General features: G+C 39.4%; 54 protein-coding genes and 3 tRNA genes (1 of these 57 running past the window's edge). 22 read left to right on the top strand and 35 right to left on the bottom strand.

Annotated features, from left to right (window positions below; all coding sequences use genetic code 11):
• Positions 1–424 carry the end of a tRNA (adenosine(37)-N6)-dimethylallyltransferase MiaA gene (miaA, locus tag AC07UV_RS21575; protein ID WP_282251522.1) on the top strand. It extends 476 nt beyond the left edge of the window, so 424 of the gene's 900 nt are visible here — the last part of the coding sequence; the start codon falls outside the window, past its left edge; its stop codon occupies positions 422–424.
• 50 nt (positions 425–474) lie between these two features.
• Here miaA and AC07UV_RS21570 read toward each other — a convergent pair whose 3' ends face one another.
• The 5 genes from AC07UV_RS21570 to AC07UV_RS21550 all read right to left on the bottom strand — a co-directional run bounded on the left by AC07UV_RS21570 (position 475) and on the right by AC07UV_RS21550 (position 5757).
• Positions 475–2028, bottom strand: coding sequence for an Rne/Rng family ribonuclease (locus AC07UV_RS21570; RefSeq protein ID WP_077436961.1), 1554 nt, complete (start codon positions 2026–2028; stop codon positions 475–477).
• Positions 2029–2332: 304 nt separating this feature from the next.
• On the bottom strand, positions 2333–3169 hold the full coding sequence (locus AC07UV_RS21565) for a tetratricopeptide repeat protein (protein WP_104384819.1): 837 nt from the start codon (positions 3167–3169) through the stop codon (positions 2333–2335).
• Between the two features lie 17 nt (positions 3170–3186).
• Positions 3187–3471 carry an HU family DNA-binding protein gene (locus AC07UV_RS21560; protein WP_028071165.1) on the bottom strand — a complete coding sequence of 95 codons (285 nt, stop codon included), beginning with the start codon at positions 3469–3471 and terminating at the stop codon, positions 3187–3189.
• A gap of 247 nt (positions 3472–3718) precedes the next feature.
• Positions 3719–4765 carry an aminotransferase class I/II-fold pyridoxal phosphate-dependent enzyme gene (locus AC07UV_RS21555; protein ID WP_495185244.1) on the bottom strand — a complete coding sequence of 349 codons (1047 nt, stop codon included), beginning with the start codon at positions 4763–4765 and terminating at the stop codon, positions 3719–3721.
• Positions 4766–4788: 23 nt separating this feature from the next.
• Positions 4789–5757: a D-2-hydroxyacid dehydrogenase family protein gene (locus AC07UV_RS21550; protein ID WP_495185243.1), complete on the bottom strand. Its 969-nt coding sequence runs from the start codon at positions 5755–5757 to the stop codon at positions 4789–4791.
• Positions 5758–5928: 171 nt separating this feature from the next.
• On the opposite strand from AC07UV_RS21550, the gene AC07UV_RS21545 reads away from it, so the two are divergent.
• The 4 genes from AC07UV_RS21545 (at position 5929) to AC07UV_RS21530 (ending at position 10842) form a co-directional block, all read left to right on the top strand.
• A complete protein-coding gene (locus AC07UV_RS21545) occupies positions 5929–8076 on the top strand; it encodes a TonB-dependent receptor (protein ID WP_495185242.1) in 2148 nt (715 codons plus the stop codon).
• Positions 8077–8213: 137 nt separating this feature from the next.
• The gene (locus AC07UV_RS21540; RefSeq protein ID WP_282251516.1) at positions 8214–8828 is read left to right on the top strand and encodes a hypothetical protein; all 615 of its coding nucleotides are present in this window, start codon (positions 8214–8216) and stop codon (positions 8826–8828) included.
• A 7-nt stretch (positions 8829–8835) separates the two neighbouring features.
• The gene (locus AC07UV_RS21535; protein ID WP_495185241.1) at positions 8836–9903 is read left to right on the top strand and encodes a sensor histidine kinase; all 1068 of its coding nucleotides are present in this window, start codon (positions 8836–8838) and stop codon (positions 9901–9903) included.
• A 189-nt stretch (positions 9904–10092) separates the two neighbouring features.
• Positions 10093–10842 carry a LytR/AlgR family response regulator transcription factor gene (locus AC07UV_RS21530; RefSeq protein ID WP_495185240.1) on the top strand — a complete coding sequence of 250 codons (750 nt, stop codon included), beginning with the start codon at positions 10093–10095 and terminating at the stop codon, positions 10840–10842.
• A gap of 118 nt (positions 10843–10960) precedes the next feature.
• On the opposite strand, the gene AC07UV_RS21525 is transcribed toward AC07UV_RS21530, so the two are convergent.
• The 5 genes from AC07UV_RS21525 to AC07UV_RS21505 all read right to left on the bottom strand — a co-directional run bounded on the left by AC07UV_RS21525 (position 10961) and on the right by AC07UV_RS21505 (position 15165).
• Positions 10961–11425: a hypothetical protein gene (locus AC07UV_RS21525; protein WP_282251510.1), complete on the bottom strand. Its 465-nt coding sequence runs from the start codon at positions 11423–11425 to the stop codon at positions 10961–10963.
• A gap of 10 nt (positions 11426–11435) precedes the next feature.
• A complete protein-coding gene (locus AC07UV_RS21520) occupies positions 11436–11912 on the bottom strand; it encodes a hypothetical protein (protein ID WP_495185239.1) in 477 nt (158 codons plus the stop codon).
• A gap of 131 nt (positions 11913–12043) precedes the next feature.
• A complete protein-coding gene (locus AC07UV_RS21515) occupies positions 12044–13174 on the bottom strand; it encodes an SH3 domain-containing protein (protein ID WP_282251508.1) in 1131 nt (376 codons plus the stop codon).
• Positions 13175–13326: 152 nt separating this feature from the next.
• On the bottom strand, positions 13327–14109 hold the full coding sequence (locus AC07UV_RS21510) for a CPBP family intramembrane glutamic endopeptidase (RefSeq protein WP_495185238.1): 783 nt from the start codon (positions 14107–14109) through the stop codon (positions 13327–13329).
• 111 nt (positions 14110–14220) lie between these two features.
• On the bottom strand, positions 14221–15165 hold the full coding sequence (locus AC07UV_RS21505; protein WP_495185237.1) for a LytTR family transcriptional regulator DNA-binding domain-containing protein: 945 nt from the start codon (positions 15163–15165) through the stop codon (positions 14221–14223).
• Between the two features lie 385 nt (positions 15166–15550).
• Between AC07UV_RS21505 and AC07UV_RS21500 the strand changes: the two genes are divergently transcribed.
• The 4 genes from AC07UV_RS21500 to AC07UV_RS21485 all read left to right on the top strand — a co-directional run bounded on the left by AC07UV_RS21500 (position 15551) and on the right by AC07UV_RS21485 (position 20449).
• The gene (locus tag AC07UV_RS21500; protein WP_495185236.1) at positions 15551–16360 is read left to right on the top strand and encodes a hypothetical protein; all 810 of its coding nucleotides are present in this window, start codon (positions 15551–15553) and stop codon (positions 16358–16360) included.
• Entirely contained in the window at positions 16360–17124 is a 765-nt protein-coding gene (locus tag AC07UV_RS21495; protein ID WP_495185235.1) for a methyltransferase domain-containing protein, read from the top strand. Before AC07UV_RS21500 ends, AC07UV_RS21495 begins: the two co-directional genes overlap by 1 nt.
• A 10-nt stretch (positions 17125–17134) precedes the next feature.
• Entirely contained in the window at positions 17135–19285 is a 2151-nt protein-coding gene (locus tag AC07UV_RS21490) for a sensor histidine kinase (RefSeq protein WP_495185234.1), read from the top strand.
• Positions 19286–19363: 78 nt separating this feature from the next.
• Entirely contained in the window at positions 19364–20449 is a 1086-nt protein-coding gene (locus tag AC07UV_RS21485; protein WP_495185233.1) for an ATP-binding protein, read from the top strand.
• Positions 20450–20475: 26 nt separating this feature from the next.
• Here AC07UV_RS21485 and AC07UV_RS21480 read toward each other — a convergent pair whose 3' ends face one another.
• Positions 20476–20940 (bottom strand): response regulator, encoded by a 465-nt coding sequence (locus AC07UV_RS21480; protein WP_495185232.1) that lies wholly within the window; start codon positions 20938–20940, stop codon positions 20476–20478.
• Between the two features lie 104 nt (positions 20941–21044).
• The gene (locus tag AC07UV_RS21475; protein WP_495185231.1) at positions 21045–21608 is read right to left on the bottom strand and encodes a hypothetical protein; all 564 of its coding nucleotides are present in this window, start codon (positions 21606–21608) and stop codon (positions 21045–21047) included.
• A gap of 218 nt (positions 21609–21826) precedes the next feature.
• Here AC07UV_RS21475 and AC07UV_RS21470 point away from each other — a divergent pair, with 218 nt between their 5' ends.
• On the top strand, positions 21827–23071 hold the full coding sequence (locus tag AC07UV_RS21470) for a hypothetical protein (protein WP_495185230.1): 1245 nt from the start codon (positions 21827–21829) through the stop codon (positions 23069–23071).
• 125 nt (positions 23072–23196) lie between these two features.
• On the opposite strand, the gene AC07UV_RS21465 is transcribed toward AC07UV_RS21470, so the two are convergent.
• From AC07UV_RS21465 to AC07UV_RS21455, 3 genes are all read right to left on the bottom strand, one after another.
• Positions 23197–23269, bottom strand: a tRNA-Lys gene (locus AC07UV_RS21465).
• A 422-nt stretch (positions 23270–23691) separates the two neighbouring features.
• The gene (locus AC07UV_RS21460; RefSeq protein WP_495185229.1) at positions 23692–24552 is read right to left on the bottom strand and encodes a peptidase associated/transthyretin-like domain-containing protein; all 861 of its coding nucleotides are present in this window, start codon (positions 24550–24552) and stop codon (positions 23692–23694) included.
• Positions 24553–24827: 275 nt separating this feature from the next.
• Entirely contained in the window at positions 24828–28031 is a 3204-nt protein-coding gene (locus AC07UV_RS21455) for a S41 family peptidase (RefSeq protein WP_495185228.1), read from the bottom strand.
• Positions 28032–28529: 498 nt separating this feature from the next.
• Here AC07UV_RS21455 and AC07UV_RS21450 point away from each other — a divergent pair, with 498 nt between their 5' ends.
• Complete coding sequence (locus AC07UV_RS21450) at positions 28530–29720, top strand: MFS transporter (RefSeq protein WP_495185227.1); 1191 nt, start codon at positions 28530–28532, stop codon at positions 29718–29720.
• A gap of 86 nt (positions 29721–29806) precedes the next feature.
• Here the strand turns inward: AC07UV_RS21450 and AC07UV_RS21445 are convergent, their stop codons facing one another.
• From AC07UV_RS21445 to AC07UV_RS21435, 3 genes are all read right to left on the bottom strand, one after another.
• Positions 29807–30541, bottom strand: a complete 735-nt coding sequence (locus tag AC07UV_RS21445; RefSeq protein WP_495185226.1) for a phosphatase PAP2 family protein — start codon at positions 30539–30541, stop codon at positions 29807–29809.
• A 406-nt stretch (positions 30542–30947) separates the two neighbouring features.
• A tRNA-Arg gene (locus tag AC07UV_RS21440) sits at positions 30948–31019 on the bottom strand.
• Between the two features lie 242 nt (positions 31020–31261).
• Positions 31262–31342, bottom strand: a tRNA-Tyr gene (locus tag AC07UV_RS21435).
• Between the two features lie 287 nt (positions 31343–31629).
• On the opposite strand from AC07UV_RS21435, the gene AC07UV_RS21430 reads away from it, so the two are divergent.
• The 6 genes from AC07UV_RS21430 to AC07UV_RS21405 all read left to right on the top strand — a co-directional run bounded on the left by AC07UV_RS21430 (position 31630) and on the right by AC07UV_RS21405 (position 37775).
• Positions 31630–32262: a peroxiredoxin gene (locus AC07UV_RS21430; RefSeq protein WP_120261326.1), complete on the top strand. Its 633-nt coding sequence runs from the start codon at positions 31630–31632 to the stop codon at positions 32260–32262.
• Positions 32263–32347: 85 nt separating this feature from the next.
• Positions 32348–32662: a thioredoxin family protein gene (locus AC07UV_RS21425; RefSeq protein WP_172392504.1), complete on the top strand. Its 315-nt coding sequence runs from the start codon at positions 32348–32350 to the stop codon at positions 32660–32662.
• Positions 32643–32897, top strand: coding sequence for a DUF6952 family protein (locus AC07UV_RS21420; RefSeq protein ID WP_077436919.1), 255 nt, complete (start codon positions 32643–32645; stop codon positions 32895–32897). The genes AC07UV_RS21425 and AC07UV_RS21420 overlap by 20 nt, the downstream gene beginning before the upstream one ends.
• A 371-nt stretch (positions 32898–33268) precedes the next feature.
• Positions 33269–35743, top strand: a complete 2475-nt coding sequence (locus tag AC07UV_RS21415; protein ID WP_495185225.1) for a PIG-L family deacetylase — start codon at positions 33269–33271, stop codon at positions 35741–35743.
• Positions 35744–35752: 9 nt separating this feature from the next.
• Positions 35753–35962: a hypothetical protein gene (locus AC07UV_RS21410; protein WP_259184981.1), complete on the top strand. Its 210-nt coding sequence runs from the start codon at positions 35753–35755 to the stop codon at positions 35960–35962.
• A gap of 97 nt (positions 35963–36059) precedes the next feature.
• A complete protein-coding gene (locus AC07UV_RS21405) occupies positions 36060–37775 on the top strand; it encodes a sodium:solute symporter family protein (protein WP_495185224.1) in 1716 nt (571 codons plus the stop codon).
• 201 nt (positions 37776–37976) lie between these two features.
• Here AC07UV_RS21405 and AC07UV_RS21400 read toward each other — a convergent pair whose 3' ends face one another.
• From AC07UV_RS21400 to AC07UV_RS21365, 8 genes are all read right to left on the bottom strand, one after another.
• Positions 37977–38843 carry an N-acetylmuramoyl-L-alanine amidase gene (locus AC07UV_RS21400; protein ID WP_282251471.1) on the bottom strand — a complete coding sequence of 289 codons (867 nt, stop codon included), beginning with the start codon at positions 38841–38843 and terminating at the stop codon, positions 37977–37979.
• On the bottom strand, positions 38843–39904 hold the full coding sequence (locus AC07UV_RS21395) for a DUF3078 domain-containing protein (RefSeq protein WP_282251468.1): 1062 nt from the start codon (positions 39902–39904) through the stop codon (positions 38843–38845). The genes AC07UV_RS21400 and AC07UV_RS21395 overlap by 1 nt, the downstream gene beginning before the upstream one ends.
• 22 nt (positions 39905–39926) lie before the next feature.
• Positions 39927–40688 carry a hypothetical protein gene (locus AC07UV_RS21390; protein WP_282251466.1) on the bottom strand — a complete coding sequence of 254 codons (762 nt, stop codon included), beginning with the start codon at positions 40686–40688 and terminating at the stop codon, positions 39927–39929.
• A gap of 61 nt (positions 40689–40749) precedes the next feature.
• Positions 40750–41583 carry a glucosaminidase domain-containing protein gene (locus AC07UV_RS21385; RefSeq protein ID WP_282251464.1) on the bottom strand — a complete coding sequence of 278 codons (834 nt, stop codon included), beginning with the start codon at positions 41581–41583 and terminating at the stop codon, positions 40750–40752.
• 15 nt (positions 41584–41598) lie between these two features.
• Complete coding sequence (locus AC07UV_RS21380) at positions 41599–42120, bottom strand: glucosaminidase domain-containing protein (protein ID WP_495185223.1); 522 nt, start codon at positions 42118–42120, stop codon at positions 41599–41601.
• A 22-nt stretch (positions 42121–42142) separates the two neighbouring features.
• Positions 42143–42778, bottom strand: a complete 636-nt coding sequence (locus AC07UV_RS21375) for an O-methyltransferase (RefSeq protein ID WP_495185252.1) — start codon at positions 42776–42778, stop codon at positions 42143–42145.
• A 241-nt stretch (positions 42779–43019) separates the two neighbouring features.
• Positions 43020–43649, bottom strand: a complete 630-nt coding sequence (gene folE / locus AC07UV_RS21370; protein ID WP_104384782.1) for a GTP cyclohydrolase I FolE — start codon at positions 43647–43649, stop codon at positions 43020–43022.
• A gap of 28 nt (positions 43650–43677) precedes the next feature.
• Entirely contained in the window at positions 43678–44091 is a 414-nt protein-coding gene (locus tag AC07UV_RS21365) for a 6-pyruvoyl trahydropterin synthase family protein (RefSeq protein WP_282251461.1), read from the bottom strand.
• Positions 44092–44264: 173 nt separating this feature from the next.
• Here AC07UV_RS21365 and mqnB point away from each other — a divergent pair, with 173 nt between their 5' ends.
• From mqnB to AC07UV_RS21350, 3 genes are all read left to right on the top strand, one after another.
• Complete coding sequence (mqnB, locus tag AC07UV_RS21360; RefSeq protein WP_495185222.1) at positions 44265–44906, top strand: futalosine hydrolase; 642 nt, start codon at positions 44265–44267, stop codon at positions 44904–44906.
• A 123-nt stretch (positions 44907–45029) separates the two neighbouring features.
• A complete protein-coding gene (locus AC07UV_RS21355; protein WP_120261315.1) occupies positions 45030–46016 on the top strand; it encodes a pyruvate dehydrogenase complex E1 component subunit beta in 987 nt (328 codons plus the stop codon).
• Positions 46017–46119: 103 nt separating this feature from the next.
• Positions 46120–46875: a DUF6263 family protein gene (locus tag AC07UV_RS21350; protein WP_282251458.1), complete on the top strand. Its 756-nt coding sequence runs from the start codon at positions 46120–46122 to the stop codon at positions 46873–46875.
• Positions 46876–46938: 63 nt separating this feature from the next.
• On the opposite strand, the gene gcvH is transcribed toward AC07UV_RS21350, so the two are convergent.
• Entirely contained in the window at positions 46939–47319 is a 381-nt protein-coding gene (gene gcvH, locus AC07UV_RS21345; RefSeq protein WP_120261313.1) for a glycine cleavage system protein GcvH, read from the bottom strand.
• A 100-nt stretch (positions 47320–47419) separates the two neighbouring features.
• Between gcvH and AC07UV_RS21340 the strand changes: the two genes are divergently transcribed.
• The gene (locus AC07UV_RS21340) at positions 47420–48616 is read left to right on the top strand and encodes an anhydro-N-acetylmuramic acid kinase (protein ID WP_495185221.1); all 1197 of its coding nucleotides are present in this window, start codon (positions 47420–47422) and stop codon (positions 48614–48616) included.
• Position 48617: 1 nt separating this feature from the next.
• Here AC07UV_RS21340 and AC07UV_RS21335 read toward each other — a convergent pair whose 3' ends face one another.
• The 5 genes from AC07UV_RS21335 to AC07UV_RS21315 form a co-directional block, all read right to left on the bottom strand.
• Entirely contained in the window at positions 48618–49289 is a 672-nt protein-coding gene (locus AC07UV_RS21335) for a DUF2461 domain-containing protein (protein ID WP_495185220.1), read from the bottom strand.
• A gap of 7 nt (positions 49290–49296) precedes the next feature.
• Positions 49297–50097: a phosphatidate cytidylyltransferase gene (locus AC07UV_RS21330; RefSeq protein ID WP_495185219.1), complete on the bottom strand. Its 801-nt coding sequence runs from the start codon at positions 50095–50097 to the stop codon at positions 49297–49299.
• A gap of 1 nt (position 50098) precedes the next feature.
• Positions 50099–50308 carry a putative signal transducing protein gene (locus tag AC07UV_RS21325; protein WP_282251451.1) on the bottom strand — a complete coding sequence of 70 codons (210 nt, stop codon included), beginning with the start codon at positions 50306–50308 and terminating at the stop codon, positions 50099–50101.
• Positions 50283–51206 (bottom strand): CPBP family intramembrane glutamic endopeptidase, encoded by a 924-nt coding sequence (locus tag AC07UV_RS21320; RefSeq protein ID WP_495185218.1) that lies wholly within the window; start codon positions 51204–51206, stop codon positions 50283–50285. The genes AC07UV_RS21325 and AC07UV_RS21320 overlap by 26 nt, the downstream gene beginning before the upstream one ends.
• Before the next feature lie 223 nt (positions 51207–51429).
• Positions 51430–54747, bottom strand: coding sequence for a S41 family peptidase (locus AC07UV_RS21315; protein WP_495185217.1), 3318 nt, complete (start codon positions 54745–54747; stop codon positions 51430–51432).
• Positions 54748–55035: 288 nt separating this feature from the next.
• Between AC07UV_RS21315 and AC07UV_RS21310 the strand changes: the two genes are divergently transcribed.
• Entirely contained in the window at positions 55036–55476 is a 441-nt protein-coding gene (locus AC07UV_RS21310) for a hypothetical protein (protein ID WP_495185216.1), read from the top strand.
• Positions 55477–55731: 255 nt separating this feature from the next.
• Here the strand turns inward: AC07UV_RS21310 and AC07UV_RS21305 are convergent, their stop codons facing one another.
• From AC07UV_RS21305 to AC07UV_RS21295, 3 genes are read right to left on the bottom strand one after another with little or no spacing between them, the layout of a single operon-like run.
• Complete coding sequence (locus tag AC07UV_RS21305) at positions 55732–55914, bottom strand: hypothetical protein (protein WP_495185215.1); 183 nt, start codon at positions 55912–55914, stop codon at positions 55732–55734.
• Between the two features lie 3 nt (positions 55915–55917).
• Positions 55918–56850: an IS1595 family transposase gene (locus AC07UV_RS21300; RefSeq protein ID WP_495185214.1), complete on the bottom strand. Its 933-nt coding sequence runs from the start codon at positions 56848–56850 to the stop codon at positions 55918–55920.
• A gap of 53 nt (positions 56851–56903) precedes the next feature.
• Positions 56904–57053 (bottom strand): hypothetical protein, encoded by a 150-nt coding sequence (locus AC07UV_RS21295; protein WP_495185213.1) that lies wholly within the window; start codon positions 57051–57053, stop codon positions 56904–56906.
• Between the last annotated feature and the right edge of the window lie 618 nt (positions 57054–57671).

The raw sequence follows: 57671 nt of genomic DNA, 5'->3' as shown, positions 1-57671 counted from the left end.
ATGTCCCTTGGACTTCCAGATAGATCATTCTACCAATAAACGCATCATCCGCGCCATCGAGATACTAGAGTTTCTCAGACAAAATCCAGGCTTCAAACCCGAGCAGCAAGCTCCTGAGACTCTTGTTATTGGACTAAATCCGCCTCTTGAAAAAAGAAGATCAAGCATCAGTAAGAGACTAAATGGGCGAATAGAAAACGGCTTTCTGCAAGAAGTCGAACAATTATTAGCCGAGGGGATTTCCCATGAGCAATTACAATATTATGGACTAGAATATAAATATGCTTCTTTTTATCTCCTTGGACAGTTGAACTACGCTTCCTTCTTCACAAAGTTAGAAACAGAAATACATCGTTATGCCAAACGTCAAATGACGTACTTCCGGAAAATGGAAAAAGATGGGATCAAGATTCATTGGATATAAACAAAAAAGGGCTAGTATTGCTACTAACCCTTTTCGTTAATCTCTTTCTATTATAACTTGATTTCCTCATCTTTCGCATTGAAGAAGTGGAATTCAGTTAGGTAATATGACGTCATTGGATTTACTTTAATCCATTTACCGTACTTCATAAACCATTTCATTCTTTTAGAAATCAAGCCAGACTTAATGTAAGCGTCTATGTATGGGTGAACACATAAGGTCACCTTTTTCTCATTCTGTTCTTGAAGAATAAAACTCAAATTATTTTCAATATCATCCATCAGGACAATACTTGATCGGATTTCACCTGTACCATCACAAGCCGGACATTTCTCGTTTGTGACAATATTCATTTCAGGTCTTACACGTTGACGGGTGATCTGCACTAGCCCAAATTTACTTGGTGGCAAAATCGTATGTCTCGCTCTGTCCGACACCATACATTCTTTTAAGAACGTATACAACTCTTTTCGATGATTAGGCTTGTGCATATCGATAAAATCGATGACTACAATTCCCCCCATATCACGCAAACGCAGTTGCCGCGCGATTTCTTTTGCTGCTTCCATATTGACCAGCAATGCATTATCTTCCTGATTCTCCTTATTGGCAGAACGGTTACCGCTATTGACATCAATTACATGTAGGGCTTCGGTATGCTCGATAACGAGATACGCACCACCGGGCAATGTAACAGTTTTGCCAAAAGCTGCCTTGATTTGCTTTTCAACACCAAAATGGTCGAAAATTGGTTCTTTATGTTTGTAAAGTTTTACAATTTTCTCCAAATCTGGAGATATATCGTGTATATATGATTTTGTTTCTTCGAAGATCGAAGGATCATTAACATAAATATGCGAAAACTCATCCGTTAGGATATCCCGGAGAATCGTGGATGCACGATCCATTTCGCCGAGAACCTTTTGTGGTGGTTCAGCATTACGAAGACGTTTGGTAAATAGCTCCCATTTTGAGATCAGGTCCAGTAAGTCTCGTTGTAGTTCTTCAACACCCTTTCCTTCAGAGACCGTACGGATAATTACACCAAAATTAGCTGGTTTAATTCCTTCGACAATCTTTTTGAGGCGGTTGCGCTCATTACTACCTTTGATACGCTTGGAAATGGAAACAGTACTTGAGAAAGGTACCAAAACGACAAAACGACCTGCAATTGAAAGGTCTGAACTCAGACGAGGTCCTTTTGTTGAGATGGGTTCTTTGGCGATTTGTACTGGCACGAGCATATTTTTGCTCAAGACATCAGAGATCTTACCAGCTTTATCGATATCCTTTTCAAGTTTTAAACTATTGAGCAGTTTCTCTTGATAACTGCCATTCTTTACTATACGCGTAAGCTTTAGCAAAGATTGAACTTGTGGACCCAAATCTAGATAATGTAGAAAAGCATCCTTTTCGTAGCCTACATCTACGAAAGCCGCATTCAGCCCTGGCATAATCCGCTTGATACGTCCAAGATAAATATCTCCGACAGCGAAATTGTTATTTGCGGGTTCACGGTTAAGTTCAACAAGCTGCTTGTCTTGTAGTAAAGCAATAGTTACCCCTTTATCAGGAGTTGAATCGATAATTAATTCCTTTACCAAAAGCTACTCATTTTTGATACCTATGCAATATCCTATCGCAATTTTTGGTATCCGATTAAACATTTAAAGAACGTTGTTACGAAAAAAACAATCTACACACCCATTAAAGACATGTAGATCGTTTCGTAAAGCTATCTCAGCAAGATGGGCCAAGATGTTTAAAAGCTTAACACAAGACTATTTTTTCTTGTGTCTATTTTTTCTTAAACGTTTTTTACGTTTGTGAGTAGCCATCTTGTGTCTTTTTCTTTTTTTTCCGCTTGGCATAGCTAAATTTTTTAATGATTATAAAATAATAAATTAATTACTTGCTCAATTCCCCGATCTTACGGTCGATGAATTGTGATAGGGACGGATCAGCTGCCAACTCTTTACTTTTTTGAAAAGCAGTTACGGCCTCTTTTTTCATCCCAATATTTTCATAGCCTGTGGCTAAGTAAAAGTATGACTCTGCATCGGGTTTTTGATCGATAACGGTCTTAAAACGCTCGATGGCTTTGTCAAACTGACGGGACTGTAATGAAAACAATCCCAAAGTTTTATTCGCTTCTAAGTTTTTCGGATCAGCAGCAACAACTTCACGCAATAAAGCAATACCTGCCATTGGATTGTTTGTTCCTGATACCATTGCGGCACCTAATCCTGTTTTTGCATCAAGACTACTTGAATTAGCTTTTAGCGCCGCCTCATACGCATGAATTGCATTCTGATTAAGAGCTTGAGCCAAAGTAGAATCTTGCAAATTAGTATAAGCAGCACGATAAGCATTACCCGCTTTCAACCAATATTCAAATTGAGGAGAAACCTTTGCCATTTCCTCATACACAAATGCCTGAGGGGCTGGTTTTGCGACATCGTCCCACTTATTTGCCAACTGTTGCAACAGCTTTATCTTATCTTCACCGGAAGCTTTTGCAACCTGGGCCTCAATATCGGAAATTTCTTTGACTAAACTAGCATCTAAACCTTGTTTTGTCATCGAAGAGATATTTTCCAAGTTTACTTCATTGGAAGGTTTCGATTCAGATGCTGCAGCAGTTTGTTTTTCTTTGTCCACCAAACCTTTAATAGGCTGCGCAAATAGCACAGCAACCAAGGCTACTACTGCTCCTATGACTATTATTTGTTTGGTTTTTGCCATTTTAATCTATTTTAAGATTATTTATTGCCGTTTTTTACTTTCTCAACGAAAATTTTAGCTGGCTTGAAGCTAGGAACAAAGTGCTCTGGAATAATGATTGCTGTATTTTTTGAAATGTTTCTTGCAGTCTTCTCAGCTCTTTTTTTGACTACGAAGCTACCAAAACCTCTTACATATACATTTTCTCCTCCGATCATTGCGTTTTTGACAACTTTGAAGAACGCCTCTACGGTCTCTTGAACATCTACCTTCTCTAAGCCAGTTTTGTTAGAGATTTCTGCAATAATTTCTGCTTTAGTCATATCTATTTTACTGTAATTATTTATTTTTCAACCCTTAAGCCAACTAATGTTTGGGGATGCAAAAGTATTGTTTTAAAATGAGGAATGGAAATTATTTAAACACTTTTTTGATAAATAAGCTTCCAAAAGCCAAACATTTACAATCAATTAACGAGATTTCACATCGAACAAACCGCTAAATAAATTCCAAAATTAACAACAATTTCCTAATTTACAACAAGTTGATTCATTGGATGTCATAAAAAAATCAAGATATGCCAATTGCATGACCAATACGTTCCAAATCTTCCCGAGTATGGTGTGCATTGACAACAATTCTATTCAATAATGGATCTGTCGGAAGGGGATAAGGAAAACTAGAGACCAATATACTTGCTTCCATCAGCCTTTCATAGAGACTAATATCACTGGAAGAAAATACGGGGAAATTAGCAATGCTATTTAAATCCCCTTGTGAAAGGGATGCGAAATAAAGAATATTTGCCTGCAATTTTTCAAATTGCTTACGATAGATCTGCTCCCCATTTACAAAAGCATAAAGACTCGCGGGGGAACTAGGGGAGGCTCCAGTATAAAAGTTTGATTTTTTCAGCTGTGCTATCCGTTTCTGGCTGGCCAAAATCAGGCCCGCGTCTGTCGCTAAGCCCTTTGCCAAAGAAGCAACAACAATCAACTCCATATTTCCCCTTGCAAAATCACGCTCCACCAGTGAGATGCTATTTTCATGCAGCACACCGATCCCGTGAGAATCATCCAACAAAAGGGTGACCCTTTTAGTTGCCGAAATTCCATCAAAGACAGAGAAATCATATCTTTCAGGAGTCATGTTATCCAGGCTATTGCTAACAATAACAAAAGATGTTTCTTTGGATTGATTGATATAATCGACAGTACGCAAGCACCAATCCCTAAAAGCCCCTATTATGCCAGGGTTTGCGTCAAGCCACAAGGAAGGATGGCTAGCAGGCGCATAAAGCAATTCTCCCTCTTGTGATAACGTTTTGACAACAAATTGAGTCGCCAAGTAACCGCTTGACAGCAATAATCCAGACTCAAATCCAAATCGCTGGGCCGCATATTCCTCAGCTTGGTCAAATATAGCCTGCTGAACATTGTTATTTCGAGAAGTGCCATTATTAACACCATAACGCCTTAACCCTTCGATGAAAAGTTCGATATATTCATTATCGGTCGCCAACCCTAAATAGGAAGTTCCTCCAAAAAAAAGGTATTCCTTTCCATCCAAATAGATGCATCGTGCAGTAGGCTGATCAAGTTTTGTAAAATTCTTCATTTAAATATTTAGGGGTGATATACTTAGTCCTCCAACACCTCCGGATTGGCAATATGCTGTGGGGCTCCTTGTGCGAAAGCAACAATATTCTCAAAAGCCAACTTAAATAGCTGCTCGTAGCCATTTTCTTCAACGTAGCCCAAATGGGGTGTGCAAATCACATTCGGCATCTGCAACAATGGATAATTGGAGTCTGTAATAGGCTCTGTCTCGTAAACGTCCACTGCTGCAGCGCCAGGAGTTCCGCTTTTCAAAGCATCCAGAAGTGCATTTTGTTCAACCAATTCCGCACGCGAAGTATTTACGAATAGCGCGGATGGTTTCATGGAACGTAGATCTTCCAACTTTACTATACCTCGGGTTTCCGGCACCAATCTTAGATGTAATGATACGACATCAGCAAAATGAAAGAAATCCGACTTACTAGACGCGGCTAAGAATCCGTCTTTCACTGCCTCTTCCCGGGAACTTTCGCTACCCCACACAATCACCTCCGCACCAAAGGCCTTGGCATACTGCGCAACCCGGCGCCCGATCTTTCCGTAGCTCCATATACCTATCGTCTTCCCGGCCACAGCTTGGCCAATATTCGTCTGCCATTGCCCCGCTTTCATCGCTGTAATCGCTTGCGGCAGCTTCCGTAAACCATTCATAATTAATAACCAGGTCAGCTCGGCAGGTGCAATCGGCGATCCCATACTTTCTGCGACAGCAACCTGATAAGCAGTACAGCTCTCCAGATCAAGGTGGTTGGAAATTTTACCGGTTTGACTGATAAGCTGGAGAGTTGGAAGCCTATTGAGCAGATCAGCAGAGATTTTCGTTCGCTCTCTGATCAATACCAAGGCTTCTGTATTTTCAAGCTTTTCGGCCAGAAGAGCCGGATCTATATAGGATTGTTTCAATATCTGAACATCGTGACCATCAAGTATTTTGAAACAATCCAACTGTCGGACAGCATCTTGATAGTCATCTAAAATGGTAATTCGCATCTTTCTGTGACTTAATTTACACCGCTCGTTATCACGATCGGTTCTCATTCCAAGCATTAATTTACAGCATAAAATCGGAATACGACATTTCATCATAATATTTTGACATTTCATCCACTCTTTTTCGTGGAAGCAGCTGCTCCATTCCATTTTTGGATAAAAGTCAATAAAATGAAGCTGCTATTAACCATACTATTTTTAAGTACCACTACCATTTTCGCTCAATCTATTCTCAAAGGCAGGGTAGTAGAGAAAAATGGTAAACCTATCTATTTAGCCAATGTTTATATAGAAGGTACCTACGATGGGAGCACAACAGACTCGCTCGGAAATTTTACTTTTGAAACCAATGAGCGGGGTGTCAAGACAGTCAAAGCGTCCGTTGTAGGTCGTCCACTGTATAGCAAAACTATTGAATTACCATATAAAGAACTTTTGATCATTCAATTGCAGGGTAGTGAGAATCGATTGCAAGAGGTCAGTATTCAGGCAGGGGTCCTTCAAGCCAACAGCTCAGGCAAAAACACGGTGATGAGCCCCTTGGACATCGTCACGACAGCAGGAAGCATGGGCAACATCATTAGCGCTTTGGCAACATTACCGGGAGCACAAGTTGCGGGAGAAAACGGCCGTCTCATGGTTCACGGCGGAGATGCCTCCGAAACACAGACTTACATCAATGGGATACGAGTAGCACAGCCCTATACCGCAAGCCCAAATGAAGTTCCTGTCAGGGGTCGGTTCTCACCAATGCTCTTTAAAGGCGTCAATTTTTCTACCGGAGGTTATTCTGCGGAATTTGGTAATGCCTTATCCAGCATTTTGGCACTTAGTACAGAAAACACTATTGAACAGCCCAAAACAGAAATTTCTTTATCCTCGGTAGGATTAGGTCTAGGACATACATTGCAATGGGGTAAAAACTCACTGACATTCAACAGCAGCTATACAAACTTAAAGCCCTATTCAAAAATCATTACCCCCGATATCAGATGGACCAAGCCCTATGAAAACGCTTCCGGGGAACTGATCTATCGCCACCAGTTTAAAAAAGGTTTTCTAAATATTTATGGGGCGTACAATTTTGAGAATATGGGGCTTTACCAATCCGACATCAATTACGAAGAGCCTATCCCATTGAAAAAGAAGTCCAACAATAGCTACGCCAACATCACCTATAGTCAAGACCTAGGAAATCGCTGGGCATTCCATTCAGGTGTTGGAATAGGCTATCTGACAGACAAGCTCCATTACAGTGATATTTACCTGCCCAACGACGAAAAGAGCCTCCATGTAAAAGGGACACTAAGAAAAACCTGGAAAAACAGTATAAAAAGCATTTGGGGAATAGAATATTTTGACAACAATTACAAGGAAGAATACCATCGTCAAGAACTCGCCTACAGCTATGGATATCATAGCAAAATGACTTCATTGTTTACCGAAACCATTTTTGGCCTATTACCTAACCTTATTGGAAAGATCGGCCTACGGGGCACTACATCCAATTTACAAAGCAAAAAAACAATAGAACCAAGAGCTTCCTTGGGCTACGCTTTGAACAAGTATACTCAGCTCTCGCTGGCCTATGGAACGTTTCATCAACAAGCCCCCAGTACACTATTAAAATATGATCGTCAGCTGGATTGGCTAGCCGCCAGACATTATATCGCGAATTACTTTTACGAGAAGGGTGGACACCTCTTGCGTCTGGAAGCCTACCACAAAACATACGATAACCTTATAAAATACAACAGCCAAACAGCAAGGTACGACAGTCAATATGACAACAATGGCAACGGCAAGGTCAAAGGTTTTGATGTATTTTACAAAAATACCAGTAGCGTAAAGAATCTACAATACTGGATTTCATACGCATACACGGACAGCAAAAGAAATGAAGCGAACTATCCCCATACAGTTACTCCCTCTTATGTCTATAAGCATAGCCTTTTTATCGTTGGAAAATACTGGCTTGCAGGCCTTCGATCACAGCTCAGTTTGACAAATTCGATTGTCTCAGGAAGAAATTACAATGACCCGAACCAGACCACCTTTATGAATGGCCGCACCAAAGGATATAATAATCTATCCATGAGTTGGTCATTCCTCCACAGTCAGCAAAAAATTATCCATTTCTCTGTCAGTAATGTGCTTGGAGCTTCACCGATCTATGGTTATCAATATGCAGACCAGTCTAATACACAGGGCACTTATGAGCGTAGAGCAATTGTACCAACAGCTAAACGCTTTGTTTTTTTAGGTTATTTCTGGACAATAAGTAAAAATGAGAAAGACAATCAACTAGACAATCTATAACAATTCATCATCAAAATATGTCGGTTCATCCAAAATTATTCCCCTTTGCAAGCAACTATTGGCAATTTCACGGGAGTTCAAAAAGACATGAACCAACTATCGAAGAATCAAAAATGTTAACTACAAAACGAAAGATCATGAAATCAATTATTATCGCCATTATCTGCTTCATAAGCAGCAGCACATTTGCACAAAGCAATTATGAAAAAAGTATGGGGCAAGCCATGAGTTTGTGGCAGTCTGGAGAGATACAGAAAGCATCTGCACTACTGGAACGAATCAGCCAAGCCGAAAAGGGCAATTGGATTCCGGCCTATTATCAAGCAATGATCCTGACGACAGCTTCCTTTAGGGAGAAGGATAAGGAAGCCCAGACAAAATATATACAATCTGCCGAAGACATCCTGAATAACAGTACGCAGGACAATAACTCAGAATGGCTTGTTTTGCGGGCAATGAATAAAACCGCATTCATGGTCACCGATCCCATGACAAAAGCCAAGGAGCTATCACCGATCATTATTGGTTTGTATAAAAAAGCATTGGCAATAACGCCTAGTAATCCACGAGCGGCGTTGGGGCTAGCTGAATTCCAGATAAACGCCAAAAAATATTTCAATCAGGAGACCAGTAAAGAGTGTGAGGATGTCAGGAAAGCACTATCTTTATTCAATGAAGAAAAGCCGACCGCTCCCTTTACACCTTCTTGGGGCAAAGATCGGGCAGAGCAAATACTGAAGGAATGCAAATAATATTGCTGTGAAGAGATTTCCATTTAAAGCCATTATTCAGGCCATATTAGCAAGTGTGGTTGTCTCCATCTACTTTTTAGTTGTAGCCAAGCTCGATCATAAAGATATCCCTTTGTTATCCATTATCCTGCACCCTAATATGGTTAGAGGTTTATTGTATGGATTTTTTCTTTTCCTAGGGCATGGCTATTTATCAAAATGGGTCTCGGACAAATACCCAAGCAGTAAAGAGTTTGGAAAAAAAATGATTGCTTTTTATAGTATCAGTTTCATCTTGACCATACTAGTTGTTTTTATTGTCAATGCCTTTTTTTCCGGCCTGTTTACCCCGACCGGTTCAAAAGGTTTTCTCCAGCGCTTCAATCATTTCATTAATCAACAGCGTCTTGCTTACTACTTTCAGCTTGCGATTATCTCCTGGTGTATTTCAATGATTTTCTTTGGATTTTATTTCTACAAAAGATTCAAGGACTATCAGATTAAAGAGTCTGAGCAGGAAAAACAACAGATAACTGCCCAATTCGAATCTTTAAAAAACCAATTGGATCCACACTTTCTATTCAACAGCTTAAATGTGCTGAACGGGTTGATTGAAGAGGATCCCAAAAAGGCTAGCCTGTTTACAACAGACCTGTCAAGGATATACCGCTATGTGCTTGAACACAAAAACAAGAGTCTTGTTTCCTTACAGGAAGAGCTCACATTTTCAAAAGCCTATTTGAATCTTCTGAGCCTACGGTTTGAAGCAGGTATCCAGATTGATCTACATATTCATGAAGACGAGATCAGTGGTTTTATTTTACCGCTTTCTCTTCAATTGCTCATTGAAAATGTAGTCAAGCACAATGTTATTTCGTTAAAGAGCCCACTAATCTTGAAGATTTATCGTAAAAACGATTATTTATATGTTGAGAACAATCTACAGAAAAAGAAAGGGCTCAACAGCAACGCTGGAATTGGTTTGAAAAATATCCAGGAGCGTTATGCATTACTATCCGATCGACCAGTTTACATTCAGGAGAGCGCTGATCTGTTTTCTGTGGGGCTGCCAATTATTGCCGAAATAGTAGCATGAAAATCAGCTAATTCAAACATAAGTCAATGCTAATAGCATTTGACGATCAAGATCAGTCTGGTCTAGGAGGCCATTAAATATAATGAACCAAATACCAGTAGCAATTAAATGTAATAAGCGGGCAGGTATGACCGGAATGCTAAATAAACCACTCAGGGATCAGATGATCAATGAGAACGAAGATATACAATGAAGATATTAATCATAGAAGACGAACTTCCCTCCGCGAGATTGCTCCGAAGAAAATTGGAACGGCTCGGTTACACGGTATCAGCGACACTGCAAACCGTAGAAGAATCGATTGAATGGTTTAGGTCAAATGACGAACCCGATCTACTTTTTATGGACATTCAACTTGCTGATGGCATATCGTTTGAGATCCTCGAACAGACAAAACCTAGTTCGGCCATCATTTTCACTACAGCGTATGATGAATATATGTTACGGGCATTTAAACAAAATAGTGTTGATTACCTGTTAAAGCCGATTGAAGATGAAGAACTGGAAACTGCAATTGAAAAGTTTCTGCAGTTTAGGCGCCCAATCTCTCCATTTGATCTAGCAACTTTTGAGGCATTATTTAAAAACACCACCCAAACATTTAAGGAGCGTTTTACCATCAGGATTGGCCAGAGCCTCAAGGTTGTGACCACCCAACAGATCGAGTGCATTTACAGCGAGAACAAAGGCACCTATTTACATACTAATGAAAATGGAAATTACCTGTTAGACCAAACACTGGATGCCTTAACCCCACAATTATCGCCCAAAGATTTCTTTCGGATCAACCGAAGTGCTATTGTGCAATTTGATGCCATCAAAAGCATCGCTGTACACTCCAATGCGAGATTAAAAATATACCTCAAGCATTACGAATCTGACGAACTGATCGTTTCGAGGGAGAAAGTCTCTGCTTTCAAAAATTGGCTAGATAAATAACCTAGGATTGAGCGCACGAATTACTATTTGTGAAGCTATTAAATCACATACAAGGATCCGGACTGAAGTTATCAAGCAAGCACCCGGCGGCTAGGAAAGAAGGATACAGTGGAGGAGGTTACATATTGAGCCTATAGTTCAGTGGAATACTGAATCTCAGGGACACGGTAAATCCCTTCATTGGCCGATAATCTTTTTTTTCTTTGATGGAAAAACCATATCCAAAATCAATATCCAAAAGTGTCGCCAGACTAGCTCCGACTTTAGGGGTGAAAGTATAAGGCGTCACTTCTGCGCGCACAAATGGGGTCAGTACATAACTTTGCGGATAATATGTGAACGCCGCTTCTGGAACAACCGCAAATTTCTTTTGTGTCCAGGTGAAGTTGGCCGTGGCATCTGCCCGCAAGATATTATCACCTATAAATGGAAATGCAAAATAAGCTCCAGTTTTGATAATACTCCCTTTTTGGAACTGATAACTCAGGGTCGGACCAATCAAATGGTCTTGTGCTGCTGCCTTTTTTCCAAAAGCGAGCAAAATAACCATACAACTTACCCAAAGTATATTTCTATTTTGCATGACTCATCATTTAATAGATATGAAAATTCAATGGTATATTCACACCTACAGATACCGTGAAACCATCTATTGGCTTGAAATTTTTCTTTGTATTATAATCGAATCCATAGCCTATACCCAAGTCGACAATTGAAAACAAACTCGCTCCAACTTTAGGAGTAATGGTATAGGGTGTCAATTCAGCTTTGACAAATGGGAAAAGGACAAAGTCATTCAGGTAATAAGTAAACCCTACTTCCGGAATTACCGTCGTTTTATTTTCCATCCAGCTAAAATTGGCACCAGCATCTATTTTCATATACTGAAAGTCGTTTGGCGCAAATAGGCCCCAGCCTGAAACTTTTAGGAAATTTCCGCTCTGATATTGATACCCCACAGAAGGGCCCCAGATCCATCTATTATGCTCCTGTAAAGGCTTCTTCTGAGCCTTTACTAGCGAAAATGAACAACATAGTGCAGCAATTAACGATAGTATTTTTAGTTTCATCCAGCTAAATTACAAACTATAATCTATTTTATGGAATACAACAGGCGCGCTCTGGAATAGTTTTACTTAAAACAGAAAATAGTTCCAACACAGCTTTATACCATCAAATTAATTCGGAAAATGACCTTATTTTAATGTTCAAGCAGCTTAATTCTGATAAATTGAGACCTTTCACTCAGGGCACCTTCTTCTCCCCAATAACCATTAATATGGTTTGCTGCGGTATATATATGTCCATCTTTACCCCAAAATAGCAGTTCCTCTTTCCAGGTCGGCATCCATTCTTTAAAACTTACCGAAATCATCGGTATTACTTTCCCTTGTTTCACGTGGAAGAGTTGCAGGTCACCTGTCGATTCATAGGGATCAGCATGGAAAGCCATCAAGTATTTTTTGTCAGCAGAAAAGAACGGATAATCACCACATTCCACGATAAGATGACCGTCCTTTCGGTCAAAAAGGCGTACATCAGCACTTTCCCAATAGTTTCCCGCAACAGCAAAGGCATTCAGGAAATCGTAATGCCCCATGTACGAATACATAGATTCCAACTCATTGTCAATATCTTTATCTGTAAAAGTCAGCTTTTTCCCATTTTCTAGCGGCAACTCCAGGATCTTGCCATTTTTAGTATAGGACAGTGTATCCTTGATCATATAATTTTTTGCCGTATTTCGGGCCGCTAAAAAAGTCTGTTCATCTATTAATTCCACAAGAAGATATTTATCCAATGGATGCCCTTTTTCGTAATAGCTTTCTTTTCCGTTCACCGTCTGCGAGACAATGATATTTAAATCCTTGGGCGATATTGTGATTTTATCCTGCTTGCCCAATTTAGATTTGGCCACATATACTTTTTCCCATCGTGTTACATCATTAGCTTCGCCGTTAGCCCCTTTATAATCCCGTTGAACACGATCCATCACAGCAATCCACTCTCCTTCCTCACCGATTACATCCAGTTTTGTACCATAAGGATACTTTCCAAGTGTAGGAGCACTTTCGTCCGCCCCCTGACGCAACACCACACCAGCACGGTCAATCACATAGAGGTTTTTCAATACCTTTGTCTGATCATAGTTGATCGGCAATGGAGGAAATTTCTCCGTTACGGCAGTATTCTTGACCGTAACCGAATCCACCTGAGTAGAATCTCCCTTTTGGGTATCCGTCTTTTTCGCTCCGTCACCACAGCCTGAGATTCCCATGGAAATAGTCCCACCGACTAGTATACACAGGAGTAAAAATAGCAGTCTTTTCATAAGGGTGAAGATAGCGATTCCTGTGCCAAAAAAAATACTGGTATTCAGGGGTTCTTACCTCCCAATATAAATATCAAAAAGCCAACAAGCTAGATTCAACGCTATTTGAGTAGCGGCTATCGTAATTATGGTCTTTTTCATCCACAATAAATCTAGCATTTTCGCCAAAGTGTCTTTCGATTTACCTGAAGACCGCCATACACTCTTTTTGCTCTAATTACTGTGTATGTAATAACAATCGCAATCGTCAAAAAGCGGAAGATATTCGCGTACCAGTTCCCTGCGGCGTTATCATCGACATCAAAGAGCATCCAAGCCAGATTCATCAAGATATGTAAAGCAATCGGAACCCAGAGATTAAACTTCCACTCGGTATACAACCAGGCAAACAATACCGATCCTAAAAATGTTGTCGTAAAAATGAGCGCCAATTCCATCGGATCTTGACTTTGATATAGATGCAATAAGGCAAATACGAACGAAGTTGACAGAATAGCAGGAATAAAACCCAAGCGAGTGTACCGATAAACTAGACCAAAAAAGTAAGCCCTAAAGATAAGTTCTTCAAACAATCCCGCAGAGAGGGTATTAATCATCAAAGAATTGAATTCGGGCTGCTCGATTAAAGAAAACTTAAATGCATACCCGATAAACATCGGGAGTGTTGCCAACCCGCTGATAGATAGCCCCAATAGGAATGATCCATTTAAACCAAATTTAGAAACCATGGTATCCTGATCTTTTGGGCGAAGTAAAAACGCTCCTATAAGCAGGGGGGGTAAGCTAAGTGCATAGGTTGACATATGACCCAAGGTTCTGTTGTGAAGGAGGGTGGTCATTTTGGTCTGAACTGTTGCAAAGAATAATTGATCCAAAACAAAATAGATTCCGAAAAACAAAAACAAAACAAATAAATTGAAATTTGTACGATTCATAATTTTTTGGGACAAAACTAAATTTCAGTTCAACAAAAGACAAAAATAAGTGGCGAATGGCAAAGATTAGGGACGAATGGTAAACAGCACCTTAGAATTAATTAAACAAGATTAGTTCAGTAAGTAGGATTTTACCGAATGAAGCATCGAACGGGATACCAAAGCATACTCGTCCATATCTCCGAAACGCAATACAAATCCTTGTGCATTGCCCTCTTTGCTCAGTACCTTATCAAGGTTAACCAGATATGATCTATGGCAGCGGTGGATGTTTGCACCCGCCAGCAGCTCGGCTAGCTTCCCTAGCGTAATACGCACGATCTCCTTTTTCACCTTTTTACCTTCGTAAAAATAGACTATGCAATAATTATCCATGGATTTGGCAAATATAAAATCTTGCCTCCCAAAATCTATCCTTTGACTCCCATTGGGAAGACTAACAATAGTATTATATTCGGAAATAACAGTAAACTGATTCGTTAAACACTTCGGTGTCGGAGAAGTGGGATTTTGGGAGATGTTGTTGGATTGTTCAGATAAGCTCGCCTGTACCGAAACCGAAGGTGCTGATTTCAGAGAAGCTGAGTTCGCGACGGGCACAGTCGTTTTAGCCCTATTCGTATATGTGATTGTTAAAAAATAGATCAGCCCAATTGGCACATAGAGTGATAGGGTATAAAGCCCCATATATAGCAAGTTAATCCATTGCATGGGTACCTGACTAACAATACTACTATTGTATAAAAAATTCAACATTGAAGCTGATATATACACCAACAGCATACGTAGGCATTCTTTTCTTACCGTCCATTCCTTCCCATTGGACAGGAAGGCAGAAATTAATAGGTAAGAAAAAGCGAAAATACCTCCATAACCGGCTAATAGTAGGTACTTGCTAGAATCTTCGAAATTGTAAGTTCCAAAAGGTTGAAAAATAATTAAAAAAAGATAACAGGATACTCCCAGCAAAAAAGCATAACGCAGCGATGTCCGAAGTGAAAATATCCCCGGAATGACTTGCTGCCCCTGCCTTAACCATAAAGTTAAATTGATCATAATCAGCGACAATTTACTAAAATTTCATCATTTCATATCGTACTTTTCAGTCGCGCTGAGATTTTCAAGCTAATTTTCACAATTACAACACGCCGTTTTACGAAACCTATGTCCCGAAAAACCCAACCCAACCCAACCCAACCCAACCCAACCCAACCCTATCGAAGATGTGCCATGGCAGACGTACTCGTTGTTTTGGTAATTCACTTAGAGAGTTTACACTGCCGCTACCCCCCTCCAAAAATTTCTCACTGAACAGCCAAAGACAGAACCGATACTCTTTTTGTAAAAGGCAGATCATAAAGCTGTTTATTTGATAAACCTATAAACAGCTTTGCTTTTTATTGATTAGTTTTGTGTTTCAACGATAAATTAAAGCATTTCGGTGGCATTATTATTCAACGATGGACGTCCGGTAGTTAGACTGAGAGCATTTCGTGCTATCGACGATCCTAAGACCTGTGAACGTTTTATAGAAGGGCACGCCCATGTCTTGACAGCAATAGGTGTCAAGAAAGTTACTTCATCCAAAAATGACTGGATGTATAATCCGGCATCATTTGTACTTATTGTAGAGTCACTTGATGGTGAGAAGGTATATGGAGGTGTTCGAATACATGCTGCCGGAGGAAGTGAGCCACTACCGATAGAACAGGCTACTGGTGCTATGGATGCACGTGTCTACGATTTAGTTTACGACTACGCACTACATGGTACGGGAGAAGGCTGTGGCCTATGGAATTCCCGTGAGATCGCGGGATATGGCATCGGCAGTATCTTCCTTACAAGGGCCGGAGCAGCAATCAGTACACAGATCGGGATCAAGTCACTGTTTGCACTATGCGCTCCATATACAGTAAAACTGGCCGAGAGCGTCGGTTATCGAAGAGATACCAGCGTTGGTAACAATGGGACTTTTTACTATCCCAAATTGGATTTATTGGCAACGGTTATGATCATGAGAAATCTGGACACATTAACCGAAGCTGATCAAGAAAACAAGGAGGCAATATTTTCGCTCCGAAACAATTCCAATATTGTCAGGATAGAAACCTTGCGAAATAAAGAGATTGAAATTCACTATCAAATAGATATTCCCAATTTAGATCGTTGGGATCTCGACGAAGTCATAAAAAATTTGAAACATACATCGGCAGATCTCCAAGTAGATCATCGTAATCTAAATATTTTGTAATGGATACTAAACACTATAGCGCCGGTTATTTACAGGATACCGGAGGCTTTCTCAAGCAACTAAAAATACATTCCTATAGCCCTTTTAACACCATCAAAGAAGGGCTCGTTGCCGATTTGGGCTGCGGTACCGGGATGGACGCTGTTAACCTTGCAAATATGTTAGGCAGCAATGTACAGGTCATTGGCATTGACCATGATGCAACATTGATTGATCATGCCAAGTCAGGCAGTAAGGACCTCAGCAACGTCAATTTCGTACAGGGCGAGGTGTATCAGCTCGGTTTCGAGAATGAAAGCGTTTCAGGCATACGGATGGAACGTCTTGTTCAGCATCTAACAGCTCCACAAAACATGTTTCAGGAGGTCTATCGCATATTGCGCAAAGAGCAACCGTTGGTCATTGTGGAGACAATCTGGAATAGCCTGACTTTCTACACACAACATGTTGAGATAGAGGCCAAGATATGTCATTACTTGACCGAAGAGAAGGTCAATAATGGTTGGGCAGGCAATAAGCTAACGGCTGATCTCCTTGCAAATGGATTTCAACAGGTTCAACTACAAACATTCAATATGGTTACAAGCTCCAGAGAAGAAGCCAACCGTTATTTATTTCTGGACAAGATACTGTTGGAAATGTTTGAAAAAGGTAAATTAAGTCAAACCGAATACGACAATTTTCAGCTCACATTAAACCAATTGGATGAATCGGGCTGCTTTTTAGTCTCCATGAATTTAGTAATCGCACAAGCAAAAAAATAGTATCCTAAAGATGAAGTGCTGGTTTTTCCTGATCTGTATTTTTATTCTCGCAAGCCTACCATCACGCGCCCAGCTCACTATTGATCAATCTGGGCAACGGTTGCTGATTGGTCATATGCTCGAGCGCTATACAGGCCCCGAAACCTCAGATTTTTCAACAGTTTCATCATCATCGACCTTTCAACCGCTGAACAGTGAGGTGCCTAACCTAGGGACATCGCCCAATGCCATCTGGTTGCGTCTACCTGTTAAAAATAATACCAAACAAGATTTAGATCTTCTTCTGGAAATCGCCTATCCATTGCTGGATGAGATTGAACTATATAGTCCTAATGAGAATGGCACATATCAATCCATTAAACTGGGAGAACATCAGAATTTTTCGATCAGAAAATATAAAGTTCCCAATTATGTGTTTGACATTCATCTGCACTGTCAGTCGGAAAAGACCTTTTTTCTCCGCATTAAAAGTATCGAGCAAATTATATTGCCGATCTACTTAAGTAGCGAACGCAAATTTATGGCGCAGATGAATAGCGATAGCCTCCTTAGTGGTATTTATATTGGTATCGTATTCATTATGGCGATATACAACCTTTTTCTGTTTTTTTCTGTTCGGGACAAGGGCTACCTCTATTATGTCCTATATGTTGTTTGTGCAGGGATCACTCAAATGGGTATCAAAGGCTATAGTTTTCAATATTTATGGCCTAACTGGCCTTATTTTGCGACCAAAGGTCCGATTATTTTCGGCTGTTTGTCTGGACTTAACGCCCTTCTCTTCGCAGGTTCATTTCTCCAATTAGAGAAGAATGCTCCTCGATCAAAACGGATAATCACGATCTTTATCGTATTATTTGCCCTTGGTACCATCCTCGCATTGTTCAATCGGACACAGCCCGCATTTTTTGTGATGCAAGTGACCACTGGTATAGGTTCATTATTTGTCCTCTATCTATCCTACCGCATCATGATCAGCGGATATAGGCCGGCGAAATACTTTGTCTATGGCTGGACTGTTCTATTATTGGGATCCGTAGTATTTTTATTAAAAGACTATGGGATATTAGACTATAACAACTTTACGAGCAATTCGGTACAAATTGCCTCAGTTATCGAAATGGCTTTACTTTCTTTTGGTCTGGCATACAGTATCAATATACTTAAACAGGAAAAAGAAGAGTCCCAACAACGAGAATTGGCTATCTCTCTGGAAAATGAGCAACTTATCCGTGAGCAGAATACGGTGTTAGAACAAAAGGTAGATGAACGGACACATGAACTAAAAGAATCCAATGAGTCGCTACAAATAACATTGGCACATCTGAAAGAAGCCCAGTCACAGCTTGTCGAAGCCGAAAAAATGGCTTCTTTAGGGCAATTGACTGCAGGAGTAGCTCATGAGATAAATAACCCGATCAACTTTGTCACTTCCAATGTCGCCCCACTAAAGCGCGACATCAAGATGATCTGGGAAACACTGGACGAAGTTGAGCGCATTGCATTTACTACGGGCCTTTCCGATAGTGAAAAACAGTCACAGATCAAAAAATTTAAAGATGATTTGGATATTGGATATCTGAAGACCGAAGTAGATTATCTATTGAAAGGAATGGACGAAGGTGCTCATCGAACAGCAGAAATTGTAAAAAGTTTACGTATCTTTTCTCGTGTCGACGAAGACACCTTAAAATTTGCGGATATCAATGAAGGCCTGACGTCCACTATGATAATACTTAACAACCTAATAAACAATTCGATAGAAGTAGAAAAACATCTTGAAAATCTACCAAAGATCGAATGCCATGCCGGAAAACTGAATCAGGTATTTCTGAATATTATCACTAACGCAGTGTATGCCATAGGCAAAAAATTCGGTGGGAAAAGTGGAGGGAAACTAAGTATTGAAACGGGGCTTACAGCTGATCAATCCGCTATTTATGTTAAAATAGCAGACAACGGTATCGGCATCCCAGAAAACATTCGAGACCGAATTTTTGAACCCTTTTTTACGACAAAAGATGTAGGTGAAGGAACAGGACTAGGCATGTCTATTGCCTATAATACTATTGCAAAACATCATGGTAAGATTATTGTAGAATCAGAAATAGGAGAGGGAACAGCTTTTACATTACACATTCCTGTACAACAAACAAATTGATGCCAAAGTAAACCCAATGAATTCGATAAATTATCATTAATTTCGTTCATTTTGGAAAAAAACCAGATTATAAAAATTATGCAGACGGAGATTGAAATATTATATATTGATGATGAAGCAAATAACTTGGTTGGTTTTAAAGCAAATTTTAGATACGACTATGTCATTCATACCGCATCAAATACTGCCGAAGCCGAAAAAATACTTCTTTCCAACCCGGATATCCGTGTGATCTTTTGTGATCAGCGTATGCCTGGGGAACTGGGAATAGATTTTCTCCACCGCATCAAAAAAGATTATCCTAAGCCAATCCGTATTCTATTGACCGCCTATGCAGACATGGATACGGTTATAGATGCGATCAATAAGGGGCATATATTTCGGTTCGTTCGCAAACCCTGGATGGGTGAAGAAATTATCTCTGCGATCGAAGAGGCGAATAAATTTTATGTCGCAAATTCATTATTGGAGACAAAGAACCAAGAATTGCAGAAAGCATACGATGAGCTCGATAAGTTTGCATATAGTGTGAGTCATGATTTACGTGATCCCTTAACTGGTGTACTCTCTGCGGTAAAACTAGGACTAGAATTTAACAACATAGACCGCATCCACGAGTTGCTTACCTTGATGGATAGTTCCTTGGTCAGTCTGGATGCCTACATTGATAGTCTAAGGGACTACTATCTGTTGCGGAGAGGTGAGCTCATGCTCTCTGAAATTAATTTTGATGAACTTTTCGGCAATGTTAGACAATTCTATAAAATGTACACACAAAATAAGGATGTAACATTTGATATTCATGTGGAGCAGAAAGAGCCATTTCATTGTGATAAAGCCATACTGGAATTAATCTTGCACAACCTACTATCCAATGCTTTTAAATATCAGCAAAAAGAGCAGACGAATCCATTTGTCAAATTATCGGTCGATGTATCTGACAAACATGCTACTATTGTCGTGAGTGATAATGGTATTGGAATTTCTCCCGAACATATCGGTGATATTTTCAAGTTATTCTTTAGAGGCAGTGATCAGGCCAAAGGAATGGGATTTGGCTTATATAATGTACAGAACGCCCTGCTTAAGCTAAAGGGGTCAATCGATGTGCAATCGCCACCAAATACAGGAACAACATTTACGGTTAGAATACCGAGCAAATAAAATCTGCTATCCAAAAAAATCAGTTTTTAGGATAGCAGCTTCTGACGTAGCATAAATTCCAATTGATCATTAGAGGTTTCTAGCAGCGCATTTGTTTCAATTATTTTTTGCCGCTCAGTATACACTTCATAAGCACGTTGAATTGTTTGATCTAGCTCTTTCTCACTCCAGGGTTTATTGAGGTAATGAAATATCTTCCCTTTATTGACGGCATCGACCACCGCAGCCATATCGGCATACCCTGTTAAAAGGATGCGCATTGGAGCCGCATCAATTTTTATGATTTCTTCCAAAAACTCCACACCCGTCATTTCTGGCATCCGCTGGTCCGTGATAATGATATCAATGGGGTTGTTTTTGACAAGTTCTATTGCTTCGGCGCCATTTATAGCCGTAAACACCTCATATTTTAACCGGAATGTCGCTTTAAAGGAAAATAGATTATTTTCCTCGTCGTCAACATACAATATCGAAATCTTCTTATTTTCCATAAGCTTGTTGCCTCCAGGACAAATTTACGGAATAAATCTTCTGAATTAAGTAACAAGAAGGTAGTTTTTATGAGATTAGCCCTTGTGTCAACAGCTTCATGCTTTTAATTTTTAGCAGTAATAGTTAGATTTTTAAAGTCACCATCCGATGTATGTCCCGTCCAAAATCCCACTTTTCCATCGGATTTTCCATGTAAAGATTGAACTTCAAATACTGGGGTAGTATCCGAATTAAAATAAATTTTGATCGTTTGTCCGACTACAAGGAGCTTTACATGAAACCAATCGTTAGGATCCACCACAGATGTTATGGGCGCTTCGTATTTGTCTGGAAATTGCTCTCTCAGATGGGGCCAGTCATTGGTCGGTAGCGCGATATATTGTACCGCATGCTTCTTTCTTATCGGATCCGTTGCATAAAAATTAAATGGTCGGAAATATACGGCTTCATAAGTTGTATCATTAACTCCGTGAAATGCTATCCCCACAAAGCTCTGTTGCAACAGGTCTTTTCCTCTGACATCGAATTCGATATAACCATTTTTAAAAGAACTATCTTTTATCCATGCGATACCAGCATTGGGCCGACCATTAATATGTAAGACAGGTGTTCCTGTACTGTCCTTTTCTACGGTTACTGTCCTGTTGACCGGACATAAATTATCCAAAGATAAATTTGTTTTGACGGGCTCCTGTCCTGATGCTATAGACAGCAAAGAAAAGAGTAAACACAAGCAGCATGTAATTTTAAATTTAATCATATTGTTAAAAGATTTGATGTTTATATTAGGCATTGCAAAATATACTTTGATAAAGATAGTTCGCAATGGATATATCCTGAATTCATGGCTTGTTCAAATCTGTGCAAGTTTAATCTTGATTAAATATGACTGAAAATCAACACCATATAAACAAATGCAAGGAACTCATCGAAGAAAAAGTCGGGTGGGGAAGTAGCGCAGGTTGGCAATCGCAGGATTTTGATAACCTGAGTGAATTGATTTATAAGGAAACCAATGTTGTCCTCAGCACAAGCACCCTCAAAAGAATCTGGGGAAAGGTACAATACAATAGCAATCCCAATTTAAGCACATTAGATGCTTTAGCCAAATTTTCGGGATTCTCCAATTGGCGCTCACTGATATCTTCCATCCCAATCACTGATCAAAACAATAAAGAAGAGCGCAAGAGAGGACCTCGTGCTAAAATAGTATATGGCTGTCTTATCCTGCTAATATTAACAGGATTTCTGATAGGGGTCAATAGATTTCGAGGAAAATCAAGGAATGAATTATCCTATCGTAAAATCAGCTTTAGTAGTAAACCTGTAACAACAGGGGTACCCAATACAGTCATATTCGAGTACGATGCAAGCCATTCCAATGCAGACAGTGTCTTTATTCAACAAAACTGGGATTCAAAAAGAAGGGTAAAAGTTGATAAAAACCGTCACGAACATGCCAGTACCTATTACCGTCCGGGATATTACCGGGCAAAATTGGTCCTCAATGACTCGATTGTTAAAGAGCATGATATTTTTATAGAATCCGAAGATTGGATGGGATTCATAACGAAGGAACCTGTCCCAATATATCTGCCCAAGGAAATGATTGATCATGGAGACTGGCAGGGTCTGAAGCAACAGGATTTACCACAAAATACCAATAACTACAATTCCGAAATACCAGAATTTGTATTAACACAGGTTTCCAGGGGATGGAATATCGACAGTAAAAATTTCACTTTATCCCTGGCCATTCAGAATACATATCGACAACTTAATGTGCCTTGTCAACAAAGCGGAATAACACTCTTAGGAACAGATGGAATAATTATGATTCCACTCTCCAAACCAGGCTGTGTCGGAGAACTCCAATTGTGGATTGGGGAGCAATTATTGGAAGGAGCTACCAACAATCTATCTGCTTTTGGAGTCGACTTCTCTTCACCTGTATCAGTCAAATGCATATCCAATGCGGGGAAGATTAAGATAGAGCTGAATGACAAACTCGCCTATCAGGGATTGTTTCTTACTGGAATCGGAAAGATTGTTGGTGTCCGAGTTTCCTTTCAGGCGTCTGGACTTATCAAATCATTTGATATCCATGATACAGCCGTATTACGCCATTAGAACTTAACCGAATATTCTTTATTTAATATGAAGGTTGCAAGTGAATTGCACTTCTTGTCTTGATTCTATTGGATCGTATGGAACAAAAAAACCGTCCTACTTACGTAAAACGGCTTTTCTGAAAGTGACCCCGCTGAGGCTCGAACTCAGGACCCACAGATTAAGAGTCTGTTGCTCTACCAACTGAGCTACGAAGTCATTCGATAAATCAAATGTAAGATTCACCGAAGAGAAAGTCAAGTATAAAAGGAGATTTTTTATTCTTTATCTTTCATTTTTGACGTCATTGCTTCGATCGCTTTTGATGTACGTTCATACACCGGTTTTAAAAATTCATATCACATGCGATAACTCTCGAAAATCTCCTAAGCGAAGTCCTGATTCGGCATATACATACTCGATATATCCTGATAAGCTGCAAGAAAAGCTTGCTGATCATCATCAACATAAACGACATTAACGGATTTAAAATTTTTCGCGAACAAACCGTGGGAGGGATCAACATATGGGGGTATTAGCGCCACTCCATGCTTACAGAGCCTCTAAAAAAGATATCCACTTTCACATAATTCCTCGTGAAATGGCGCTCAAGCAATTTGATGATGGTAATACAGCATACACTAATATTTATTCATCGTAGGTATATCCTCTTGCTTCATAGGAGCAACGATCTTTCCCATGATCATCGGTCTAACCTCCATCACAATCGGCTTGTTTATCGCTGTTTTAGCTCCTTTTTTCAATGGGATGACAACAGTTCGATAACCGATCATCTCTGCTCGAAGTTCCTGATCCTTATTCAGGAGCGATTGCTGTACCCAAAGTTCAAAATTACCTTTTTCATCAGCCTGTGTATGGTAGTTTCCTATGGTCACATTGGTACCCTTCATACTTTCCCCAGCAGAAGCGCAGACAATTTTTCCGGCGATCTTTACCTTACTGCTATCTTGACCAGATGATACCTGTTTATTATTAACACGATGGTTTGAATCTATTTTTTTCCCAACAGATTTACCTGCACTCTTTCCTTTCAATTGTACCACCATCACTTTTCCAGTCGTCTTGTTATTGACACGATAGTTTGGATTTATTTGTTTCCCGGCGGGCTTTACACCTTTTTCGTTTGATTGTACAGTAATCCCTTGAGCGGTCGTGGCAGTCTGCGCCTGTGCCATAGGAAAGCTCAATGAACCGATCAGCATCAGACCCGCAGCAATACCGCTCCATCTATTGCGCCATATCGGATTTTTTGCAAAGGAAACACTGGCATCCAGTTCACGCAGCAGCTGATCTTCATAAAACCGGCCACAAAGCCCTTTACTGGATTTTTTGATCTGATCTACAATTTCCTGATCGCTCATCTCCGAGAAATCAACGACTACCTTTTCACATTTGCCACAAAAACGTCCCTGCTCCTGTGGTGTCATTTTACCCCAATCTGCTGTGCAAGATTCTTTTACTTGTAATATGATCTTCTCCATGTCTATGTCTTTATGTTTGGTAAGGGATGCACAAAAATTCAAGATTCCACAAGAGTAGAATAAAATAATTTTAAATATCTATAAAGAGCTAGTAGGGGAATACAAGTAAAAATAAAAAACAGGCTGTGTCCGACCCTTTTTCGGACACAGCCTGTTCACAATATTTAATATCGCTTTCAACTCTGGAAGCTATTTTTCGAAATCGCCTTTCGAAGTAATCCTGCTACAGGCCGGAGGTAGCCCCCAGCCTGTAGTCATTTAATCTTGTTACAGCATTATTTGAGATCAGCTAAAATCTCCTTCACAGCACGCTCCAACTGTGGATCTTTATTTTCCATACGGTCTTGCACCGTATTTTTTACAAAAATATCCGGTGCGACACCTGTCTGCTCTAAATCCTGACCATCTAGGGTATAGCATCCCCAGGAAGGTAAGCGGTAAAAAGACCCATCGACCAATCCTTTGCCAGAGGTAAAAATAATCCAGCGATAAGTTTCATTACCGATGATTTTACCTAGTTTCAATGCTTTGAACCCCGCTGCGGTCATCTCCGCATCACTCAGCGATTGCTCATTGATTAACAGAACGATCGGTTTGGCTGCAGGCGCAAAATTACTCTGCGGAGCACGCTTTCCCCCACGATATTGCCATTGTAGGTAAGGGCGCTGCGACAAAAAGCGTAATACCTCATCGTGTACATTTCCTCCAGTATTATACCGCAGATCTAAGATTATACCTTGCTTATTATTCTCCTGCTCAGCCATATCGATGAGAAAACGTTGCAGTTCGTCTCCCGACATATTCTTCATGTGCGAATAAGCGATCTTATTGTCACTCAGTTTGTCTACACGACTGCGGTTATCCTTGATCCATTCATCGTAAATCAATTCCCTAAAAGCTGTACTGGAAGCTGGTCGTACATTCGTTTGAACCTCTTTCCCATTACGGTTCAAAGTCAGCTGAATTTCCTCTTCCAATGATGGCCAGGTAAAATAGCTATCCCGATCTGCGGCAGTATTTAATTTAACACCATTGACAGCGACCAGTACGTCCCCTTGTTTAATATCCACCTCTTTCTTGGTCGCAGGTCCATTGCCTACGATCCGACTGATCTTATAAGGATTTTGGCTATCATATTCCACGCCGATTTCGTTAGTCACAAAACCGAATGGTTTGCGCTCTTCAGTCCCCATTGAACTAAAGCCCAAGTGTGATGAGTTCAGCTCACCCAGCATGTCGTTTAAGAGAATACGCAGGTCATTCCGGTCGTTGATGCCGGGCAGATATTTTTCGTATTTCTTTTTGGTTGCTGTCCAGTCTACACCATGAAAATTGTGATCATAAAAATTCTCTTCCAGATTGGCCCAGGTCTCATAAAACATCTGGTTAAACTCTTTCTCCAGGTCTTTATTAAATTTATAGCTCATGGTTATTGCATCGAGCTTGTTTCCCTCCAGGCTGTATTTCTGTATGATACCACGGTTAAGCACAAAATACTTGCCTGCCGATTCCTGTACCTGTCCCATACCGCCTTCAATTACTTTTTCAGTTTTTGGAGCAGTGAATGGTTCATAAACTGTACGATAAGCACTGAACTTCCCCTCATGATCAGACCCATAGAAGACATAGGTCTTGTCTGCCTTTTGGATCACCAAAGGGCTATATTGTGTCCCAAATGCAGGACTGACCTGCTCAATACGATCCCGCAAACCCTCGAGATCAAGCTGTACCAAAACGGTTTTCTTTGGTTCTGGACTAGGAGCTGCCGGTTTATTCTTATCCGCATTGGCCTTACTCTTATCCTTGGCATCGTTTTCTTTTTTAGGCGCTGCTGGCTTATTTGCGACGGAATCTTTTTTTACTGTGGGTTGGGCAAATAATTCATCAAACTTCGTACTGCGATAGGGTTGGTCAAAATTGGTCAGCGCCATACGGAAAATGCTCGAATTTTGCATTCCGGTAGGGTATGAGGGCTTTGTTCTATTACTTGCAAAATAAATATACTTGCCATCTGGCGACCAATAGGGGCTGGTCTCGGAGACACCGGTATTGGTTAGGTTGGTCGTTTGTCCACTCTTGAGGTTATGGACAAAGATATCCTGCTCAAAATTACGCATTGCGGTAAATAGCAAATAATTGCCGTCGGGCGAAAATGAGGGCGTAGAATTTTGGAATCCCCAGATTTCGTCTTTGACTACGGTCTGGCTCTTGAGACTACCTAGATCCAACGTACGTACCTCATCACGGCCGCTTAGGTATACCGCTTTTGTGCGGTCGGCATTAAAGGTAATGTCACGGTTGTTTCGAAGATCTTGCGTCAGCTGTTTCACTTCACCTTTTCCATCCGCAGTGCGGGAAAACCAATTTTGATAGCCTTGGAATGTTTGGCTATAGAGTAAGGTTTTGCTATCCTTAAGCCATTTGACCTCCATGACGCGCTCTCCCTGTCCGGACATCTGACGGACAAACTTGCCCTCGCTATCGGAAACAAAAAGCTCTCCTCGGGATACAAAAGCTATTTTTTTGCCATCTGGTGAGACATCAAAATTACTGATGCTGCCCGAAATATTGAATTCCTTTAGCTTGCCGAGGACCTGATTGCGGTTTAAAGCAATATTGGGCTGTACCGTTTTCTTTCCATTGACATCGTAAATATAGAGCTGATACCCCTTTTCAAATACGATCTTATCGCCGTTTGCTGACACGAAGGGTCTTTTAATGGATTCCGGGAAACTTGTCAGCGCTGTTTTGGTCTTACCGTTGAGCTGATACAGGTTGTATTCGCCGTTGTTTTCATCCGAGACGTAATATATCGTTCCTTTTTGGTCTATCGTTGGCCATAGATCTTTTCCAACATAGTCTGTATACTGTTGAAAGGCTTTTGTTTTGGGATTATAGGAACGGATATCTGGATTGAATGCTCCTTTATAGCGCTTGCGGTTTGCCGAACTATATCCTTCCCAGCTATCGTTGAACAGCAGCTCTCCCGACGGTGTAGGGACGATCCCGCTGATATAATTAAAAAAATGTGGAAATAGGCGTATTGCCGTACCACCATCTACTGAGACCTGGTAACCTCCCATACGATTATAACGTGTCGAAGTAAAATAGAGTGTTTTACTGTCCCAGCTCCAGCTATCCACTTCATCCGAGGCGTCATGCGCGGTCAATTGACGGATGTCTCCACCCGCTAAGGGCATGACATAGACGTCCATATTCCCATTTTGATTGGCCGAGAATGCTAACCATTTGCCATCTGGGGATATTCGGGGATTGATCTCATTACCTTCCATACCAGTAAGCCGGACAGCAACCCCACCTTGGCTTGCGACTTTCCAAAGATCACCTTCATAACTGAATACCATCTCCTTCCCATCGGGTGTCAACGCGGGATGAGACAAGAATGTCGGTTGCTGCGCAACAACATAAGCAGTTCCACCATAGGCCAGAACTGCACTCAAAAGCAGTTTTTTTATCATTATATCTAGGAGGCTAATAATTGTTTGCCTTTAACAAAAATAGAATAGGTTATTGAAAAACTATTGAAGTATTGCGAATTTTACATTTTTATTGAATTTAGCCCGATATTAATAGGTCATGTTTGAACATCTTCGTATATTTAATGTAAAGTAGGGGTGCCTTCAATATTTGGCATCTGATCTTAGTATCAATAAGCTTGGTTGAGTCAGACATGCGAAACACATAGAAATCTGATAATAAACTATTTAAAGCAAATAACTCCGTCCTAGCGAATAGGCGAAGATAATTATCGCAACCTTCCTGCGCAGAAAACAAAACTAAAGAAGATAATTAGCATTGTTTTTTGAAGATAATTATCGCGACTCTAATTACTGATTACATTCTTGCTCAGCTTGGCGAGCATTTTTTCTGTTGAAACTGAGCTATTAAATTTCTTTATTGATCCTGTCGTAAAATGAAATACTTATCCGTAACTTTGCACCCTCAAATCAAGAACTATGAACGCAACGTTAACTCTCTCAGAGGAAGATCTTTACAATAAGCGCAGCCGCATACGGATTGCAGTATCACTTTTCTTTTTCTGTCAGGGTATTGCTTTCGCATCTTGGGCTAGCCGCATTCCTGTCATCAAGGAGCGCCTCCATTTGAGCGAAGGACAACTGGGAACAATTCTATTGATGCTTCCTATAGGTCAATTGGCGACAATGGCTCTTTCAGGCAAGTTGGTTACCAAATATGGTAGCGCTAAAGTATTGCGTATCGTACCGATTGCTTACGCATTGGTCTTGTGCTCCATCGCCTTTGCTCAAAATGCCTGGCAACTGGGGGCTATTCTCTTCCTGTTTGGTGTCACAGGCAATATGTGCAACATCTCAGTCAATACACAGGGGGTAGCCACGGAGCAGATCTATAAAAAGTCTATTATGACATCCTTCCATGGCGCCTGGAGTATTGCCGGTTTTACAGGAGCGCTAGTTGGACTGCTGACCATGAATCTTGGTCTGGATACGCTATCCCATTTCTTGATCATATTGGCTTTCGTCACTGGCAATACATTGATTAATCAGCGGTATCTGGTTCCGGGAAAATCGCCGCAGAAAGAAAAGCGGAGTTTCTTCTCCAAACCGGAGGGAAGTCTTTTGCAACTGGGTATCATTGGCTTTTTCAGTATGGCAACCGAGGGAGCCATGTTTGACTGGAGTGGGGTTTACTTTAAGGAAATTGTACATGCTCCCGAAAAATTCGTTGTCGTGGGCTACGCTTCTTTTATGATCATGATGGCTATCGGCCGTTTCGTGGGTGATGCCGTGATTCGCAAGCTGGGCCGCAAAAGAACATTACAATATAGTGGAATCTTGATGTTTATAGGCATGATGGCCTCTGTCGTTTTTCCACAATTTATTGTATGTACCCTTGCTTTTATGCTTGTGGGCATCGGTGTTGCCTGTAATGTACCCTCTATCTATAGTATTGCAGGCCAAAACAAAAATGTACCATCGGGTGTGGCCTTAGCTATGGTATCGAGCATTAGCTATCTTGGCTTTTTAATGGGACCTCCGTTGATCGGTTATATCGCAGAAGCTTTTAGCCTTCGCTATTCCTACGGTGTTTTCGCCTGCTTCGGCTTACTTATGTTTTGTATGGTTGGAAGATTATCCCTATTTAAGGAACCGCAGTCCAATTCCTAACAGTATTGGCTTTAGATAGTATATTCTTAGTGTGTCTAGCTGTCTTTGACCGCCGCTATTTATATTGGTATTTTACCACAAGATCCTTACGGTCTTCGTTCCTGTTTTGACCTATTCCTATTAACCATAGCCGGAAGGACAGCTCCTATTAGTTTGGTTTGAGGGAATTTAAAGTTGGATACCGGACGTTTATTAAATGAAATCATCGGCATAAGAATAAAATAAATACAAGTAGTTCCTACACCCAATAGTGATCCAAACGCAACATCTTCAAGGAAATGTTGGCCCAAATAAATTCTGGAATAGCCTGTTAACGCTGCTAGAATAAAACAAAACAGACCTATTCTTTTGTCCTTGGAAATGATGGCAACAGTAGCCGCCATAGCAAATGCAGAAGTTGTATGCCCCGAAGGAAAGGAATTGGCGTAGGCTACAGGTAACCAAGAGACAACATGTAATGTCGGATCACCTTTAAACATCGCTGCCGGACGCTCCGCATGAAATAGACTTTTCAAAACACAGCATACCAAGCCCGAAAAAACATAAGTTCCAAAAATTCCCTTGGCGAAATTCCATTTTTTCAGAAAGCAAAACACAACAGCGAGGGTTATCACACAGATCCCATCCCCAACGAAAGTGTTCAATGTCATGAAAATATCCGCCCATAGGGCATGATGACTATTAATAAACTGAAATGATTCTCTTTTCGTAACAAAAAGCAGGATAGAGGCAATCAGTATAAACCATATACTGAAGGTGATGAAAAAGGCACGATTGGTATTATATATCCTTTTAAATTGATTCTGAATCACTTTTATCATTTCACAGGTTTTATCAGACAAATTTAGCTGCCGAATATTAGTAAGTCATTAATTTGTAATAAAATTTAAATTAACACAATTTTTACCAACCATGAAAATATTATGACAAAAGTCCTGAAATGTTACAGAATTAATGACATAATGAGTTTATTGATGATCAACACTAAAAGATATACATCCTTTTTAATGTACAGCAATTAGATATTACATTACTTGGATAGCACTGTTATCTCACAAATCCAAATTGTATATTTTTATTTTAAAAATGAACAATCTATACATCCGACAGGAGACTTATACAAAATAGCAAAGATGATTATGTCTTAAAATAGAACAGGAGAAATACCTTTTATAGTATTTCTCCTGCAATTGAAAAACGACATTAATAATATCACTTCTCCTTATGTAGCCCCGAGCAGAATCGAACTGCTATCAAATGTTTAGGAAACATCTATTCTATCCGTTGAACTACGGGGCCTTTTCAAAAGCCAAACTTAGGTTTATTTTATAAATAAGTCAATAGCTACATGAAAATCCGTTGTATATTTTTTGTAGACCTCCATCATTAAGAAAAAATAGCTCGATGATGATGCTCAACAATACCTCAACTACCGCTGCATAACAGTACACACCGGACAATGGAGACGGATTGCAATCAGTGCAATGTGCTCATCTATTTGACAGGAAAATTTAAAGTGAATTTTATAAAGGAAAAAAATGTGGAGGGAGAAGGATTCGAACCTTCGAAGCCGAAGCAACGGATTTACAGTCCGTCCCATTTGACCGCTCTGGAACCCCTCCAGCATTGCGCTATTTTGAAATAGAACGTCGCAAAAGTAGGTTTTGCGTAGCACTTGTGCAACTATTTTGATGCATTAATTTGTAACTACCCCAGTATGAATTGTTTTATTTCTCAGGGATGACCTAGCTCCTGTATAAACACATCATCCACCACATATTAATATAATAAAAACTTATTGTTATATTCTAGTCATAATAGATTTTGATGATAGTGTATTGGTAAAATCAATTCGCTTTTTGATCAGAGTTGCCTTATCTTTGTGACAACAAAAAAAGAAAGATATATTATGAGTTTCACAGGTAAAAGTTTTCCAAGCATTACGGTAGATGCAATCGATTATTTAGGCGACAATTTGCAGATCAACATTTTCGAAAAAGCAGTTAAAGAAGGTAAAAAAGTAATTTTATTTTGGTATCCAAAAGATTTCACTTTTGTATGTCCTACAGAATTACATGCTTTCCAAGAGGCTGCTGCTGAATTTGAAAAACGCAACACAATCTTAATCGGTGCTTCTTGCGACACAAACGAAGTTCACTTTGCTTGGTTAAACACTGCAAAAGATAATGGCGGTATCGAAGGTGTTGAATATCCTATTTTAGCTGATACTAACCGCAACTTATCTAGCGTATTGGGTATCTTGGACGTTCAAGAAGTTGAGCATCCTGAATACGGTACATTAGCACAAGGATCTGCTGTTACTTACAGAGCTACTTATTTGATCGACGAGACTGGCCGTGTATTCCACGAGTCTGTAAACGATATGCCTTTGGGCCGTAACGTAAAAGAATATTTACGCTTGATCGACGCTTACGCTCACGTACAAAAATTTGGCGAAGTATGTCCTGCAAACTGGGAAGAAGGTAAAGATGCAATGAATGCAGACAGAAAAGGTGTAGCTGACTATTTAGCTAAACACTAACAATAAAAGACCCTAGGTCTTATCAACAGGGGCCTTTATCCCGGCTCCTGTTGATTTCTCCATCAATCACCTTAATAATAAAATCATGTTACAAGAATTAGAAAACGATAATTTACAAGAAATTGTAAACAATAACGATATTGTGATGGTTCAGTATGCTGCTACCTGGTGTGGTAATTGCAAAATCATGAAACCAAAATTCAAGAAATTATCTGGCGAAAATGAGGGTGTTCCTTTTATCATCGCTGATGCAGAAAAATTCCCCGAATCACGCAAATTGGCGAACGTCAATAACCTGCCTACATTTGCTGCATTTAAAAACGGCAAATTGGTGAATCAAGTACAAACAAATAAGTTGGACGCATTAGTAGAATTATTCAATGAAGCTGCCGGTAATTAAACATCTTACAGAATTCATCGAACAGAATGATGTCGACTATGTATTGGAGACCATCGAGACATTGGAAGCTCTTACCGAAGCTCCATTGAAAGATGAGGAACTTGACGTGATCGGTGAATTAATTTCTAACCTATACGGAGCAGTAGAGGTTGATAAATTGATAAAAGAAGGCAATTCGAAAAAAGATGCCTTAAATATGTTCATGAAACGTGTTTTAGGAGCAATTGACAAATAATTTCGCTTGATTAAACACCCTGAAGTGAAACTTTCTTTTCATATTTTTAGTTGCCCAAAAGCTAAATTGTTGACAAAATTTAGCAATGTGGAAAACTAATTGAAGGAATCTGACAGAACTAAATATTTTCTACATATATTTACTATGTTAAAGGTTGCCACTTGGAGCGAAGCGACAAAATAACTATTCTCTAAAAATTCGTTTCAGGAAAAAATATTTTAATTGTTAAACGGAAATTTCAACTTGGTTGGAATTTCCGTTTTTTGTTTTTGTACGTATTTAAAGTTAACTCCTTTATTTTCTCTGATTTTTGCGTCCTCAAGAGTGATTAATATACATTAAAATTACAATGTGAAACAATGCTGTTTTGGATGAAATCTTTATCTTTAAGCATGCGAAAACCCTTTCTTTCCATCATTATTTTATTAGCTAGTATCTTGTCAAAATCAACTGTACAAGCACAAAATCCGCAGTGGAATGCCGCCGAGATCAAGCTTAATCTAGAAAAACTGAATGTTTTAGGCTCTGTTCTGTATTTTGCAGCACATCCAGACGACGAAAATACCCGTCTGATCGCCTGGCTTGCCCAGGAGAAAAAATATAGAACAGGCTACTTATCCCTAACTCGTGGTGACGGAGGTCAAAATCTCATCGGTACCGAACAGGGCATCGAACTGGGACTGATCCGTACGCAAGAACTTCTTGCTGCGCGAAAGATCGACAAAGGGGAACAATTTTTCTCCTCTGCGTATGATTTTGGGTTTTCCAAAACGCCCGAAGAAACGTTTGCCTTCTGGGACAAACAAAGGGTGCTCGCCGAGGCGGTATGGTTGATCCGCAAATTCAGACCTGATGTCATCATAACAAGGTTTCCACCTGATGCTAGGGGGGGACATGGACACCACCAGGCCTCAGCGATGTTGGCACACGAAGCTTTCAAAGCCGCAGCCGATCCCAAACAGTTTCCAGAGCAGCTTCAATACGTCAAACCCTGGCAAGCGAAACGCCTCCTTTGGAATACTTTTAATTTCGGCGGACAGGACAACACTAGCGAAGATCAGCTAAAAGTGGATATCGGAAACTATAATGCGCTGATAGGTGCTTCCTATGGTGAAATTGCCGCGCATAGCCGTTCTTCCCACAAAAGCCAAGGCTTCGGATCGGCCACTCAACGTGGTTCTTCTATCGAGTATTTTGAGTATGTCGATGGTACTCCCGCAAAAGCTTCTCCACTGGAAGGAATAGATACTTCCTGGAAAAGGGTCGCAAATAGCGGAACAGTACAGTCACTGATCGCAAAAGTCAATCAGAACTATCAAATGGACAAACCTGAATCGGCTTTGCCCGATCTGATCCAGCTCTATAAAGCACTTGATCAGATCAATGACGCGTACTGGAAAAATGAGAAGAAAAAGGAGGTAGAGAAATTAATCTTAGCCTGTGCTGGAATTTGGTTTGAAAGTATCGCAAAAAATCCTAATTATGCGGTAGGTGATCAGATCAATGTCGACAACGCCATTATTGCAAGACGTCCAGATGTTACCGTACAATTGGCTAAGTTAAATGGCAAAGAGATCCATAAAAACCTTGTCAATAATCTTCTTTTAAAAGATGCTATTGCTGTTAGTACAACAAATTCAACACAGCCTTATTGGCTAAATGAACCTCACGCCAAAGGAAAATTTAATGTCAGTGATTTCAATCTCACCGGTTATCCCGAAAACCCCAATAATCCAAAAGTACGCTTTGAATTATTGATCAATGGTACTGCAATCACATTTGACCAGAATATACAATATAAATATACTGACCCCGTTCGTGGCGAAATCTATAATCCAATAGTTGTCCTTCCACTGCTCACTGCAAAGAGTTCAAGTCCATTGGCTTTGACTCAAAATGCCCAATCTGTCAAAGTAAACCTATTGTTCCAAAAAAATGGACAGGATCCAGCACAATCCTTTAGTGTAAAGACCATTGGAGCAAAAGGCTGGGAAATATCTCCTGCTTCATTTGAACTCCAGTTTACCTCTGGTGTTAGCGATCTCTCTAAAGAGATCACAATAAGCCCCTTAGATGCTACTGTTTCGTCCATTGATACACTGCTTTTTCAAGTCAATCAAAAGGATAGACTAAAAGAGATAAAAACTATAGGTTATAACCATATTCCTGAGATTGTCTATTTCCCAGATGTTGCTATAAAAATGAGCAATATCAATCTAAGCAATGAGGTAAAAAAAGTAGCCTATATTCATGGCGCAGGAGATCTAATTCCGGAATCGCTCAGTGCAATTGGCATCAAAGTGGACGTGCTAACAAGCGAACAGCTATTAAAAAGTGATCTTTCAGGCTATGATGCGGTCATCTTGGGTGTGAGGATCTTCAATGTTAATAAAGACATCGCACAGATTCAAAATAGACTATTGGATTATGTCAATAATGGCGGAACTGTCCTCGAGCAATACAACGTAAACAATGGCTTGGTTTCGAAAAATTTTGGTCCCTATGCCTTTAGCCTTGGAAGGAGTCGGGTTACCGATGAACTTGCCGATGTTCATTTTGACGAAAAAGATCCAGTTTTCAATTATCCCAATAAAATTACAAAAGCAGACTTTGACAATTGGGTACAGGAGAGGGGATTGTATTTCGCTGAAAATATCGACAAGAGATACCGTACACCAATTGCCATACAAGATTCCGGGGAGCCTTTACACAACGGATCATTATTGATCACGGACTACGGAAAAGGGAAATTTGTCTATACATCGCTATCTTTTTTTAGACAATTACCTGCAGGAATTCCTGGAGCTTACAGATTATTTGTAAATTTGTTATCAAAATCAAAATAAAATATCACAATGGAAAATCAGATTGACAACAACTGCACAACGATAGATGCTGGCAAAGCAAAAGGGATCATCCTTTTAGTCGCTGTAGTATTTGGTGCATTAATTGGCTTCGCTGCAAATGAGACATTTTTAAGCATCATTGGCGGTGCGGTTATTGGATTGATTATCGCTGCGTTTTTTAACAGTGTTATCTATCCTCAAAAGCCTTCAGACAGATAAAATACAGGATGAATAGCTGGAAACGCTACTATTGGATGGTCGTTATCTGGCTATTTATATTTATCCTTTTTCTGTACTTTTTTACCAAACATTATTCATGAGTACAGTAGATTGGGCTGTTCTATTGCTAACACTTTTGTCGATTGTCGCTTACGGCATCTATAAAAGTAGAGGGATCAAAAATATTGATGGTTATCTTTTGGGCAATCGTTCTTTGCCATGGTACCATGTCGGACTTTCGGTAATGGCTACTCAAGCGAGCGCCATTACTTTTTTGTCTGCTCCCGGATTAGCGTATTCTTCGGGAATGAGTTTTGTACAGTTTTATTTTGGTCTCCCATTGGCCATGATTGTACTCTGTATTACCTTTATCCCAATATTTCAAAGACTTAAGGTTTTCACAGCCTACGAATTTCTTGAGAAACGTTTCGATGTCAAGACCCGGGGGCTCACAGCATTACTATTTTTGATCCAACGGGGTATCTCCACTGGTATTACCATTTTTGCACCATCGCTCATCATCTCAACTATTCTCCATATTGATCTGACCCTAACAACATTAGTCATCGGAAGCTTTGTGGTTATCTACACCACCTACGGTGGTACAAAAGCGGTATCCCATACACAATTGCTCCAGATGAGCATAATATTTGGATCTCTGCTTATTGCAGGAATGCTTGTCATTCATCTTCTTCCAGCAGACATCGGTCTTTCGAAAGCGCTTCATATCGCCGGTAAATCAGGTAAAACCAATGCACTGGACTTCACGTTTGATCTGAATAACAATTATACCTTGTGGACTGGCCTGATCGGAGGATTTTTCCTACAACTCTCTTATTTTGGCACAGACCAGAGCCAAGTAGGACGTTATCTAACCGGATCTTCCATAAGGGAAAGCAGAATGGGGCTAATTATGAATGGCCTTTTAAAGATCCCGATGCAATTTGCCATCCTGCTGATTGGTGTTCTAGTATTTACCTATTATCAATACCACCAACCTCCGATCTTCTTTAACCAGGTCGAAGTACAGAAGTTGAAAGAAAGCCCATATGCGGCTTCCTACCAAGAACTTGAACAAAAACATACTCGACTATTCCAACAACGTGAATCTCTCGTCAATGGCCTCAGTACAGCGCTGGATCAGGATGATCAGGGGAACATCGAGTCCTCCCGCTCAGCGTTGCATCGATTGAATGCACAGATGCAGCAAGTAAAAGACAGTACACTGACACTTATCAAAAAAAACAACCCTGCAGCCGAGACTAACGACAATAATTATGTTTTCCTTTCGTTTGTAACCAAAGCCTTTCCGAAAGGTCTGATCGGTTTGTTGATCGCTGTTATTTTTCTGGCATCTATGGGCTCTACAGCCAGTGCTATTAACTCACTTGCATCAACGACGACCATAGATATTTACAAACGTTTTATAAACCGCAACGCGACCGAAAAGCAGGATCTCCTCTGGTCTCGTATATTTACCTTAATTTGGGGTATTTTCACCGTGGTTATTGCGCTATATGCTAACAAGCTGGGCAATCTGTTAGAGGCCGTGAATATCTTGGGTTCCTTATTCTATGGTACGATACTAGGCATATTTATTGTTGCTTTCTATCTAAAAAAAATTCAGGGAAAGGCTGTTTTTATCGCTGCGATCCTCTCTGAAATCTTTGTCGTCGGCATCTGGTACCTAGACAAAATTCCTTTTCTCTGGCTGAATCTCATTGGCTGTCTGGCCGTCATGATAATTGCATATTTTATACAGCTTTCGCTCAGAAATAATTCTGCTATACCAAATAGAAGCAATACGCAATAGAAACAATCTGGAAAAATAAAGTGGCTTACTCGCAAATAGATGCCTGATTACGAGGTTGTATTTAATTTGGAATGGTCTTCTTAATCCCCCCAATATAAAAAAAGTCCGGATTCGCTTCGAATCCGGACTTTTCGTTTTTAATAGACTTAGATCAATATCCTATTTAGCATCATCTATCAAAATTCGTATTTTGACAGCTTACTAGTATTTCTTATAAATATTGTAAAGTATGCTCTTATCATATAAGGTCAGCTCGGGTGTTGTATCCCGTACAATAAATTTACGTTTAAATGCGACGATAGCAGCCTTTAGGTTAGAGGTATCATACCCGATTATTTTAAGCGCATCAATGGCATTAAAACTATCAGGAGGAGTAATCAGTTGGCCTTCATCATACCAGATACCAAATCCTCTGTTCGCAAGCTTCTTCCAGGGGAAGAAAACACTGGGGTCATTTTTACGCGCCGGGGCGATGTCTGCATGACCGATAAAATTATTGTCAGGTATTAGGTATCGTGATTTTAAAGTATCCAACACAGTCATCAGCGAATTGATCTGGGCATCTGGAAAAGGCTCCCTGCCATTATTGTCCAATTCTATTCCGATAGAGCAGGAATTCATGTCCACAATGGATCCCCACTTAGCCACACCGGCATGCCACGAGCGGACATAGTCATTCAGCATCTGGATAATCTCACCGTTGCGGCCGATCACATAATGTGAACTCACCTTGGTCCGTGGAATCTGGAACGTCTTGATGGTCTGACCGACGCTATCTTGTGCCGTATGGTGGATGATCACAAAGTTTGGCTTGCGAACATCATAGTGAATAGCTTCTGCTTGACGCCATTCGGAGTGAACCCCTGTTTTCTGCAGGAAGATTACCTTTCTCTCCTGGGGTGTCAATTGATTCGTATCGGGTTTGACAACAACCTTTTGTTCCAATACAACTGCGGGCGCAAAAGAAGCGACCAATGGTCTGGACACAGCGGCATGTCCCTTGGACTTACAGCTCGCCAAAGACATCAACACAGCAAGTATGATCCCAATTGACACTGGTTTAAACATTATTTTGGTAAACTATAAACTATTCCCATAGCCAATGACTGGCTCAATTGAACTCTTGAAATAACATCCGGATCATAGATCATAATCCCGTTTAGATTGACGTTGATTACACGGGTTACTTTAGCTGTTATGGTAACATCAAGACGATGGGTTGGGTCTGAAATTTTCTCATAATTAGCAAATAGATTATAACGCGCCTTTACGTTCAATTTATCTGTAAAGTTCTTGTCTAGGTTACCCGTTATCTGAAATGCCAATGCATTGGAGAAAGAACGGTCTTCCTTGACACCAAATCGTTCTCCCGTTCCTTTACGGAGATTACCTTCGCCTTCTGGCTTGTTCATGTCCGGTAACAGATAATATCCATATTTATCATAAAAGCCGTCTACCGAACGAGGTTTTACACGCTCATCCAAAATAAAGGTCTGCCGTGCGGTACCCGTACCAAAACGCAATGAAAACTCATTGCTCGGCTTATACTCAAGACCGAAAGACTCGGTCAAATAAGCTGGCGCCATAAACGCGTTTTCAATATAGTCTATTGTATCCTTACCATTTCTGCTTGTGTACTTGTATCCCGCATCAAATTGTGACTCAAAGGTAATCGATGTAAATAGCGCCCAATTAGCGGAGAGTTTATAGGATAACTTGTTATCCCAAAATATACGGTCATTATTCTTTTTAGCGATATTATTCGTATTCTTGATCTTACCATACCGGAGGTCGACTTCTGTCACGAAATTAAAATTGTCCCGGGTATAGTCTGATTTGTGATTGGCATTGAGACCAATAGCAATGGAACCCACACCTCCACCTTTCCAGTTATCGTTAAAGGATGCCTGGTTTAGATTAATCCCAAACTTTGTCCAATGCTTCCAGTAATCAACCTCAAGATTGAGCTTGGGAACCACCGGACGAATGGTTTTGATATTTAAAGGTTGCTCTTTTTGGACAGAAATTACGGTATCTGGTTTTGCTCTAAGATCTTTCAGATCCTGTGCCTTTATGCTTGTAAAAGAAAGGCAAAGCAAAGCCATGCCGACAAAATTGAAAAACTTCATTCTGAAAACGTCTATTTTTTGTTTACGGTACTAATTTATAATTAATTGTTGGAAAAGGCTCAATAAAATATTGAGAAGGGTTCATTCGATAGCGGGAGTAGCAATCTTTGATGTAATTTGTTACCTCGTAATCGCTCGCTGCCAGAATGAAAAAATAGGATGGTCTAAATATTCTCCTAAATCGTTCTGACTCCTCAAAATTGAGGCCTGTGACCTTACTAATAAGTGCCTTCGTAAATTTATAATCAATTACATTTTCCTTATAATCGTTTTCTATGGTTTTAGTCAGTCTGCGCGCCCTTTTGGCCTCTTTACTAAATAGGCTATAAATAGAGTTGATGCTCAGTCCTGCCCCAGTAGGCCCCACCGAAAATACATCACCATATCCGGCCAGCCGGTAGGCCTTCTCATAATCTTCTTTTGCTTTTTTCAGAATTTCCTCAGGGCTCTTTCGTGCCAATACCTGCACCTCATCAATATAGATCGACTCTCGGATTAAATGAAACAACAATAATCCCTTATTGTCAACAGCAAGGGTGTCTGAAAAATATTCCTTGCTCATTGCAACAATCTGATCACCTATCCGGGCAGAAAAGTCAAATTCACCTTTAATATTATTATAGAATACCTCTCCCGTCCTTAGATTGGCAAGTTTCACATTTCCGATACGTTGTTTGGTTTTTTTGTCAAATACGATGCCCTCGACTTTCTTTTCTTGACAAAAAAGTAGGGAGGGAAGGCCTAGTATGGCGACAAACAGAAAAATATAACGTATTAGTTTCACTTTCGTAAAACTACTATATCGCCATACAAAACTGAAATATTTAACATCTTTTAAAACGTAACTATTTAGATATAACCAATAGCTGTCCTAGGGACAATACTTCATCTGTAAGGCCATTTAATGATTTGATCTGTTCGACAGATACATTATAGAGCTTGCTAAGCGAATAAAGCGTTTCTTGCGCTTTCACCTCGTGAATACGCATCGCTAAAGGGCTTTTGATCTCCTCAGTCTTCACGGTAGCAGGAGGGGTCTCCTGAACATTCTGGACAATTTCTTCTTTTACAACCTCTTCACGCACGACTTTCTCCTTAGGTGTCTCTCTTCGGTCATATTGATCAAGATGATATCGTTCTATCATTTCTATCAATAGATCCGGATAGCGGGGGTTGGTTGCATATCCTGCAGCCTTCAGTCCCTTAGCCCAGCTCTTGTAATCATCCTTATCCAGCTTAAACAAAGCCGAATAACGGGGGCGTAGCAGAAACTCGGAGTGATCCCTAAACGATTGTTGAGGATTGTCATATACACGAAAACAATCATTAATATTATCGTCGGGACGGGTTACGGATTTACCTTTCCATACGCCGCCACACTTAATACCAAAATGATTATTTGCTTCACGTGCTAGGTAGCTATTTCCGTTGCCAGACTCCAGCAGAGCCTGAGCGAGCTTAATGCTGGCCGGAATACCATACTTGTTCATTTCTGCAATTGCAATATCTTTATATTGAGCAATGTAGTCATTCCCAGCCATGGTGGGTCGGCCTACGGAAGAAGATGAAGAAGTTTTTGAATTGGATCCGGATTTAGAGGACGATAAGGTGCCTCTCCGGCTTGAACATGATGTAATCAACATCATGAATACAAACATGCCATAAAAAAACTTCTTCATGCAATAATATCGTGCTTATTTTTTTGTTGACGAGAATTTATTTTGCTTGGAACCGTTATCAAACATATCAAGATGATATAGTTTGATCGTTTTAAGTACTTTCGCTGTCCAGTCTCTACTCGTAGAGTATCCCGAACGAGCTATCGCCTTTACCCAAGCTTCATATTTTTCTCCTGGATGTTTTTCAAAAAGGCTTTGAGTAGTCTTCTTTCTTTTTACTATTCCTACAAAGTCATCATATGAGTCTAATACAGACCTATAACCCTTGTAAGCTGACCGAATAACGGTACTTCTGTTCTTTCCTTTGACACCAAAATGGTTATTCAAATTCTTTGCTATCCTGCTACCACCATTTCCGCTTTCATGCATAGCGATGGCTAAGATAACCGATGCCGGAACTCCGTGTTCCTCCATCATTTCTTTTGCTATTGGACTGTACTTATCGACATATGCCGCACTTTGAGCTGAAACTTTTGTTATTCCAAAAGTTGCCAAAGCCAGTACCAGTACAAAGCTTTTTAATTGTTTTAAATTCATGAAGAATGTTTTAGTTCTCAAATTACTTCTTGCGCAACGCAAAAAGTCCGTCTCGAATCGGTAATATTACCTTTTCTACGCGCTTGTCCTGAGCTAAACGTGCATTCAAATCAATGATCTGCTTTGTTTGGTTGTCTGGTTTTGAATCTAACACCTTACCTTTCCATAAGACATTGTCAATCAAAATAAGTCCCCCAGACGGAACTTGATTTATTATCGTTTCGAAATAATATAAATTTCTCTTTTTATCAGCGTCAATAAATACCAGATCAAATGTCTCATTCAACGTGGGGATAATCTCCGCTGCATCGCCAATATGATATCTAATTTTATCTGCGAATTCAGACGTATTAAAATAACCTTGGACTCTTTCCTGTTGCTCTTCATTGATATCGATGGTATGTAAAACACCATCTTGCTGAAGACCCTCTACGAGACATAATGTTGCATATCCCGTAAAAGTTCCGATCTCCAAAATACGTTTTGGAGCAACCAATTTACTCAATAAAGAAAGAACTCTTCCCTGGTAATGACCAGATAACATATGGGGCATTGTTTCCTTCAAATATGTCTCCCGATTTACCCTTTTCAATAACGAATTTTCATCGTCTGTAGTATGTTCCAAATAGGACTCCAAATCGTCGACAACAATTTCCATAACCACAAAGGTACCAAAAAACATTTTTATGATAAAAATATTTTTTTATAAACAACTGAAAAACAGAAAGATATAATTATCGGTTTGTAAAGAAATTTTTTAGTGATTTGCCTTAAAAGCCCAAAAACGCAATATCCTCTTTTTTTGATTTTTGTATTTATTTCCAAATTTCATCAAAAAACAAGCCCTCGAGAAGACGTGCTTTTCGAGGGCTTGTTTTCATTATTTAACGATAAAAATATTAAGCAAGATCCGCTGTGATCAAACGTAAAAATTCTGATCGTGTCACGTCATTCTGAAATGCTCCTGTAAATGCCGAGGTTGTTGTAACAGAATTCTGTTTTTGTACACCACGCATGGCCATACACATGTGTTTGCACTCCATCACAACAGCAACTCCACGCGCACCTAGTGTCTCCTGGATACAGTCTCTGATTTCGTTGGTCAGACGCTCTTGTACTTGCAGACGGCGAGCGAAGATATCTACGACACGAGGAATTTTACTCAAACCCACAATATGTCCGTTTGGAATATAAGCGATATGCGCCTTTCCAAAGAAAGGTAACATGTGATGCTCACACAAAGAGTACACTTCGATATCCTTTACAACCACCATCTGGCTATAATCTTCCTCAAACATGGCTCCTCTCAGCACTTCAGCAGCATCGATATCATATCCATGTGTCAAGAACTGCAGGGCTTTAGCGACACGCTCAGGAGTCTTTACCAGACCTTCACGCTTAGGATCCTCTCCCAGGCATTCCAATATATCTGTATAATGAGAAGCGATGCGATCTACTTTTTCAGTATTGTATTTGTCGATCTTAATATATCCATCCAACTCTTCGTTGTCAAATGAGTGTTGACTCATAGTTTCTACTATTTAAATGTATTAAAGATTAATCGCCAAAATATTCGACGTAGTTATTTTCGGTTTCGTGCAAACGAACACTATGCAGTGCCACTCCTTGTTCTTCAAAAAGTGGTTTCAGGATCTTGAATATCTCAATAGCAATATTTTCTGTAGAAGCCATGACACCTTTCATAAAATCAACATCCAGGTTGAAATTACGATGATCCACTTTATCAATGATGCTGCGATTGATAATTTCCTTCATGATCTTTAAATCAATCAAAAAACCAGTTTCGGGATTTACTTCCCCCTTCACTGTGACAAAAAGGTCATAATTGTGCCCATGCCAATTTGGATTAGAACAGAGTCCAAACACTTGTTCATTTTGTTCATTGCTCCAATCTTCACGATACAGCTTATGTGCTGCACAAAAACGTTCACGACGAGTTATAAATATCATAATAATACAAAGATACGGCTTTAGGCCCAATTTTAACATTTCTATTTTAGGAATGCCGTCAGAATATGGTAATATAATTAACCAGCAAAGATCATCTGCTGATTTTTATTTTAATGTGCTAAAGAGCTCCACGATAATTCGTAATTTTCGCATACTATTAAATGAAGTCTATCATGAAGATATTAATCGTAGCCGCCACGCAATTCGAAATTCAGCCTTTTCTTGAGGTTGCAGCCAACTACCCCAATTGTGATACGGTAATCACAGGTGTAGGGATGGTTGCAACAGCATTTGAATTAGGACGGATACTACATGAAAACGAATATGATCTCCTTATAAATATAGGTATTGCGGGATGCTTTGACCGCAACCTGAAAATTGGAGAGGTCGTGCAGGTCACCTCAGAATCTTTAGTAGAATTGGGTGCAGAAGATGACCTACTGTTTATCCCGATCGAACAGTTGGGTTTCGGAAAATCCAAATTCGAGTCTTCTTTGCTTCAAGGCAAAAATGTAGCACTTCCCTTTTTAGCCCAAAGACATGGCATTACAGTGAATAAGGTACATGGTAATGCCGATAGTATTGCAAAAGTTCTACGGATCAACCCCAACAGTTGTATCGAGAGCATGGAAGGTGCAGCCGTTTTTTTTGCCGCGGATAAAATGGAACTTCCGGTGATTGAGCTCCGTGGGATCTCCAACTACGTAGAAAAAAGAAACCGTGCCACGTGGAACATTCCACTAGCAATAATGAATAGTAATAAGGCACTTATACAAACATTGGATTTCTTGTCGGACTTATTTTCCAAAATTTAATACAAAAGTCATTTACTTATTAAAAAATGACATAAAACTATACAATTAGGCTAGTCAAATCTTCAAAATATCAATTTTAAATAGTAGATTTGTAATCTAAAAATTGACACTATTTTACAACTGATGAGAGAAATACAATTCAGAGAAGCACTTCGTGAAGCAATGAACGAAGAAATGCGTAAAGACGACAAAATATTTTTATTAGGTGAAGAAGTTGCAGAGTATAACGGAGCTTATAAGGTAAGCCAAGGTATGCTTGATGAATTCGGTGCAAAACGTATCATTGATACACCTATTGCTGAACTTGGTTTTGCTGGTATTGCTGTTGGTGCAGCAATGAACGGTCTAAAACCAATCGTTGAATTTATGACGTTCAACTTTTCACTTGTTGCGATTGACCAAGTTATCAATGCTGCTGCAAAAATCCACTCCATGAGTGGTGGACAATTTTCTATCCCTATGGTCTTCCGTGGCCCGACAGGAAATGCAGGTCAGCTAGCAGCACAACACTCTCAAAACTTTGAAAACTGGTTTGCAAATACACCAGGTTTGAAAGTGGTTGTTCCTTCAAACCCTTACGAAGCTAAAGGTTTATTGAAATCTTCTATTATTGATCCAGATCCAGTTATTTTCATGGAATCTGAGGTCATGTACGGTGATAAAGGCGAAGTTCCTGAAGAAGAGTACTACCTGGAAATCGGAAAAGCAAATATCATTCAAGAAGGTACTGATGTTACTGTTGTTTCTTTCGGTAAAATGCTTCCTCGTGTTGTAATTCCTGCAGTTGAAGAATTGAAAAAAGAAGGTATCAGTGTAGAATTGATCGATTTGCGTTCTGTACGTCCTATTGATTACCCTACGCTTATTGAATCTGTAAAGAAAACAAACCGTCTGGTTATCGTAGAGGAAGCATGGCCTTTGGCGTCAATCTCTACTGATTTAGCATTTAATGTACAACGCAATGCATTTGATTATTTGGACGCTCCTGTAATTCGTGTGAATTGTGCTGACGTACCTCTTCCTTATGCGCCAACATTGATTGAAGCGGCTTTACCTAATGTAGAAAAAGTAGTTAAAGCTGTAAAAGAAGTATCTTACATCAAAAAATAATTGGATTCTTTTTTGAATCAAATAAAAATCCCTTTTACAATCAGTAAAAGGGATTTTTTTATATATTTATCTGTCCTGTTATTACTAACAAAAATTCCAATAGATGAAAACACTAAAAACAATAGCTTTGACGACTGTATTCGCATTTGTAGTCCTATCTGTATCAGCCCAAAAGAAGTATTCCCTACGGGTGAATCCCGACGAGGGAAAGAAAATAGCGCAAAATGTTATCATGGCAATGGATATCGAAACTGGCGAACAGAAGATTGTGACAGACTTAACAATGGGCTTTGATATTACAAATACAGCCAAGAAAGACAATTCCTTTCTATTTGAGCTTAAATACACTGATATCAACATGAAAATGAGCGGAGAAGCCATGGAAATGACCTATGACTCCAAAAATCCAGAAGCAAATGAATTTTCAAAACAGATGCATGCTACAGTAGGCAAGCTAGTAAATAGTAAGATCAGCTTTTCAATAGATCATTTGGGAAAATCTTCTGATATAAAATTGCCGGAAGGTGTCAACCTTCCCTTTGATCGCAGTATGTTTGAAAATATTAGCACTGTATTGCCTGAGCATGCCATTGGTATTGGAGAATCATGGAGTTCAAAATCAGAATCCGAAGAATCGGGTCTACTGGTCGAAAACAAAATGACTCTCGCCGAAGTAAATGAGCAGGGTTATAAGGTAAATGTGGAAGGAAAAATGTTTGGATCCGACGCAAAACAGGTCGGCAGTATCCAAGGATTCTATGTATTGGATAAAAAGACTTGCCTGACTAAAATAACAGAGATGACCAGTGATGTAGATATGCCTGAAGCAAAGATCAAAACAGTCATAAAATGCCAATAGATGGTAACAAAAAAAGGGGCTTAATTTTAAAACTAAGCCCCTTTTTTTGTTACCACAACGATATTAAGCGTTAATTTCTTCTTTGTATTGATCTGCAGATAATAATGCGTCTACGTCTGCTACATTATTCAATTTAATACGAACAATCCAGCCCTCACCATATGGGTCAGAATTCACCAATTCAGGAGAAGCATCAATTGCATCATTAACTGATAAAATTGTAGCTGCTACAGGCAAAAACAAATCAGAAACTGTTTTTACAGCTTCGATTGTACCGAAAACTTCATTTGCGGCAACTTCTTCACCTACAGTGTTAATGTCAACAAAAACGATATCACCCAATTCACGTTGAGCGAAATCGGTAATCCCTACAACTGCTTCATCACCTTCAACACGAATCCATTCGTGATCTTTGGTGTATTTCAATTCTGCTGGAAAATTCATTGTATCTAATTTTTTGATTTTTAATGCCGTGAAGTTACAAAATATCTTCAATTGTCAAAAATGATATTCATTATAAGATTTTTGTGTTTATTTTTAGATTATGAATCCTCAAATCGAAAAACTTTATCAGATCGCGCTAAAAAAAGAGCGTTTTATTATTGGTTTAATGTCTGGAACATCTTTAGACGGTCTTGATATTGCATTGTGCCGTATTGAAAACGCCGGAAAGACCACAAAAATAAGTTTAGAAAAATTCATCACAATGGACTATGAGGATACATTTAGAGCCAAAGTCCGTGAAATATTCGCAAAAAGAACCATCGACCAACAGTTACTTTCGGGCCTCAATGCATACGTAGGTATCACCCATGCTAACCTGATCAACCAAGCTCTTGAAAGCTGGAATATTTCAGCTAACGAGATAGACTGCATCGCTAGTCATGGACAGACGGTATACCACGCGCCGCAATCGTTGACGAAGGACCTCAATTGGCCAAATAGCACACTGCAAATCGGAGATGGAGATCATATTGCCATACATACGGGCATAATTACACTGTCAGATTTTAGACAAAAACACATTGCCGCAGGAGGAGAGGGGGCACCATTAGCAGCTTATGGAGACTATCTTCTTTTTTCCCATTCTACTGAAAACCGATTTTTACTGAATATAGGCGGCATTTCTAATTTTACCTTTATACCGAGTCATCAAAGTAATCTGGAAGCCTATGCGACAGATCTAGGACCAGGAAATACAATGATGAACCAGTATATGAAAGCTCATTTTGACCAAGAGATGGACAGAGATGCCATGATTGCAAAAAAGGGGACAGTAAATGAGTCGTTATTGAAGCAGCTCCTGACGGAAGAATTCCTAACTTTGGAGTTCCCAAAAACAACAGGTCCGGAATTATTCAATCTTGACTACCTGAAAGAGGCTCAAAAACGTTCAGAGACGTTAGATCTCTCAGTAGAAGATGTCATGGCAACACTCAACCGCTTTTCGGCTCAAGCAATGATCAACGGCATACGTCGGCAAGCCCTTGGGCTAGCGAATTTCTCGGTATATATCAGTGGTGGTGGATTACATAATCCGTTACTTTTTGGGTACATCAAAGCAAATCTGCCGGGCATCAAGGTGGAGAGCTTCGCTACATTAGGAGTTGATCCTGATGCGAAGGAAGCGGTATTATTCGCCTTGCTAGCCAATGAGACTCTCACAGGAAACAAATCTAATGTCGAACATATAAAAGATTCCCCGGCAGTCTGTATGGGCAAAATTAGTTTACCAGAATAGACTATTCGCTGTCGATCGCTTCTTGTAAAAACTCCTTGAATAGTAGCATCTTTTTATAAGAGGCGATAATATTATCCAATGCATTTTTGTTTGACAGGTCTTTGATCGTCAAGGGTTGATCCAGAACAAAGCTTTTTAACTTGATAAAATCAATATAGGGATTATCTTCGCCATAACCTGCGGGAGCACGTTTTAACAGATCCTCCTTGAAAAGATTTATTTTTCCATCATCCAGCAATCCATTTAGCGTCATAGCCAATTGTTCGCCATTGTAGTCTATCTCTTGTCTTATAGCCTCCAGGTGCGGCTTCTCTGGCCTCCAGTAGCCACAGGCAATAAATGAATTTTCAGCACCGATATGAATATAATATTCAGGTCCACGCAATTTTCTTCCATCAACAGATATTCCGGCTCCAAACCAGGTCTTATAGGGCGTCTTGTCATTTGAAAAACGGGTATCTCTATAGATACGGAACAGACATTTATTGGCTTGTATGGAGGTATTTATTTTAGGATCAAATTCACTCAGCGCGGCTATTAAATCCGTTAGAAAACTCCGTACATCAGCCAATGCTGACTCATATTTCTCCCGGTTATCTGCAAACCATTCTCTTGTATTATTTTCCTTTAATTCGGTCAAAAAATCAAAGGTAGATTTTTGAATGTGACTCATAATTATTTTAACTGATTAAAATTAAGAATACGTAAACCATTGGTGCTGCTAATAATAAGCCGTCAAAACGGTCCAGAAAACCTCCGTGTCCTGGTAAGATACTGCCCGAATCCTTGACGTGTAAGCTCCGCTTTAACATCGATTCAACCAGATCTCCCAACGATCCAATAATACTGATGATCATGGCAACAATAATCCATTGCCACAATGGCAAACTCCCAAAATATTTTTCAAGATTTATAGCCACCACAATAGCTAAAATAAAACCTCCGAAAAATCCCTCCCACGTCTTTTTCGGAGAGATCCGCTCAAATAATTTATGTTTACCAAAGCTTCTACCCGCCAGATATGCTCCGGTATCGTTGGTCCAGAGCAATATTAAAAACCCGAGGGGAATATAATGATTATATACACCATGGATAAATCCCAGTTTCGCAAAAAGAAAGAAGGGAAATGTGACATAACAGATCCCCAAAAAAGTATAAGCAATATCATTAAAGGGAAAACTTCGCTTTTGAAAAAGTGAGATAATATAGGTCAAACTGACCAGTGGTGTAATAAGCCATAGAAATTTAGGTTGCAGCAAGTTCATAGCCACCATAGACCCTACGGCGAATCCTGTCACCGCTAAAATGATCCCCAGGGCCTTATTAGGCGCACGTTCTTCAGACGACACAATACCATAAAATTCGTACAAACACCATGCACTCAACAGTGTAAAAAAGATACTGTATAGGTATGGTCCGAATAAGGTGGATGCCACCATGACAGCTACAAAAATAGCACCGGTTATCGCTCTTGTCTTCATTTTAGTTTTCTCCCTCTACTTCTTCAATCAATCTTTCGGCAGTTTTAAACGAATTTTCACTAACATATAGTTCTATTTTTCCAAACAGATAAGAAGAATCCTGCTTATTTAATACAACAGCGGGAATACCATTCTCTTCCAGCATTTGTTTTACTATTTCAGCCTGAATAGCATTTGTATATGTTTTAATTTTCTTCCAATCGTTCTCCATGGTTTCCTTTTTGTGTTGACAGATAAAATAAGAATACAAAAATAGCAGTAAAAATGAAGCCTACAACATATATCCACCAAGATTGCACTTCAAATGCATTGATTTCAGCGTAACTTTTACCATTTCTTGTATAATAAAATGCCATGATCGTAGCACCTGCATTGTTGACAAGATGACCAAAAATAGGCAACCAAATATTTCTGCTCCATAAATAGAGATAACCAAAAAATGCGCCCAACAACATCCGTGGTATAAATCCAAAAAACTGCAGATGTATGGCACTGAAAACAATAGCGACAATCCAAATAACAACGTGGGGGTTGGAAATCCATCTTCCGACAATATTTTGAAGTACACCTCGAAATAATAGTTCTTCACCTACAGCTGGTATCAATGCCAGAACCATCAAGTTAAATAGGAATCCGATAAAACTTGTTTCTACGATAATCCCCTCAATCAGATCTCCTGATTCTCGCTCACTACGTTCCATCCAAACCTGCACGGATCTCATATTATCAGGCAACTGTAACGACTCGTTCCAATGCCCTATTAAGCTCATCAATGGCATAAAAGCAAGCATTGCGAAAAAGATATATGCAAACTGCTTTGCCCGTGGCGCATATTCCTGTTTAAAATAATTGATTCCATATCCCTCTCGGGTATTCATCAGATAGGCCGGTACAACAAAGGATCCCAAGCTACTCAACAGCAGTAGAAAACGCATTTCATTCGCTGATCCTTGCATTAGGGTAGCCATTGAAAATGCCTGTCCTGTAAATTTGTAGTAGAAAAAGAGAATAAGGATACCGATGACCTGTGAGAGGAAGGTAAATCCGATGACCAACAGGACCAAACGCAATAACGATTGAAAAGGGGAAGTAGTTTGCTCGGGGTACATAAATTTAAAATATGCTTTAAAGATAACAATAAAAGCATGTTACTTTATAAAATCACTACATTTCAATAACCTTTACCTCATTAAAATAGCGGAAAAAGACCATTTAGTAAAAGCCTATCCCAGATGATTTAAAATAATTATCAAAGCAAGATAACGAGCTCTACAAATGCAAAAAGGGCTTTGGAAGTTATTTCCAAAGCCCTTTTTTATAGTTATTCCTTTATTAGTTAACCCGTATTGGATCTGCAGGTTTTTGTAGATTTTTGTATGGATAGGTTTTCATTTCTTCCAATAAAATCTTCACCGTTCTTTCCAGTTGTGGATCACGTCCTTCCAACAAATCTTTTGGTAATTGCTCAACAAAGATATCCGGAGCAACGCCTTCATTTTCAATAATCCAGTTGCCTTTCAGGTCATATACACCAAAGTTTGGTGAGGTAATACGTCCACCATCCAACAACGGAGGATATCCACTGATACCGACCAAAATTCCCATTGTTGTACGACCAACCAGTTTACCTAGGCCTTTGAAACGGAACATATACGGCATCATATCACCTCCAGAACCGGCATTTTCATTTATGATCATCGCCTTCGGTCCATAAATACCATTACCTGGAGTCGTAAATCCCTTGCCATCACGAATACCCCAGCCGGATATTAATTCACGGGATAGTAAGTCAATGACATAATCGGCTACCCAACCTCCACCATTGTTTCTTTCGTCCATCAGAAGAGCCTTTTTATCCATCTGGGAGAAATAATAACGATTGAAGTAGGTATACCCCTCAGGGCCTGTATTTGGCATATATACGTAAGCGATTTGTCCATTGCTTAACTGATCTACTTTCTTACGGTTGCGCTCCACCCACTCCATGCTACGCAAGCTCATTTCGTCTGCAAAAGAAATCGGTTTTACAATGACTTCCCGAGCACCAACTAGCGATGGCTTAGAATTAATTTTTAACGCGACCTGTTTGTCTATGGTATTATCAAATAGACTATAGATATCCTTATCTTCTGTTAATTCAACACCATTTACAGCGACAATGTAATCGCCTTCTTTGATATTCAATCCCGGTTCTGCCAACGGTGCCTTAAAAGAAGGATTCCATTCTAAACGTGTAAATAACTTAGCTATCTGGTAATATCCATTTTTGATCGTATAGTCAGCCCCTAATACACCTACTGACACAGATGGGGTAGAAGGTTGATCACCCGGATAAATATAATTGTGTCCAACAACCATTTCGCCCATCATTTCGTTCAATAAATAACCCAAATCAGAACGATGGTTAACAAAGGGGAGAAACTTCTCATATTTGGTTTTCATGGCTTTCCAATCCGCACCGTGCATATTCTCTACATAGAAATAGTCTTTCTGCATTGCCCAAACTTCATTAAAGACTTGTTTCCATTCTGCAACAGGATCTACCAATTGTTGGATACCATCCAATTTTATTGCACCTGCGGTCGGAGACGCAACTTTCTGTCCGGCCGTCACAATATTATAACCATTCCCTGTCTGATATAGCATTTTCTTACCATCGGCGCTGATCACAAAACTACGGGCATTCTCGACCAATGTCTTATTTTCCAGATCTTTAAAATCGTAGGCCCCGATTGTACCTCCGCGCTGATACGTCAACTGATTTGGGACTAAACCATTCAGATTCCAATAGGTACCAACTGGCAACGGTAAAGCAACAATGCGGTTTTCGATACGGTCAAAATCGACCTGAATGGATTTTTCTTCAGGTTTATTAGCCGGAGCTTCTTCCTTTTTATCCTTTTTCGGTGCTTTTTTATCGTTTTCTTTTACGCGAGCTGGTTTGTTGTCCTCTTTTTCAGCTGGTTTGTCCGCTTTATCTTCACGAATCTGCTCTTCATCACTTTCGTTCTTAAAGAACGATGGGGTTTTACTTGATAAAATAAAGGCATATACAGCATAATCAACATTACGTTGTGTAGCCGACATGTGTAGACCAGAATTGGTCAACCCTGTATTGGTACTTGCCGTAAAGAAAAGATATTTACCATCCTGTGAAAAGGCAGTACTACGAACAGAACTCATACCGTCTGTAATCTGCTGCGTTTTCTTTGTATCCAGATTGTACATAAATACAGCCGGTACGCCGTTTTCCAAAGTACGTGTAAACGAAATCCATTTTGAATCCGGAGACCAGCTTGGTTGAAAATGGTTGGATACTCTACCGGTTTGTCCACTCAGCTTATCGTCTGCGACCTTTACGATAGCCTTAGATGCGATATCAATATAGTACAGATTGAGGTGAGCGTCGTTATAGAATAATTTCTTCGAATCTGGAGACCAAGTCGGCTCAAAATAAAAATTGGTTTCGCCCAGATTGAAATATAAAGGCTGATCCTTTCCAAACTGGTCTACTAAAACCAACTGATAGGAGCCTTTCTTATCTGAGATATAAGAAACCCATTTTCCGTTGGGAGACCAATCTGGAAAACGTTCATGAGAACCTGGTGAATTCGATAAATTACGTGCCTCACCTTTTTCTTTTGGCACGGTAAAGATCTCCCCCCGTGATTCGAATAGCGCACGTTGGCCTGTAGGAGAAAGGGCCGCGTAACGAATGTCCTCTTTAATATTTTTGTAGAAAGGACGCTTAAACATGGCGTCTGTATTTACATTAATATGTAGGGCGGTTACCTTATTATTGTTTAAGCTTAATGTATTTAATACGCCTGCATACTCAAAAATAAGTTCATTGCCATTTCCATTGAGCGATCGCACATCGTAGTCTTTGAAATCCGTTAGCTTCTCAACTTTCTTTGATTTGGTATCGTAACTGAAGATGTTTACTATTTTATCGCGATCCGATAGAAAATAGACCTTACTACCTAACCAAAGGGGTTTAACATCGTTGCTTTTTACCTGTGGAATTGCCTCAATTTCCTTGGTTTTTGTATCAAAAATCCAAATAGTAGGTGTACCACCACCTCGGTAACGCTTGAAAGCTACACGATCGCGCTCCGTAGGATCAGTATTTTTGATATAAGCCCAATAACGTCCATCTGCAGAGGGGCTGCCTTGGTTAGCTTCTGGCATCAATAAAGCTTTGTCCATACCTAATCTTTGGATATTAGAACTATATAATCGTGGACTCAGCGCATAGGTAAAATCACGAGATGTGGTATAAAATACCTCATCATTATTCAACCAGCCACGTAATACATCTGAAGATGGATGATATGTAATACGCTTGGGTTCACCTCCTTCAATAGGAAGAACATACACATCTGTATTACCATCGTAATTGCCTGTAAATGCTACTTTTTTTCCATCAGGAGAGAACATTGGGTTTTGTTCGACACCAGGATTTGTCGTTAGACGTTTTGGATTTGCGCCATTCTTGTCTGCTATCCAAATATCTCCTCCGTACACAAAAGCAATATTATTGGCACTAATACTTGGATTTCGGAGCAATAAAGTTTCCTGTGCTTTGGACTGTAGAAAAGATGTTCCTACTAAAAATGCAGCAATAAACTTAAAATGAGTTTTATTCATAAATGTTTAGTGGTTAAAATTTAGGTACTTAGCTACAATCCGTACCTATTTATATTTAATTTTGCATTCTGTTATTTTAATCCATACTTTTGTAATATTAAAGAAATTTGTACCTGTAATATCTGATTGCTACTCGAATTACGACCTCTAGAAGCATATAACACACAGATCAAGATTACAAGTGCGCCGTTATGGCGTAGCTGTGTCTTTACGTGTGTAGGGCGTCGTAACCCTGAGTAACTAGAGATTTTTCGGCTACGCTATTTTTAACTCTAATTACGACAAAGTATGAAATCCTTACCTAATTTTGTAAGATGGCCTATTACCATCATTTTGACTTTTATAGTTCAACTACTGTTTAGACTTGCCATTTTTTATCCTTTTAATTCGTTTATAAATACTCTTTTAGGTGCGAAATCTTTATGGGAATTAGCTGGAATGTTCTCCTTACTTGGAGGGTTCTTTTCAATAACTCTTGTAGTTATAGTTGTTTACCTCCTAGGTGTAGGGTTTTATGGATTGGTCAGACTCTCTCCAAATCCTATATTACTTTCTAAAATAAACATTGCTATTTCCTTTTTACCTTTTGTGTTTAAATTACTTGCAGTTATGATATACGGAGACAAACTGTTCAGTCCTTATGCTGTGGCTACCATATGGATTCCCACTATCATGATTGTAATCTCCTCCTTTATTGCTAAAAATCTAGTTGTTCGCAGTATTGATTAATTTACTATATTTGAAATAGGTTGGTAGCCCTCAATTGAACTAAGGCCATGGAAACTTAGTCAAGAGAAGGCTGAGTGTTATTTATTCACACTTTAATTTATAACTATGGTTAAAATAAAACCAACTAAATTTGTAAGAGTATATCGTTCCAATCTCAAGAACGGATCTGATTACTACTTACGTTCAAAACCAAAGTCACATAAGTGTTCTTAGTTTGAGTGGGGATCAACAGTCCCCACTTTTTACACAACCAACCTATTTATGTTTTTGATGAATATTCAACAGCTTTTTAATAGTCTCATCAAGATCTTTATCCCCACTTGTAACCACTGTCTTTTTCTCACCATCATTTTTTAATTCTTCATTTGAAGATGTATTCTCTTTGGGTTTATATGTAGCTCCCATATTACCTTTTTTATTTCTATTAATCTTAGACATAAGTTACGCAGTTAAATCTTTGTATTTTAATCTACCTTCTAAACACTTGTATACAAATATACTTATTTGAGAATTTATAGGTAAATTTCTAAGGTTATACCTAAAAGAAAACTCATCAAAATACCGTTGCATATGCTTTCTAGATAGCTTGATATAAGTTCCATGTACAGAACGTTTTGAGATAGCCCAAAAACCCTCTAGTGCATTTGTACTATAACCGTGATTGCCTAAATACTCTTTCCTAGAATGATCTACTATGTAGTGCTCATAAATACTGTCAAGACCTTTATATCCATGCCACTCATCCGAAACAAATATAGACCCTGTACAAACGTTATCCTTCACTATAGGTTGTATACTGTATGTTGATGTATCCTTTACAACAAAACATTTTACCTGTCTATCATTAGCTTCCATCAAACCAAGAACTGGAGTTTTGTCTTTAAAAGACCGACCTTGAGATTGTTTTACTTTCTTATTAAAATGTCTGTTCTTATTCTTACCTCCAACAAATGTCTCATCAGCCATAACTACTCCTGTCAACTCACTATCATTCTTTAAATTACCAAAAGCTGTTCTAATCCTTTGTAATAGAAACCAAGATGTCTTTTGAGTAACACCTATATCTTTACTTAGTTGTACTGAACTTATACCATTCTTATGCATTATAAGATATATAGCTAAAATCCATTTAATTGTAGGTAATTTACTACCTTCCATAAATGTTCTAGTTTTTGCTGTGTATATCTTTTTACAACAGGTGCATTTATATCGAATACCATCTTTAAAAACATAGGCTCCTTGTCCGTTGCAATTTTCGTAAGGACACTTTATTTCACCCTCCCATCTCTGTTGAGCTAGGTATTGGTGACAAGTCTTTTCATCTTTAAAAACTTTCACCAAATCTAGAATCGAATTAAAAATTGTTGTTTCCATAATGATTAAGATTTAAACCACACCCCTTGGATTTTACAAAGGATGTGGCTATCTTAGTACTGACCCCAACGTCCAAACTTGGGGCAGGCACTGTCTCTGTCCAAAAGAGAAGGTGTAACAGGGGCAAGTAGTAAGGTAACGAAAGCCCCTATTTTTCCTAATGTGCTAACTCCAATAGTCAGTCCTAAAATTGTTGTTTCCATTTTATTTAATGTTTGTTTATATTAGCAATTCGGGGAGTCAGTAACAACACTCACAAAAGAGAAGGCGATGTTGCCTGACTAAATTCTTTATAAGAATGGATAAACAATTACCCCGAAAGACTAGAAAAATTAAATCAATCTTTATTAAAATATTTAGTGTATTTGAATTTAGAATTGTATTTTGCTCTAGTTAACCTATTGGGAGGAACTTACGATTCCTCCCTCTTTATTTTATCTCACTATTTTTCTATATTAGTAATGTGTAAGGCGGTTAGAGTACATTGTAAAAATGAAGAAGGCAATAGTGCCCTAACCTTAATTTTATCAGAATATGAAAAAAATTTACCCTTACAAAAGGCGTATAAAAATCCTCTATTTTAAAGTACTAAGTGTATTTGAATTTAGAGTTGAATTTGAAAACGCTTAACCTGAATGGGAGTGAGACTTTAGTTTCCTCCCTGTTTTAACTTACTTTCATGAACAAATTTACCTAAACTTACTCAGCTTATTTTAATAGGGTTGTCTTTGTATATAAGTACCAAAATTTATTACGCAAAGCTACTATTTTGTCTAGTACCTTACCTCGTATATCAACAAAGTTGCATAAAAATGTCATAA

Source organism: Sphingobacterium sp. GW821-FHT03E03, assembly GCF_059420745.1.
Note: the sequence above shows the minus strand (reverse complement) of the source record. Positions and strands in the feature narration are given on the sequence as shown.

Excerpts from the sequence above, each read along its gene's own strand:
- AC07UV_RS21525 (WP_282251510.1), bottom strand. The coding sequence starts at position 11,425 with ATGCAAAATAGAAATATACTTTGGGTAAGTTGTATGGTTATTTTGCTC.
- AC07UV_RS21350 (WP_282251458.1), top strand. The coding sequence starts at position 46,120 with ATGAAAACACTAAAAACAATAGCTTTGACGACTGTATTCGCATTTGTA.
- AC07UV_RS21365 (WP_282251461.1), bottom strand. The coding sequence starts at position 44,091 with ATGATATTTATAACTCGTCGTGAACGTTTTTGTGCAGCACATAAGCTG.
- AC07UV_RS21425 (WP_172392504.1), top strand. The coding sequence starts at position 32,348 with ATGTTACAAGAATTAGAAAACGATAATTTACAAGAAATTGTAAACAAT.
- AC07UV_RS21415 (WP_495185225.1), top strand. The coding sequence starts at position 33,269 with ATGAAATCTTTATCTTTAAGCATGCGAAAACCCTTTCTTTCCATCATT.
- AC07UV_RS21480 (WP_495185232.1), bottom strand. The coding sequence starts at position 20,940 with ATGGAAAATAAGAAGATTTCGATATTGTATGTTGACGACGAGGAAAAT.
- AC07UV_RS21460 (WP_495185229.1), bottom strand. The coding sequence starts at position 24,552 with ATGGAGAAGATCATATTACAAGTAAAAGAATCTTGCACAGCAGATTGG.
- AC07UV_RS21515 (WP_282251508.1), bottom strand. The coding sequence starts at position 13,174 with ATGAAAAGACTGCTATTTTTACTCCTGTGTATACTAGTCGGTGGGACT.
- AC07UV_RS21320 (WP_495185218.1), bottom strand. The coding sequence starts at position 51,206 with ATGTACCCCGAGCAAACTACTTCCCCTTTTCAATCGTTATTGCGTTTG.
- AC07UV_RS21445 (WP_495185226.1), bottom strand. The coding sequence starts at position 30,541 with ATGATAAAAGTGATTCAGAATCAATTTAAAAGGATATATAATACCAAT.
- AC07UV_RS21550 (WP_495185243.1), bottom strand. The coding sequence starts at position 5,757 with ATGCGAATTACCATTTTAGATGACTATCAAGATGCTGTCCGACAGTTG.
- AC07UV_RS21310 (WP_495185216.1), top strand. The coding sequence starts at position 55,036 with ATGAAATCCTTACCTAATTTTGTAAGATGGCCTATTACCATCATTTTG.
- gcvH (WP_120261313.1), bottom strand. The coding sequence starts at position 47,319 with ATGAATTTTCCAGCAGAATTGAAATACACCAAAGATCACGAATGGATT.
- AC07UV_RS21490 (WP_495185234.1), top strand. The coding sequence starts at position 17,135 with ATGAAGTGCTGGTTTTTCCTGATCTGTATTTTTATTCTCGCAAGCCTA.
- AC07UV_RS21545 (WP_495185242.1), top strand. The coding sequence starts at position 5,929 with ATGAAGCTGCTATTAACCATACTATTTTTAAGTACCACTACCATTTTC.
- AC07UV_RS21295 (WP_495185213.1), bottom strand. The coding sequence starts at position 57,053 with ATGGAAACAACAATTTTAGGACTGACTATTGGAGTTAGCACATTAGGA.
- AC07UV_RS21455 (WP_495185228.1), bottom strand. The coding sequence starts at position 28,031 with ATGATAAAAAAACTGCTTTTGAGTGCAGTTCTGGCCTATGGTGGAACT.
- AC07UV_RS21355 (WP_120261315.1), top strand. The coding sequence starts at position 45,030 with ATGAGAGAAATACAATTCAGAGAAGCACTTCGTGAAGCAATGAACGAA.
- AC07UV_RS21380 (WP_495185223.1), bottom strand. The coding sequence starts at position 42,120 with ATGAATTTAAAACAATTAAAAAGCTTTGTACTGGTACTGGCTTTGGCA.
- AC07UV_RS21395 (WP_282251468.1), bottom strand. The coding sequence starts at position 39,904 with ATGAAGTTTTTCAATTTTGTCGGCATGGCTTTGCTTTGCCTTTCTTTT.
- AC07UV_RS21315 (WP_495185217.1), bottom strand. The coding sequence starts at position 54,747 with ATGAATAAAACTCATTTTAAGTTTATTGCTGCATTTTTAGTAGGAACA.
- AC07UV_RS21305 (WP_495185215.1), bottom strand. The coding sequence starts at position 55,914 with ATGTCTAAGATTAATAGAAATAAAAAAGGTAATATGGGAGCTACATAT.
- folE (WP_104384782.1), bottom strand. The coding sequence starts at position 43,649 with ATGAGTCAACACTCATTTGACAACGAAGAGTTGGATGGATATATTAAG.
- AC07UV_RS21520 (WP_495185239.1), bottom strand. The coding sequence starts at position 11,912 with ATGAAACTAAAAATACTATCGTTAATTGCTGCACTATGTTGTTCATTT.
- AC07UV_RS21470 (WP_495185230.1), top strand. The coding sequence starts at position 21,827 with ATGACTGAAAATCAACACCATATAAACAAATGCAAGGAACTCATCGAA.
- mqnB (WP_495185222.1), top strand. The coding sequence starts at position 44,265 with ATGAAGATATTAATCGTAGCCGCCACGCAATTCGAAATTCAGCCTTTT.
- AC07UV_RS21565 (WP_104384819.1), bottom strand. The coding sequence starts at position 3,169 with ATGGCAAAAACCAAACAAATAATAGTCATAGGAGCAGTAGTAGCCTTG.
- AC07UV_RS21485 (WP_495185233.1), top strand. The coding sequence starts at position 19,364 with ATGCAGACGGAGATTGAAATATTATATATTGATGATGAAGCAAATAAC.
- AC07UV_RS21300 (WP_495185214.1), bottom strand. The coding sequence starts at position 56,850 with ATGGAAACAACAATTTTTAATTCGATTCTAGATTTGGTGAAAGTTTTT.
- AC07UV_RS21555 (WP_495185244.1), bottom strand. The coding sequence starts at position 4,765 with ATGAAGAATTTTACAAAACTTGATCAGCCTACTGCACGATGCATCTAT.
- AC07UV_RS21335 (WP_495185220.1), bottom strand. The coding sequence starts at position 49,289 with ATGAGTCACATTCAAAAATCTACCTTTGATTTTTTGACCGAATTAAAG.
- AC07UV_RS21505 (WP_495185237.1), bottom strand. The coding sequence starts at position 15,165 with ATGATCAATTTAACTTTATGGTTAAGGCAGGGGCAGCAAGTCATTCCG.
- AC07UV_RS21385 (WP_282251464.1), bottom strand. The coding sequence starts at position 41,583 with ATGAAGAAGTTTTTTTATGGCATGTTTGTATTCATGATGTTGATTACA.
- AC07UV_RS21560 (WP_028071165.1), bottom strand. The coding sequence starts at position 3,471 with ATGACTAAAGCAGAAATTATTGCAGAAATCTCTAACAAAACTGGCTTA.
- AC07UV_RS21400 (WP_282251471.1), bottom strand. The coding sequence starts at position 38,843 with ATGTTTAAACCAGTGTCAATTGGGATCATACTTGCTGTGTTGATGTCT.
- AC07UV_RS21530 (WP_495185240.1), top strand. The coding sequence starts at position 10,093 with ATGAAGATATTAATCATAGAAGACGAACTTCCCTCCGCGAGATTGCTC.
- AC07UV_RS21410 (WP_259184981.1), top strand. The coding sequence starts at position 35,753 with ATGGAAAATCAGATTGACAACAACTGCACAACGATAGATGCTGGCAAA.
- AC07UV_RS21510 (WP_495185238.1), bottom strand. The coding sequence starts at position 14,109 with ATGAATCGTACAAATTTCAATTTATTTGTTTTGTTTTTGTTTTTCGGA.
- AC07UV_RS21405 (WP_495185224.1), top strand. The coding sequence starts at position 36,060 with ATGAGTACAGTAGATTGGGCTGTTCTATTGCTAACACTTTTGTCGATT.
- AC07UV_RS21495 (WP_495185235.1), top strand. The coding sequence starts at position 16,360 with ATGGATACTAAACACTATAGCGCCGGTTATTTACAGGATACCGGAGGC.
- AC07UV_RS21420 (WP_077436919.1), top strand. The coding sequence starts at position 32,643 with ATGAAGCTGCCGGTAATTAAACATCTTACAGAATTCATCGAACAGAAT.
- AC07UV_RS21430 (WP_120261326.1), top strand. The coding sequence starts at position 31,630 with ATGAGTTTCACAGGTAAAAGTTTTCCAAGCATTACGGTAGATGCAATC.
- AC07UV_RS21330 (WP_495185219.1), bottom strand. The coding sequence starts at position 50,097 with ATGAAGACAAGAGCGATAACCGGTGCTATTTTTGTAGCTGTCATGGTG.
- AC07UV_RS21375 (WP_495185252.1), bottom strand. The coding sequence starts at position 42,778 with ATGGAAATTGTTGTCGACGATTTGGAGTCCTATTTGGAACATACTACA.
- AC07UV_RS21325 (WP_282251451.1), bottom strand. The coding sequence starts at position 50,308 with ATGGAGAACGATTGGAAGAAAATTAAAACATATACAAATGCTATTCAG.
- AC07UV_RS21450 (WP_495185227.1), top strand. The coding sequence starts at position 28,530 with ATGAACGCAACGTTAACTCTCTCAGAGGAAGATCTTTACAATAAGCGC.
- AC07UV_RS21540 (WP_282251516.1), top strand. The coding sequence starts at position 8,214 with ATGAAATCAATTATTATCGCCATTATCTGCTTCATAAGCAGCAGCACA.
- AC07UV_RS21340 (WP_495185221.1), top strand. The coding sequence starts at position 47,420 with ATGAATCCTCAAATCGAAAAACTTTATCAGATCGCGCTAAAAAAAGAG.